The sequence below is a fragment of the Paenibacillus sp. J45TS6 genome, assembly GCF_018403285.1.
Taxonomy (GTDB): Bacteria; Bacillota; Bacilli; order Paenibacillales; family Paenibacillaceae; genus Paenibacillus.
This window is the reverse complement of record NZ_BOSJ01000007.1, coordinates 115,343-173,013: the sequence shown is the minus strand read 5'-3', so window position 1 is coordinate 173,013 and position 57,671 is coordinate 115,343. Positions and strand designations below refer to the sequence as shown.

Genomic DNA, 57,671 nt, shown 5'->3' with positions numbered 1-57,671 from the left:
TTATTTTTCAGTTCAGTGGGTTTTGCTAATGCAGCAGTAGAATTGGGAGGGACGGCCTCCACTTCTGAGCAAAAGGGAACTCACATCACCATCCTACATACAAATGATACCCATGCAAGAGCCGTAGAAGATTCGCCGAACATGGGATATGCCAAAGTTGCTGGAATTGCGGATAAGTACCGTAAGGATAACCCCAACACTCTTTTTCTAGATGGCGGTGACGCAATTCACGGAACAACCTTCGCTACACTTGTCAATGGAGAAAGTATCGTGAAAGTCATGAATGAAATGGGTTATGATGCCATCGTTCCCGGTAACCATGAATTCAATTATGGCTGGGAGCATCTAGTGAAACTAAGTAAAGATTTGAACTTTCCTATGATTAGTGCCAATGTGAAGAAAAAGAACAGCACAGGCCTTTTTGATCCATATATCATTAAAGAAGTGGACGGAGTGAAACTCGGCATTATCGCCCTCACTACACCGGAAACTGCTTATAAAACAAATCCAAAAAACGTAGAAGGTATTCAGTTCACAGATCCATCGGATGAAATGCAAAAATACGTTGACGAACTTCGTAACAAAGTAGATGTTATCATTGCACTGGCTCATACCGGGCAGGATGATTCGGATACAGATAATACGTTTGATGTGGTAAAAGAAGTCGATGGTATTGATGTTTATATAGACGGTCATAGCCACACAACCCTCGAAGATGGAATTCTGGCGGATAATGGGACATTAATTGCCAGTGCCGGTGAATACACTAAATATGTTGGTGTCGTGGATCTATGGGTTGACGGCGGTGATGTAGTTAAGAAAAAAGCCTCCCTCATTGACGAAAAAGAAGCAGCAGGAATTGCTCCTAATGAAAAAGTAGCTGCTCTGGTTGATTCCATCACCAAAGAACAAGCGCCGATTCTAGACGAAGTGGTAGCAAACATCTCAACTGATCTGGAAGGTGCTCGTGAGAAAGTACGCACTGGCGAAACCAATCTAGGAGACCTCATTGCAGATGCCCTTCGTGATGTATCGGGTGCGGATGTAGCCTTAACGAACGGCGGCGGTATTCGTGCTTCCATTGAGAAAGGGGAAGTGACTAAAGGCGAAGTCATTACCGTGCTTCCTTTTGGTAACCAGATTGTCACATTAAATGTCAAAGGTGAAGACCTCATTGCAGCCTTGGAAAATGGGGTGAAAAGTTATCCCGAAGCAAGCGGCGGATTCCCCCAAATCTCCGGCTTTACTTTTAAAATCGACCCTTCAAAAGAAGCTGGAAGCCGGGTTCACTCCGTGATGGTTGGCGGAAAAGCAATTGATCCGAACGCCGTTTATTCCCTGGCAACCAATGATTTCACGTCCATCGGCGGCGATGAATACGATATGTTCAAGAAATATAGCCAAGCAGGAATGTACGGCTCTCTGGATGAAGCATTAATTACTCATTTGCAAAAGTTAGGCAAAGGAACGGTTACTACAGATGGTCGGATCTCGGAAGGGACAGCTCCGGTTATTGCTCCGCCAGCAGAAGAAAAACCAGCACCTGAGGTTCCTGTTACACCCGAAAAACCAGCTAAACCAAGCAAACCGTCTAAACCTGTTGCAGAAAAGCCATCCGTATATGTTGTAAAATCAGGGGACACCTTGTATTCCATCTCCCTTAAATACAACACCACTTGGCAGACCCTTCAACAACTCAATAAACTTAAAAATGCACATTGGATCTATCCAGGTCAGACTTTAAAGCTCCCTGTTGCGTCTTAGTAACAAAATATAGATCAAAAGTCATGCTTGTTCCCTATTTTTTTGAAAATATTTTCTCTAATCTATTAATATTCTCAACATATAACCGATAATATAGTTAAGAAGTCGCGATTATGTAGCTCGTAGGCAAGCCCATATGTAAGTATTAGACAAAAAAGTAGTCAATTAGTAATGGTTTGTAAGCAAGATCATGATTGGTACCACATAAGTAAGGCGAAAAATATCATAAGAGTATCGTTTAAAGTTTGAACAGCATGCACAAAAAGGCCCTGCAAATGCAGGGCCTTTTTGGTGCTTAATTGTGGCAACAAATGCTGCCCAGCTACCTTCTCACCTTCAACTAATGAGGAACCTCAGAGGAGAAATCATCTCGGCTCGAAAGATCGCTATTATAATACAGCACATCTCCATCCAATGAAGAAAAAGTATCCCCTTTAGGCGTCACGAACCCACGCTCATATCCTTCTAACCTCCACTGATTCATTAGCGGAGAATAAATGTATTGCAAGTGAGGATTCGCGGTGTCTCCATTCTGGATACTTTCCATATTGAAGTTAACAATGATATACCCACTTTTCAGCAGTAGATCTGATTGGTCATCCAACATTTCAGCTCTCGCATACTTCTCTAGTGAAGTACCTTTCTTCACCGCTACTACATCTGCTGGCAAGCTATATTCGCCATACCAATGCTGGATCGAGGCACTCGCCCTATACGTATCAACACCTTCAGGCAATTTATCTTTTGGACCCATGAACGTACGCAAATCACGAGATAATAACATCCAGGAATAGCGGCCTGCCCAAGCAGGGGTTTTGGCAGCTCCTGTTACATACTGCGCTGTGTAGACGTCTTTTGAAGTCTGGTGACGATCGGCATCAGATAATTCTTTTGCATAACGATACGCTGCCGTATCCGCCATTTCCGTAAGAGGTACGTTACGCAAACGTGTATTAAGCACAACGAATCTTTTCTCTTCATCTTGCTCCGAACCGATCCGTATAAAGTGTTTGTTACCTTTACTATAATACAGATCAACTTCCTGTCTCTCCGTGCCATCCTTGGCTACATAATAAAAGGTAGGTGTAATCCGTATTCCATCGGTGGATGAAAACATATTCCCTTTTGTCTTTACATCAAACTTGAAATGATAACCTGTGTTCACAGCTACATTCGCGTAACTCGGAACCGGATGACTTCCGGGTCTCACAGGCAGGATATAAGGCAGTTTATTGCCTCTCGCTGCTCCATCGATTCCTTTCAGTCCTGTCCAGTAGCTAAAACCGGAAGGTACATAACTTCCTAGGCTACTACGGAATACATTCTCCCACTCATAATCTGCAATGTCTGTAATGTGAAAGTCATATAACCGGCCAATCACTTCAACTTCTGCTGAATCTGTGGCAACATGATGAGCAAGATTCGTATTCGCATCCCGCTGATGGCTAAAATCAGCTGGCGAGTTCTCGGCGATGGTACGGAACCATACCGTATAGTCCTCTTCATCTACCCATACCGGCAGGAAAAACTCCATTTCGAGCTGAGTTACCGGGACAGAAATCCAAGTATTCTTTGGATAGAAAGTCCGCTGGTCACCGCTGTACACATCAAAGGGAAAATAGACTTCCTTACTTCTCACATACTTCGCATAATCACGATCACCATATCCAGGGTAACTGACATGCTGTCCACTTGTTGGGATTCGTACTTTAAATGGTCGATCTAAGATAAAGGCAGCTCGAGCCGCATTTGGTTTTGTTTTTTGATTATGCTCCTGATCATCCGTTACGGAAGAGTAGTTCACAACTGGGGTGTGGACAGTAACGGTGTTAATTGGAGATACGGGATAAGTCTTATCACCACTGCCGCCAACCGTAGTAGGGAGCAAGCCATACTTAATGCTTCCAGAAGAAGTGGTATGAGCTTGGTTCATTAAAGAACGGCTGATTAGTAACTGGTCTTGGAAAAGCACCTGTTCTCCCGTTTCCTTATACGATCCCATCTTAGATGGATTCGGTATTTTCGAGGGAGTAGGTCCGTTCTGTGAGACTGTGCTGCCGTCCATCACTGTGGTAGTACTGCCTCCATAAGAAAACTGCAGGGCATCATTTTTCACATCAGGAGGTTTGGTTTGCCCTTCAGCTAATGCCTTTATCTTCGATGTATCATCAGGAGGAGAAGGCTTAGAATATCCACCTTTATCGACGACTTCCGGTGTAAAACGAATATCGCCGGTTTCTTTTGGTATCACATGCACCTCTACATCTTCAGCATGCTCCATATTTATAGAAGGAGGACTATACCCTTTGGGGCGTAAGGTTACGTTTCCGCCAGGCAAAGCATAGTTACTCATCGTTGCTTCATTGATCTGATAAACTTCAAGATTATTGATTTTCCAGTAAGAGTAATCTCGTGTAAAAGAAAAAGGATAGTTTTTCACTTCCGTATCTGTCTTATCAATATCAGGCTGCGGCGTTTTATTACCTTTATCGTCTACTTTGTCTGGTTGTTTTTCCTTCCACTTTAAGACGTAAGTAGCTTCTACGTTACAGGTATACGTGATTTTCCCTTTCTGCTGACCAAAAGTATGCTGATACAAATAGTTCATAGCCCACGTATTTGCGTAGAGGTTCTCCGAAGTTGGAATACCGAGAGTTACATCAAACTGTCTTCCATTCGTGTTGTTATCCGCAAGGATATGTCCTTGTGCGCCCGGCTCCATGAAAGATGATACAGGCGAAGCCACTTGAGATGGTGGATTTATATTATAGGTGCAGGCTCCACCTCCACTTGAATCAGTGGGCGGTGACGGTGGCGGATCTATTTTTGGTTCGTAATAGAAATTCACATAGTAGATTGGAAAACTTGCATCATAAGTGAATTTAGGAGGATCCCCTGGTGTAATGTCACCTCCACTTGGTGAAGCAACGGTACTTTTCTTATAACCTATGTATGGATAATCTGCTGTCCCTGTCGTATGAGGAAAGTTATAAGCTTTATCTTTCTCTATCTTCTCCTCACGATTCTTGAAACTAGACACTCCATCAAGAGACTTACCTGTGGTAGTGTAATGTTTTATGATTGCTTTGCCTTCTTCAGGTTCTAGTTCGATCTCAAAAAGAGTAGGAAAAAAATACCGATACCCTAACACAGTAGAATCAAAATATTTTCCTTCGTCTTCCTCTTCCTTTTTACGATCGATAGGTTGGATATTAGCCTCAAGCAATCCATTGTTAACATAAATGGGTACATAAGCCGTATTAGAACCCTTACCTGTCCATATTACTGGATTAGTAAAATTATATCTGGTTGAGGTTGCATCTTCATAGTATTTTCTGTTATTTGTAGCTAACTCACCTTTGCGGGAGGCATCAAAGGTTTGTTCTGCATATTTCCAATTAAAATTAAAATTGCTCACTTTCACTGCTTTAACTTTTCGAGAAGAATTAAAGGAGAATGTATAATCAAAACCATCAACATTGTAAGATCCTCCTGGTTTTTTCCCATCAGTCCAATCTCCCGCAGAATTCCTCCAAACTTCAAAATAAACCATACCGACAAAATAGTATACATTAGGGTTATCAGGACTTTGAAATAATCTTTCAACACCAATTGCTTTTGCCTGTCCTGGAGGAAGAATAAACACAGACGACAATATAAAAATAATACTAATTAGTATATTAGTTAATTTTTTTCTCATAAGTTCTTTCATTTAAAAGGGTTAGCTACAATTACAATATAGTTATCTGGGTCATCTGTTCTGAAAGAAATATAATCTACACTGCTGAGTTTGAATTTTGTGTAATCATAATTTTCCACAAACTTCCCATTTTGAAAATGATCTGAAGAACTGATAATCGGATAGAAATTTGTTCCTGTCTTATCACTATTATTTTGGAATGCATTATCTACGTGATTTCTTCCTTTTATATAGTCATTCTTAATTAAGAAGTCTATTGGATTCCCTCTCTCACTACTTCTAATAGTAATATAATTTTCTCCATTACGCTTTATCATGTCTATGCTATAAATGACCTGTCCACTTCCTAGTCTGATTGGAAAATCACTCATTCTTATAACTTTCACACCTTGTGTTTTTTCAGTAATTCGATTCGGAGTTTTTTCGAAATACTCTTTAAAGTCACTAAGTGGTCTTAACTTAAATTCCTTATCATCCGTACTTCTAAAATTCTTTTCTCCAATCCAAACCCAGCGCCCTACCTTATCCCATTCCACTTTCTGCCCTAACCCTTCACTCACCAATCGTAAGGGGACAAAGGTCCGATTTTGCTTCAATATAATTTTCGTACCATAACTTTTCTTTTTTCCATCAATCAAAGCGGTAGTTTGTCCCACCGTCATTTTTACCGTATGATCTTGATTCGTAACACCAACCACAGTCGTCTTTCCGCTTTTGCTATAACTCACCTTAGCCCCTAACGCTTCAGATACAAATCGAATTGGAACCATTACACTTCCCTGTGAGTCCTGAAAAGGTTTCGCATCAGGGAAACTCATTTTCTTTGTATCTAATAATACTTCTACGGAAGCAGCACCCGCAGCTCCTACACGATCAACAGGTATCGAAGTAAATACCAAAGACCCTAACATAATCGACAAAATTAACTTTTTCATGCTTTTTAATCTCCTATCATCTAATTTTGTACTTTGTATTGTTTTTCCTTATTCTTTTTATCGGTCTGCAATACTTACCTTTTAACGTATTTAAATACATATTTTACCTTGTAGTTTGAAACCTCCCTCTTATTTATCTCTCAGCACTTTAAAATAGAAAACCAGCTTCAGAAATACCTGCTCTATTTACACAACAACCCTAAAAAGACACAAAAAAGGACCTTGATTGAAATCAAGGCCCTATGCTTTAGGACAAATCGTTATATGCTGAGGTCAAACTCGTTTTTAATAGAATATAATATATTAAGCATTTTGACTAGTCTGCTTTTGGGAAAATATGCATTTTCGTTATCTCAAGCACTTCTTCTACAGACATGCGCTCAGAACTAGATGGTTCCGTGTTCTCTGCATCGTGAGAATTCGCCGGCCAACTGCACTCGACCTGCCTTTCTGCTGCATCTCTTCCTACAATGACTCGTATCGGCAGACCCATTAGATCAGCGTCTTTGAACTTCACGCCCGGACGCTCATTTCGATCATCTACGAGTACCTCCACGCCAAGGGCAGTCAGCGAACTTTCAAGTTCGTGAACGAGTGCCATCTGTACCTCATCCTTCACAGAAATCGGAATGAGATGCACATGGTAGGGAGCAACAGCGACTGGCCAGCTCATCTTACGATCTGCCGAATATTGCTCTGCAATCGTTCCAAGCAGCCGAGAAATTCCAATACCATAGCAGCCCATAATCGGTTTTTGAGGAGTCCCTGTCTGATTAAGGAAAGTAGCGCCCATCGCATCACTATATTTTGTACCCAGTTTGAATACATGCCCTACTTCGATTCCGCGATCGAACGTAAGCGCAGAACCGCACGAAGAACATAAATCTCCCTCTACGGCATTCCGAATATCGACTGCTATATCCCATGTGAAATCTTGCCCTGGCTGCACTTGAATATAGTGATGGTCCACTTCATTCGCCCCAGTCACCGCACGATCCATAGAAATAACAGCATAGTCGGCAATGATTCTCATGGAAAGATCGTATGGTCCGAGATATCCCACAGGAAGCTGTAAATCCTTATATTTTTCTTGATCTAACATCTCCAGTTGCTCCACTTTAAGTGCATGCTGCAATTTAATCTCATTCACCTCATGATCTCCACGAATCAGTACAGCAACAGGGACACCATCTGCCTCATACAACAGGGTCTTGATTATATTCTGCGGTTCGAGATCCAGGTATGAAGCAACTTGCGGAATGGTCTTCGTGTCTGGGGTATGAACCTTTGTCTTCTGAGATTCTGACACTCGAGTAAACGGCTCAGCCCCTCCAGCATCTGCATCGGTTTTAAAAGTCGCCTTCTCTAGATTTGCTGCATAATCACAAGAGGTACAAGTCACAATTGTATCTTCACCAATGTCTGCGAGCGCCATAAATTCGTGTGTTTCGCCGCTTCCTCCAATCGTTCCTGCATCTGCTTCCACTTTCGTGAAGTGAAGTCCTACCCGAGTAAAGATCCGTGTATATGCCTGGACCATATCTTCGTATACTCGGTCAAGCTCCTCCCAATTAGCGGAAAAAGAATACGCATCTTTCATGAGAAACTCGCGGCCGCGCAGTACACCAAAACGAGGTCTTCGTTCATCCCGATATTTTGTACTGATCTGATATAGCGTAAGCGGCAGCTGACGGTAACTATGAACTTCATCGCGGATGAGTGCGGTAATCACTTCTTCGTGAGTAGGTCCAAGGGCAAAGGACCTGTCATGTCGATCAGATAATCGCATAAGCTCCGGCCCATAATCACGATTTCGACCTGATTCTTCCCATAGCTCGATCGGTTGCAGCGAAGGAAGCAGCGTTTCTTGGGCCATAATGGCATCCATTTCTTCTCGAACAATTTGTTCTATCTTATGAAGGACCCTTCTGCCTAACGGTAAAAGACTGTAGATACCGGATGCCGTTTGCCGAATCATACCTGACCTCAGCAAAATTTGGTGACTTCGCGCTTCTGCCTCTGCAGGCGCTTCTCTCAAGGTTGGAATAAACAACTGACTCTGACGCATGATTGTCCCCCTCCTCCTATAGGCTGTAAAATAAAAAAAGACACTTTCGTCAAGGGACGAAAATGTCGTGGTACCACCCTAATTTAAGTTTATTCCTCTGTAATGTAATACGTAAACTGTTACCCAGTCTAACGTGGCAAGATACAAAAGAATAATCTTCTCTATGGCATAACGTGCCTAACCCGGCAAGTGAAATCTGCTCAAGATTTACTTGCAGCTCCAAGGTAGGAGTATAAGTTCAAATTTCAGAGACCTTTCAGCCTATCGGATCTCATTCTCTTATGAAATTTGTTGTCATCCTATACTATGTCCTTGATCGTCGCTGTTCGCATTTTTCAAAAAGATTACTGGAATATGACATAAAAGTCAATCTCCTTCGTATACACAAATCCTATAAAAATTAGTTAGCTAGTATTCTTGCCAGGAAAGTGATAGAAAATACGCTGACAGTCTATTATCTAACAAGTAATATAGTACAATAGATCTGAGAATCTTAGAATGAGCTTATAGATGAATTGATTCAGATGAATCAAAAATAAATAGAGAAAGGAGTTATTTCTGATGAATTACATTATCTATGATCTTGAATTTACGGTAAGCCGCAGTACTCGGTATTCTTCCGAAATCATTGACATCGGAGCGGTAAAGGTTGCCCCAATTGATGATAAAGGAAGTCTAGGGGTTGTTGATTCATTTCATACCTATGTACGACCTTCCAACAAATCCGTTTTGTCCACAGATACGATCCAATTCACCGGTATTACGCAGAAAGATATTGATGCAGCTCCTCTATTCCCCGAAGCCGTTCAGCAATTTATCGAATGGTTGCCAGCTACCTACTATCTCTGTTCCTGGGGACCAGACGACAAGAGCAAATTCTTATCCCATTGCCGTACGCATCAGGTGAAAGTGGACTGGATCAGGAACCATAATGACATCCAAAAACAAATCTCAAGGACGCTTCGTAAAGAAGGAGGTTCCCGCCAGCTTGGACTAAGTCAGGCCCTTACGATGTGTGGTATTCCATTTGACGGTACCCAGCATCGCGCTCTTGATGACGCCATCAATACAGCGAGAATATTTATTCATCATTTTGAACACTTGAAGCTTGCGGAGAACAGTGCCGCTGACGAAGAAGGAACGAAATCCAAACTTGTATATTCGAGCGGAGATGATGATAAACATAATCCCTTTGGAGATCTTGCCAAATTGCTTAGACCATCTGATTCTTAACACGAAACGGGTTACTCATCTTGATAGAAACAAAGCCAAGTCTTGAGCCTCTCTCGTAATTGATCTCGGTAATACGGGGGCTCGAGTATTTCGGCAGCAGGTCCATAAGGCATAAGCCAATCCATAAACTCTTCACTGTTATTCACCATGACTTCAAGGATCATATTCCCATCTGGTTCGTGTATATACTTAGGCTTTACCAGAAATTCACTTCGTTTCATCTTCTCCACAGCTTCCTCATAAAACCTCACTTTAAACAAGGTTCGTTCCAGCCCTGGATTAACAGACAATGTGTCTTTCATGGAGATGTTTTGTGCATACATTTCTCTCCGAAAGGTCTGAGGCATAATCTCCGCTTCAAGAAAGCAGCTCATTCGAAAAGACTCTACTCTCTCTGTATTGTGACAATATCCGATTACATAAAAATGATATCCTTTAGGTACTAAATGATAAGGATCGATCGTTAGTTTTAGATTAGATTGCTCTATGTTAACAAACCCTTCAACGCCCTCAATCGGCGAATCGTAGACAGCCTGGATTGTATTCTGTGACAAAGAAGCTTGTATAATACTGACAATGATTTTGTTGTCCCTTTCATCCTGCCAGTGTTCCTCTGCTTTTCCAAGCCGAATCACTTCGGCAAATTGTTCAGCCCATTCGACTCGTTCTGTTTTCTTCTTTAGACTTACAGCCATAACTTTCTCGTAGGCACTTTCAAAAGCACAAGGCAATAATGGTTTCACTTCGTCCATAACATCTGCTAGTTTTGCAAAGGCTGTCGTTTCTTCCTCTGACCAATTCAGCGGATAAAGTGCAAACCTGCTGATAAACTGATATCCACGTCCGTGCCCCATATTTACAACCGGAATATGCATTGCACTAAGTGCATCCATATCCCGGTAAATTGTACGCTCTGATGTTTCACAACGTTCTGCTAATTCTCTTGCTAAAATTCCAGGCTTTGCCTGTACCAAGGTAATAATACGCATTAATCGTATAAGTCGCTCTGTCATGAGATGCCCCCTATAACAACACTATAGTTAAAAAGAACTAATATCGCCTCGTAAGTTTATAGTTCTTTGGACTTATATCGGTTATTTGGCTTGTTTTCATTATGTATATTCCGTTATAAACCTAGATGCTATCTGATAAGTACTGAATATTTGATACCTAAACAGCAATCTTGCTGCTTATTTTGCTTCTTTATCATAGTAATCCTTGCCATAAGACACTGTGAGACTCTGATCTTCTTCCACATCAACCGAATCATAACAAGATTTCTCATGAGTCTGCTCATAATAAAGGCATAAACAACTCAGAATATGAGCCTCCCGATAATACTCTAAATCGCCCGTCCTCGTGGCTAGGATCAACAATCCATCTGTATGTCTTTTTATAATTTCTTTTCCTTCTTCATTTCTGCCTCTTTCAAACGCCCTGAGGCTCTGCTTCATAATTACAGTCGATTGACTTAGTACTGCATATTTCTGCACCCGTGGGTCTGGTTCTCTTCCAATTACCCCAAAATGTGTGGAAACAAGCAAATTAATTTGTTCTCTTCGCAGTAAAACCCGTTGTTCTTGCTTTGTCTTCAGTGCACTCCAATAAGCGGAGCATGCCGGTTTCTTGCCTGGAGATTGAGAACTTACATCGAATTCTAGTAAGAAAGATTTTGTTTTCCCTTTATACGCGTTACCGAGACCAATTACCCATCCGGCGTCGGATTCTTTTGCCCTCACACCATGAACTGCTTTGATCTGCATGTCCTTCTCAGGTTTAATTAACAATTCCACTTCACGGAATAACAGTTTAGGCTGTGTCTTCAGTTGTCTCTTGGCCGGTGGTCCACTGCGCCATTCAATCAGCAAAAACAGTGAATTTTCGCCAGAAACGGGAATAGCTTCGCGGTTCCAAGTATAAAATACATCCAAAGATGAACTCACTAAAATCTCCCCCCTCAGTTGCTTTACTTAAATACTAACAGGATAAAAAGACAACTGATTGTCAGGGAACATATGTTCTTATACAAATAGTTGCAAATTTTTGTGTCTTTACACCATCCATTCGTTATTTTCCGACCTTTTATGACAAAAAAACACAAATCTCACAGATCTGTGTTCCTTACTGTATCTTTTCTCATGATAAAAAACCGAACACGGGGTTTTTGAATCATATACCCGTTTCCGATCTGATCGTTCTTTCCTATCACGTGTTGCTCACTATGAAGCATTGATATTAACGACGTTTCATTTCTACGGTTCTTTTATTTTTATTAATCGGAGCATAAGTGACCCCGTCCATAACTAATGCTTTTCCAACCGGTTTTTCATTAACCGTTACTCGAATTGTTTTATACACTTTTTTATCTACTCTGCTTTCCATTTCTGTATTTCCTCCTTATAAATATGACAACCACAGTTCATTATTTCCCGAATAAGACCTTTTCCTTCTAATTAACCTATCCGAAGTATGTCTAAACATATATTTTTTAATTTTTGTTACATTCTTTAAATCAATTTCAGAATATATGAAACAATAAAAAACAAATGATCGTATAGAATAGCAGTATCCCCTAATATTCTTTCTTTATTTCGGGTTAATAGGATATATAAGGTGGTGGATCTATGAAAAAAAAGTGGCAACTTCTACTGATGGCACTTGCCATGTACAGTCTACTTCTCATGATTTCAGATGAGCGGGCTCAGGCCGGATTTTGGGAAAATGTATATAACGGATATGAGCAGTTTTCAAATCTACCGGAGGAAGTAAATAAATTACAACAGAGCTATGAACAGACGATGACGGAACTCAACAGCGCCAAAGAAAATATAGAATCATTCCAGGCTCATAATGAAGAATTGATCGCACAAAATCAATATCTCATGGAGCAAAATGAAAGCCTTACTTCCATGGTTAGTAAGCTGCAAAAAGCAGAAGAACAACGAATGAAGACACAAAAAAGAATTACGACGACGGTGATTACAGCCATTGGCCTTATCATATTCTACTTCGTGCTTGTCCGTATCATTCGTTATCGTATGCAAAGACATTCAAGATTATAATTCAAGATCAGGCTTCTCTATTTATAGAAAGGAACAGAACAAAAGATGCAAATATCTCAAGGACACGAAGCTTCTATGATTACCGGACAAGCTGTCACTTTCTCATTAACCGAAGGAGACAAAATCCATGTGCTTCATCCGCAGCAGATTGTTGCTTACCGCGGGTCCGGTACGGGCAGAAATGATCGTCTCATGAATATTAGCGGAATGTATCGTAAACATAAGCTGATTCAATCCGAGATTAGCGGTCCTTGCCAGTTTGTTACTGCCCTGCCCCCCGGTTTCAGCATGAAATCGATCAAACTCGAAGAGAAAAGTGATCTGCTGTACGACTTCCGGCATTTATTCTTCTATAGTGAAGGAATACAAATGCAGACTAGGATTCTTAAGGTCAAGAATATGCTGATTACCCGAGATGCAATAAAAATGAAATTTTCGGGTAACGGAGTGATCGGTATTCTCACGCAAGGTCAAGTCTGTGAACAAGAGCTTCATCCCACTGCCCCACTGTATGTAGATGCCGGCAGCGTCATTGCTTATCCGGAAAATGCAAAACTGGAACTCACCGTGTATGGAAATCATCTCGCTAGTCAGCATATGAACTATCACTGGAAGATGACCGGACAAGGTACGGTCCTGTTTCAGGCCGGCCGAGAAAATCGGAAACTCGAGAGTGATATGAACAATGACGAGGGTCTTTTTAAACGAATTTTGCGTGAAGTGTTACCTTTTGGAAATGTATTGATTAAGTAAAAGGGCTTCTATTGTGCCTATTTTCTGCTATAATACTACGAGTACGATAAAAACTAACGACAACTACAAATATAAATCCATGGATCATCATGCGGGATATCCGATTTCCATGGGAGAGGTTCGCGAACTCCCTCTATAAAAAACTATACAGATTGTCTAATAAGCAGGCTATTTACCTCCCCTGTGCAGTCAGCAGCTTTATTTTCATAAAGTGGCCGATTGCTCATTTTCGTGTTCGTAAATGATGCCTCGTCAATCTATATAAGTGCCCTCCAATTTTGGCAGCGGCCTGTTTTTTTGTTGATCGAGTAAGGAACTTCTCTTTTCTTCCGCTGATGAAACGCGATCCGTTCGTGTTTACTAATCCTAGAAGATAGAGAGGTTTTTTTATGTTTACAAATGAAAAAGCAATCGTCGTATTCAGCGGCGGACAAGATAGCACGACTTGCCTGTTCTGGGCAAAAAAATACTTTGCAGAAGTGGAAGTTGTCACTTTTGATTATGGACAGCGCCATAAACAGGAGATTGAAGTGGCTGCTGATATCGCTCGTGAACTAGGTGTGGAGCAAACCGTTCTTGATATGAGCCTGCTCAATCAACTCGCACCGAATGCTCTCACTCGCAGTGATATTGATATTTCACAAGAAGAAGGCGAACTGCCAAGCACATTCGTTGATGGAAGAAACCACTTGTTCCTAAGCTTTGCGGCTGTCCTTGCCAAACAAAAAGGAGCACGTCACATTATTACCGGCGTATGTGAGACTGATTTTAGCGGATATCCAGACTGCCGTGACGTATTTGTAAAATCACTGAATGTCACATTAAACCTGGCAATGGATTATGATTTTGTTCTTCATACTCCTCTCATGTGGCTGAACAAAGCAGAAACTTGGGCAATGGCGGACGAACTCGGAGCATTTGAATTTGTACGTGAGCGTACGCTTACTTGCTATAACGGGATTATGGGCGATGGGTGCGGCGAATGCCCTGCATGTAAACTTCGGAAAGCGGGCCTTGATGAATATACTGCTGAACGTAATCAAAAACCTTCTTCTATTGTTACAGGCGGTGAACAGCAATGAGACCTGAGCCTGGTACTTTTCGGATCGTAGAAAAGCTGCAACGCATCGGAGAAGATATTCAAAAAGAGCAGCTGCGCTATCACCGTAAACGGGTCCTTGTCAGCAAGGAATTTACTTTTGATGCTTCGCATCACCTGCACTGCTATGAAGGCAAATGCAAAAACTTGCATGGCCATACCTATAAAGTCGTATTTGGAATTAGCGGCATTCCCGGTGAGACAGGACTCACTGTTGATTTTGGCGATGTAAAAGAAATCTGGAAAACTCAGATTGAAGGTTATCTTGATCATCAATATTTGAACGAAACCTTACCGCCGATGAATACCACTGCAGAGAATATGGTCGTGTGGATCTATGAACAGATGGAAGCGGCTCTGCAAAGTGAACCTTACTGCTCCCAAATTAACAGCGGGCGTACTGAATTTGTGCGGCTCTATGAGACACCTACCAGCTACGCAGAAGTAAGACGGGAGTGGATGATTGATGAGTAATCCTCGTCCCATTCCTGTCCTTGAAATCTTTGGACCAACCGTCCAAGGAGAGGGTATGGTAATTGGCCAGAAAACGATGTTTGTTCGTACCGCTGGCTGTGACTATCGCTGTTCTTGGTGTGATTCTGCTTTTACATGGGATGGCAGTGCCAAAGATCAAATTCGTCAAATGAGTAAAGAAGAGATTTGGCAAGAGCTTACTTCCATCGGAGGTGATAGGTTCTCGCATGTCACGATCTCTGGCGGTAACCCTGCCATCTTGCCTCAGATCGGTTCCCTTGTCGAACTGCTTCAGGAGCGCGGAATTCGCACTGCAGTAGAGACTCAAGGGTCTCGCTGGCAGGATTGGCTTATGGATATTAATGAAGTAACCATCTCACCAAAGCCTCCAAGCTCTGGTATGAACACAAACTGGAATACTTTAGATGATATTGTGAGCCGCCTCGCGGATCGACCTTCGGATAAAGCCTACAGTCTGAAAGTTGTCATCTTCGATGAGCAGGATCTCGCCTATGCGAGAGAAGTCCATCGTCGTTATCCTGGGGTTGCTATGTATTTGCAGACAGGGAATCCAGATGTAGGTACGGGAGATACAGATAACCTTGCTTCCTCCCTTCTCCACCGTTATGAGTGGCTTATTGATCAAACAATGAATCTCTCTGATATGAATGATGTAAGAGTCTTGCCGCAGCTCCATACGCTGGTATGGGGAAATAAACGCGGCGTATAAATAAACAATAATAAGATGTATGAAGGAGATATGAACATGGCTGGACGTCAATCCGATGAACTACAAGATATTACACTACTGGGTAACCAGGGGACAAAATATAAGTTTGAATATGATCCAAGCATTTTGGAAACTTTCGATAACAAGCATCCTTACCGGGATTACTTTGTTAAATTCAATACTCCGGAATTTACAAGCCTATGCCCGATTACGGGGCAGCCTGACTTTGCAACGATCCACATCAGCTACATTCCTGATATTAAAATGGTAGAAAGTAAATCGCTGAAACTGTATTTGTTCAGTTTCCGTAACCACGGAGATTTCCATGAAGATGTAGTGAACATCATCATGAATGATCTAATCAAACTTATGGACCCGCGTTACATTGAAGTATGGGGCAAATTTACGCCAAGAGGCGGAATCTCGATCGACCCTTACTGCAACTATGGTCGTCCAGGTACAAAATATGAGGAACTCGCTACTCAGCGTTTGTTCCAACATGATATGTATCCTGAAAATATTGATAATCGCTAATCTGCTAAGATTGCAAGCAAACCTATGTAAGAGGTCGTTTCACTACGAAGTGAGGCGCCTCTTTTTCCTTTTTCGCGTAAATATAGGGATTGCCTACTAAGTAAATGATGTCATATGATGTAAAGATCTACCTGTTTCGGTTCATTAACAGTTACGTTTTTACTGAATTACATAGGAAAAGGAGACCTTACATGTCACTCAACTCACTGATGAAGACCGGTTCTGCTTCTCGGCCGCTTCCTCGTCCTGATGCCGGTTCTCAGACAATCTACCGGATTCTGATTGCGATCGGTCTCGTTCATCTGCTTAATGACTCGGTTCAGTCGGTTATTCCTGCTATTTTCCCTGTACTGCAAGACTCCATGGGAATCAGTTACAGCCAGATGGGCTGGATTGCTTTTGCACTAAATATTACAGCATCCATTATGCAGCCGGTGGTCGGTTATTTCTCTGATAAAAGACCCACTCCCGCTCTCCTGCCTATTGGAATGGGCTTCACCTGCTCAGGCATGATTTTTCTTGCCTTTGCCGACAGTTACATGGCCATTATGATGTCCGTTATTCTCGTCGGTCTGGGATCAGCCGCATTTCACCCAGAAGGTTCTAAAGTCTCTCACATGGCTGCAGGAAATCGCCGGGGATTAGCACAGTCTATTTTTCAGGTGGGCGGTAATGCAGGGCAGTCTCTTGCTCCACTCCTCACCAGATGGGTATTTATCCCCTTTGGACTGATGGGTTCCCTCGGGTTTGCGGCTCTTGCCGCAGTAGGGATTGCCGTACAGATTTTTATTGCCAGATGGTACGGACAAACGCTGAAAAACGGTGGATACGCTAGAAAAAAAGCAGCAGACGGAGTCATGAATCCTGCGGTGAAAAAGAACATCATGTATGCCTTTTTCATCCTGATTATCTTAGTATTCGTTCGTTCTTGGTATGTGTCTTCCATCGGAAGTTACTATGCCTTTTTCCTGAAGGATACCTTCTCGCTGTCTACTCAAGATGCACAGATCTATATCTTCCTGTTCCTTGGAGCAGGGGCACTCGGGACTTTCTTTGGAGGACCGCTTGCCGACCGTTTTGGTAAACGAAATATGATCTTTGCTTCCATGGCTTTTGCTGCACCGCTGTCCTTACTACTCCCATATGCTAATCTCTTCTGGACGGGTGTACTGCTGTCGATCATCGGCTTTATTATGTTATCCAGCTTTTCGATCACGGTAGTCTATGCTCAAATGCTGGTGCCAGGTAAAATAGGAACCGTCTCCGGGATGATTACGGGTCTCGCTTTTGGGCTCGGCGGGCTTGGTGCGCTTGTGCTGGGGAACTGGATCGATGCCGCAGGCATTAGTCCGGTTATGCAGGTATGCAGCTTTATGCCGCTGCTGGGCTTCTTAACTTTTCTGCTTCCATCAGACAAGAAACTCGCCACTTGGACGGATCGTACTGCCTAATAAAAAAACGCCGCGAAGGTTTGTCCTTCCGGCGTTTTTATTTTCTACTCCAGCGTTTCCTCAGCTTGCTTCACTTTTGGTTCTAATCTATTTCTGATCTCTATTAAGAGTGATACGATTTTATATAGAAAAAATAGAACGATACCTATGATCAAAGCAAGTCCGTAAGGAAACATGATAATGACTGCAAAGAAACTAATCACGACGAAAATCAGAAGATATAAAAGATCTTTTCCAGCATTGTTCTCCATTTGAGCTAACCTCCTATCTGAGCATATCCTCTAATAAAACAGACGAATGGATACCCTGAAAAGTTATATTCTCTCTCTCTTTACCCGATATTGCCCGGGTGTATATCCTGTCCGATCTTCCTTACCATTGAGGCAGATGATCCAGCTCCTAAATATCCTGCACCTCATCTAATTTTTTTAATAACCGGCGTTTTTTGTAGAGCATCTTTCCTGCTTCAGAAACATCGGTAAGCGCACCTTTATTACTAATGGATCCAAAAATAATGCCAGCAATCGGGATCATCTGAAACAGCTGTTTCCATCCATAATTTTCACGATAGGCAGTTACAACTTCCCGCCAGCCTTGCAGCTGTGAAATGACTTCTGCATTGGTATGTTCTTCATCAAAATGACTCAGTTCTTCAATAATGGCTTTTTTACCTACAATGTCGGCTGAAGAAAATTGAAGACATTTTACGATAAATACTCGCTCCATGGTCTCCTCTGGGTCATATCCATAGCAGATGGCAATCTCCTGTAATGTTTTTAAGGAAGTTCCTAACATGAGCGGAAGGTCAGCCGCCATGGTTACAATTCCACCTACTCCCGTAGCTGCTCCGCTTGCCGCCGCAAACTTGATCCGTCCCTGGATAATGTCATCTGCGGCTTGATCCATGACTGCAATGGGGAGTTTCGTAATATCTGCTATCGCAAGTTCAGGCGCATCCTCAGGAGAAGTCGCAGCAGCATCCTTTTCTTCCTCTGCGCGAAACTTTCCTGCAGCTGCCAAAGCAGCAGACGAAACTTGAGTAAACATTTTTTTAACCTGCAGCCCTTTTTTCTTTATTCCTATTTGTTCCGATGGCTCTTCCCCACTCAGAAATTTATGAATGTGCTTCAAGACAGCCCTTTTATTCACAAGGAATCGACCGCCATTTTGCAAAAAGGCCCCGAGTTCATTTAAAAGCATTCCGAGTTTATCTCTAATAACCTTTGGGGTAAGCTTATCCAACATGGCGAAGGGTAACCGCCCTAACTTTTCCCAGAAAAAAATATCCTTCTGTTCCTTCTCCCACTTCTCGATCAGAACGAGTTCTGCCTGCAGCAGTTCCTTCGATTCAATACTCATTGTCAACCCTTCTCCTCTTCACATAGCACTTGATATTTACCTATATACGAATGTCAATGGGAAAAGGATGCAATCTGTTCATAAAATTTGTGATTTGGATCACAATTGAAACAGATTTCCTCTTTTATACTGGAGATATCAATAATTAAGCAGGAAGAAAAGAGGTTTTACCTATGTTAAGCACTCACGATATTTCCATTATTAAATCAACTGTACCCGTTCTTGAAGTACATGGAAAAGACATCACTACATGCTTTTATAAAATGTTGTTTGAGCACCATCCTGAATTATTAAACATCTTCAACCACGCCAATCAGAAAAAAGGGAAACAACAAGCTGCTCTCGCTAATATGGTCTATGCAGCAGCCAAATATATTGATCAGTTGGAAGTTGTTCTTCCTGCCGTGAAAGAGGTAGCTCAAAAACACCGCAGTCTCGGCGTACTCCCTGAACATTACCCGATTGTAGGGAAATATTTGCTTATTGCCATTAAAGAAGTGCTTGGCGATGCGGCAACAGATGAAATCATTCATGCTTGGAATAACGCATATGGAGTCATTGCAAGTGTATTTATCGATATCGAGAAAGAAATGTATGAGGAAGCGGAAGGTCAACAAGGAGGCTGGACTGGATTCCGTCCATTTACCGTAAACAAAATCGTGGAGGAAAACGAACTTATCCGTTCTTTCTATCTCATTCCATCCGATGGAGGAGCAATTGCTTCCTTTACGCCAGGCCAATATGTGAGTGTAAAAGTTCAGGTCCCTGGAGAAACCTACACACAGATTCGCCAGTACAGTTTGTCCGCTGCACCACACGAACCTTACTATCGCATTAGTGTGAAACGTGAAGACGGGGCTTTGAATACACCAGAAGGTAAAGTGTCTAACTACCTTCATAACATAATCAAAGAAGGAGATAAACTTCTACTGTCTGCTCCAGCTGGTGAATTCAAAATGGAACTTACGGATGATCGTCCTGTCGTCTTTATCGGTGGAGGGATCGGAGTTACTCCGCTCATGAGTATGGTGAATACTGCTGTGAAGCAGCAGCCAAGCCGCCAAGTCACCTTTATTCATGCAGCTCATAATGGAAAAGTACATGCGATGGGTTCCGAAGTGAAACAACTGGAAGACGCTAACGAACAAGTGACTACCCACTTCTGTTACAGCAACCCGCTCCCTGAGGATACGGGTTACAGTAAAACAGGACGGATTGATCAGGCTTGGCTGCAAGAGATTGTACCTACAACGGACGCACATTTCTATTTCTGTGGTCCACTCTCCTTTATGAAGAGTATTCGGGACAGCTTGATCAGCTGGGGTGTTCGGGAAGAAGATCTGCACTATGAATTCTTCGGTCCAAAAGAAACGCTATAACCACCGGCTTAGGCTTAATTAAATTCACCTGAACGCAAGAGGCGGTTCACCGTCTCTCTACGAAGACCGATCAACTGACCAATTTCTGCTTGGGTTAGGAGATCGGTCATTTTTTCAGGTGCAATATACGTTTCCATCCATGAACGGAGTTTGCGCAGACGCTCGGCAGGTTCAGTTTCGGTTACTTGATCGATTCGCTGCTGCATCATACGAAGTTTCTCTTGAAGCTTTAGAGCTACCTCCCGGTATTTCTCTGGATGTACTGCCAATGAGTGATACCACTCTGCAGCCGGAATCACTTCGATTTCACAAGTAGATAAAGCCAAGGCTGAGCCAAAACTAGGACCAGGACTAATTAAACTATGATGAGGGAACATCTCCCCGGGAACGATAATATTAACAAGAAATGCTCCGCCATCCTCCTGAATTCTTATGATTTTGAGCATACCTGTTTTGAGATGGTAAAGAGGAGTCATATCCCCCTGCCGAAAAAGCACTTCACCTTTATGTAGTATCATATTTGATCACCTTTGATTTTTTATTTCTCTTCTCAAACTTATGTTTATATTATTCTCGCCCTACATTGTCTATAGTAACAAAAAAGAAGCACCGGATTCATAAACTCCTTGTAAAGGACAGTTTACCACATCCGTGCTTCTTTTTTTCATTCTGCCTTTTTCATCTGATCTACTTCGTTTTCTTCTAGGATTGGATATAACTCATCTAAGCTGTTCATGTCTTTACTCCCAAGTATCGTCTCTTTGCCGGTATTGGACAGGTATCCATACTGGGATTGTCCTGAGTGCGAAGAAACTTTATAGAAAAACAACCGGTCATTAATCTTAGGTCGTTGTCCCACTTCACTTGATATGCCGCTGTTCGTAATCCAGAATTTATTTTCATTTCCTCCGATTTTTCCACTCCATGTAAGCCAAGCCGCATTTCCTTTAACTTTGTAATAGTCAATAGTACTATTTTCTATTATAAAGAAAGCTTTGGACTCTCCTTCAGGAAAGAGTAATTGAAAAGATCCTGCACTGCTTTGACCTCCGGTGAGTTCTTTTAACGTAGTAATTCTCGGAATCGTAATCGCAGCAAGACGGGATGTTGTTAGATTATCTGAATTTAAATTAGCTTTCGTCTCTTCATTTAACTTTGCGACTTGGACCGTTTTTGTATTAGCGTCCCAAGCTACATCACTGTTGAAATTCTCAGCAATAAATCGAATAGGAACCATAACCCGATTATCTTTAATTAGCATGGACTCCGATTGATTTGGTTTCACACTAAACGTCATTGACTTGGTCGGATGGGCAATCACAAGTGTTTTGGTTTTGTTGTTCCAGCTTTTTATCGAGATTCCCTCGATCTGTTCAATACTTCTCAACGGAACAAAAGTAGTTCCATTTTTAATAAAAGGGGCAACGTCTGTTTTTATGGGTCTGTCATTAACAACTACCGATATTGATGTAGCTGCTTGTACGGTTGGCACCATTAAAAACACGGCAAAACAAGTGAGAAAAAATGATTTCCATTTCAAATAAATCAACCTCCATAGGTGCTTTAGATGACTTTACATGTAGTATAAACGCTATTACTATGTAAAAGGTTGTTATTTTCTATAAGTACATTGACCACTAATCAGTAATTGAAGGCTTGCTTTGATTCAGCTGATCTTTAGTAAAGACTAACTCACCGCGTGTCCAAAATCCTTTTTGTACATAACCATCCCGATGAGTTTTGGTCCCATATCCATGTTCTAAGTTATCTTCCCATCCACCTTCATAAACAGTACCATCATTCCATTTATAAGTTCCTTTCCCGCTACACATCCCATCTTTCCATTCTCCACCGTAACGATCACCATTAGCGTATTCTTTAACGCCAGATCCATATTCCATATCATTAAACCATTGTCCTTCATACTTAGACCCATCTGACCAACGATAAACCCCGGTTCCACACCTAAGCCCATTCCTGGTTTGCCCGTGGTAAGTCTCACCTGATTCATATTCAATACATATTAGATCTTCCTGTATACTTTCCCATACTCCTTCAACCTATCTCTTTCAGATGATTTAAAGCGATGATGTGATCCGTTTCCATTACACGTTCAGCATGATAAGCTAAGGAATAGACATCTGGCATTTCGTTTTCAAATAATTTAAAACTCATTTGCCACCTCCAATTCTCTAACCATAACTTCTACATCATTATCCAACTAACCTTCCATTAAAACCCAGTAACTAATTTAAACGAATGAAATTAAACTTAATACCTAAGTAGAAAAATAGCCCCTATACAATAAATAGTCCGGCAAGAAGTAAACCTCCGAAAATAACTTTTTTTTCAACTGCAGTCCAATTTCTTTTCATTTGCTCACTCCTTAATAAATGCAATTCATCATGAGATTGAAAATGATAGACATCGGGATTCAACAACCCTTGCTGTTCCAAAAAAAGCCTAGAAGACGCTGCCATCAAGAGGTGCCTTTATTTATAACTTATATAACCCCTAAATCTAATTAGTTGATACGTTAATTTTCCAATCTCCATTTATCGTTATAGGAGCATCCGCTTTAGCTTGTCCTTGAAAACTTGATATGAACACTTCTATATTATCCATAGATGGAATAACTAAATCCGCTTTAAAAATTCGTTTTTTATCATCTTCTAATTTCACTTCTTCAAGCAGATTTTCCTTATTAGAGATCGTATAATCAGCGGGGATATCTACATTGGAAACAATTTTAATGGATTTGGAATCGAGTAATTTTCCTTCTGAATCTCTAATCTCAAATTGCCTAAGTGAGAGCACTTCAATAATTGCATAGGGTGCCTGCATTTTGTTCAAGATTTCTACCTCAATGGGTATAATGACGTTATCTTGTTCTTTACTGATCTTCCCTGAGGTTACCTTTATATCGTTAGAAGCCTGATTAAACTCAGTCCCTATAACCGTGCCGTCCCATTTTTTAATATCTGAGAAGTAACCCTTTACTGCGGAAGCAAACGTTTCGTTTAAGGCTCCTACTGATCCAATAACAATGACAATGGAAGCTGCTACTGCTGCTGCTAATGATATAGCCTGCCTAGATTTCTTTCTCTTCTTCCTTTCATTTTCAGCCATTTCTACTCCAACCCTTACTCTGTCGTTTATAATATCGGGTATTTTTATGTTATCAATTTCATCTTTAAAATGTTTCATACCGAGTGCACCTCCTTAAGACTCTTTTTCATTTTATTTAACGCCCTGTATAGGATTGTTTTTGCTGAACCTATAGGAATTTCCAAAATGTTAGATATCTCTTTGAAGGTATAATCTTGATAGAAGCGTAGTAGGACAACATTTTTCTCAGATACATCTAGTTCATCAATCAGATCCTCTAAAGTCAGGCTAAGTAGGATATTGGTATCTAGTGTTACATCGGAAGTAATACTTTCATTTATTATTTGAGGCTCCATAGGAACTAGTTTGTTTTTTTTACGAAGTAAATCTATTGAACAGGATATGGCTATCTTCATCAACCATGTTTTAAAGTATTTAGGTTCCTTTAGTGTTTTTATTGACTTAAAAGAACGGTATGCTGTTTCTTGTACAATGTCCAAGGCTTCTTCTTCATTTTTCACATTAATGTACGCGAGTCTGTAAATATCGTTTTGATATCTCTCAAATAGTGCTAGAAAGGAATTTTTATCTCCTTGTTGAGCTTCTTTTATTTCTTTATGGTATTCATTCATGTTCTAACTTCCTCCCTTCTTTATAAAGATCAGAATTGCTTTATTTGCTTAAGTATAATTTGCTTTATTCTCTTATTAGACTTTGAGTAACAACTTTTGGCTTTAGAAATATAAATATTTTGGTAGTTAGATTCTTACTTCAGAAACTTCAAGTTAATAAGAGTGAGTTCTGTTGTTAAAGGTAGATTCACTAATTTATATGCTTTTTCATAATTCGGTAAGTCAAAATGTCGAAGAAAAGCCTATTAGCTTAAAGAAAAGGAGCAGCTGCCAACCGGCAAACTGCTCCATGCTGTTTTTGAACTATCGTTTTTCCGTCAGTTTAATTGGTTGGGGGTTATAAATTGAAAGATTCCAATCATGATGAGCAAAGTCACGAGTACTGTTATAAAAGTTAAGCTCAACCTCAATATATTAGATGACTGAAGTTGTTTGTTCTGAACTTGCTTTTCCAGAAAGCCAAACCGTTTTTTAAGCTCCTGAATTTCTTTCTCCATTGGTAATCCTCACTTTATACCACATAGCTGAATTGCATTTACGCTTTGCTTTTTCGGGGTTAAAAAAAAGTCGAGTGGCGTCGTGTAAAATTATTTTAAAATGATGTGGCTTTTTACCTCCCTTCGGTGTCTAATGAATTGTAAGTTCAGGAGGAGGTTCTACTAGTGTCACGAGCTCAAGACAAAAAGAAAATCCCTGTTCTTCCGGAGGAGCAGGAGCACATCCAGCATTTCGAAGCCATTTATAATCAATATCGAGATAGAATTCGAAATTATATTGCAGTAAAGACAAATTTGGCAACTGCCGATGACTTAACGCAACAAGCTTTTTTAAAAGCAATGGAAAACTTTCACTTGTTTAAGTGTAACTCCAGTATATTTACTTGGCTATTCAAAATCGCGCAAAATATTGTGAAAAACGAGTATCGTACGAGATCACGAAATAAAGAAATGGTGCACGAAGTAACCGATTTTCAGTCCCAATCGATATCCCTCGATATTGCTAGAGATGTCGATATCCGTCTTGATATTAGTGCTGCATTAGCCCGATTGAATGAATTAGATCAGCAAATCATATCATTGCGTTTTTTCGTCGATTGCACTTTATTGGAAATATCCAAAATCATCGGGATGTCTGAAAGCGCAGTTAAGAACAGACTCTATCGTGCCTTAAACAAACTAAAAAAAGAATTAAAAGAATGGGGTGACATTACAATCATGTCTATTAAAGAATTGATATCAATTGTGGATAAAAGCGAGGCTCCCTCCAAGAATGATGGTATGAACAAGGTATACCATGACTTATTTGAAGAGTTGAAAAGCAATGTAGATCGAATTATTACAACCTATCGTCATCGACCTTCTCAGAAAATCGCTATTGAGATTTATCCGGATCTGCCCACTTTTCATCAAGCAATAAACGAGCCGGATGCGCCCAATTGGTTTATGGGAACCTATGAAGACAATAAAATTAAAATCGTATCCCCACTCAACCCAGGCCCTGAACATACGTATCAATCGGTACTACGGCACACCCTAAGCTTGTTTACGATGTGGTTAGTGAAGGATATTAATCCGTTAGCACCGAAATGGCTTACACACGGTCTCGGCGGGCATGAAGCCAAACAAATGTCACAAGAATATATCCAGTATAGCACCTCCGAATTGATTCAAAATAACGCTGTCCCTAGCTTTCAAGCATTAACTAATGATACCTGGGATTTCGAGAAGATAGGGGGATATGCATTCTCGCACTTGCTCGTAGAATATCTCATCCATTCATACAGTTTAGATGCGCTCAACAAATTCATACGCGATGCCACTGATTTTCAAGGCGCATTTCAAGTATCGGAAGCTGAGTTGCACGGGATGTGGGTGCAATATTTAAAATCTAGGCTATGTTAAATTTTGATACTAGTATTTGACCATAGCTCAACAGTACACTATACATTGTTCTATCTAGTACAGCCTTATAGCCCCAATCATTAAACTATCCTACCAGTTCGTTGAACAAAAGCAGCCGATTACATTGATCCGCTGCCTTCTTGTTTATATTGAGCTATCGTCACCGTTAGTTGCACTTGCAAACCTTATACCATACAAACATGTTGCCCAGTAGTTGAAATCCTGTTTTGTGATACACCCGCATCGCATCGTCTGGCTCTGGATCTAGGGTCCATAAACCACCGTGGTTAATGTAGAGTTTAGCAATCCCCATCTTTCGCAAGCGATGCATACACTCATAGAGCAAGTTCGTGGCCAATCCCTTTCTCCGATGGCTCGGTGCGGTTCCGAACGGTTCAATGATCGCAATATTATTAGCCGTGTCATACCACACGTTTGCAAACCCAACGATCTGATCTTCTTCATCGACAATTACTAAGTCCAATTCCTGCTTGTACGTCGGACTACTCATCAGGCGCTGGTATGCTTCCATCGTAGGCGCTGTCAGCCCAGCTGAACCACCCATAATATTTACCTTTTGTTCCAAGTCTTTAGAAATGATCGGCCGAACCATGAAGCCCTGTGGAAATTGCGGTTTTGGTATAGAGTCATCAAGCTCGATCGAGCCTGAGTACATATACCAGGTATGCTTGGTATATCCTCGTGCTTCCAAAGTTTCTACCCGTGTTGCATCTTCATCATACGCCCAGGCATACACTTCATTTCCTGTGCGGTCTTCTAACAACGTTGGTGCGCAATATCGCTGCTCGGCCCAAGTGAAAATCTCGTCTTCGAACCCTTCATAATCAGGCCCCGTGACGCAATAGAGGATATGATAATGTCCTGGCCAAATGGCTCCAATAATCGTTCCGTCTTCCAACTCACAGATGGTTATTATATCTTTGAAATGCCCATTGAACGAACGGATATAGTCCAAGTCACCGAGACTAGGGTAAAACCGTCTTCGGGGGTCAGCAAACTTTTTAATGATCAAATCACGAAGTGCTAAGTAATCTTCTTCATTCGAAAAGGGACGAAAACGCACCGTTTTTATTTGTTCCATGATTTCCACGTCCTTTGTTTTAATCACTATTGAGAGTGTTCCCAGAACACTGGTAGTCTTGGCTTTCAAATTTCCATTATATGCTTCATAATCAAATTATAAGTGTATCGAGCGTTCGCGGGTAACATTTCTTGCTCTTTTTTAGGAGGATCTGTTTGAAATGAAAAACGCATACCTAATAAACAGGTTGTCAGAGATCATTAATTGGATAGAGACAAATATTCAATTAGAAATTACTCTTGATGATATTGCATCTAATTCCCACCTTAGCAAGTACTACCTGCATCGAATATTCAAACAAGCAACGGGTTTAAGCTTATTAGAATATGTCAGATCTAGAAAATTGGCGGCGAGTCTGTCTGATTTAATGAATACGGACCTAAGAGTAGTTGATATAGCACAAGAGTATGGATTTGAGTACCATCAATCTTATATACGAGCATTCACACGGGAATATGGCATTACTCCAACCCAATTTCGTAATGGCACAACACCTGTGAAAGTGGTGGAACGATTCAATTTAGCAAACTGTTACCAAGTGGATGACGGGCTGGTCTTTAAACCAATTCATGTAATGTTACCAGCGTTCTTTGTTGCTGGAAATAGAAGAATTGTTTATATAGGCGATAATTTTCAAAATCAAACCGCAAATGATTATGCGCAAACTTTTTATTACAAAGATCGGCATCGAATAAAAAACGCAGTTGACCCTGATACGTATATTGGTTTAACCAGGGTTCCTAAGGACAGTACAGAGTTTACGTATTACATACCTTCTATCCAGGTTAAGGAGGGAAGTCCAGTTCCCGAGGGAATGATTGTCGAGAGGATCCCTTCAAATAAGTATGCGGTATTTAAATATATTGGAAATCACTACCCAAACGAAATATCGAGTAAGACCTTAAAGACTATTTGGGAGTATATCTATGGCCATTGGATGAAGGAAAATAATCAGTTAAATACCTATAGTTTTGAACGGATAAATCCATTACAAGCAGAGGATTACTGTGAGATGGAGCTGTTTTTTCCTTTTACAACCTTAAACTAACCTGCCCAGTAGCTTAAAGAAAAAGCAACCGGTCTATTGATCGGTTGCTTACTTTTTCTTCTTGAACTAACGTTTTTCCATTAGTTCAATACCTTGTTACTCTTTTAGATGTCACAATTAATTTAATCTGAATTACAATGTATCTCTTGTACTGGACTTTTATTATCTACTCACCTGTTTTTGCGAACGTTTCGATGCGCTGTCCAATTTCATCGCGTACACGCTGAAATACAGACCATTTTTCTTCGTCCGTTCCTTGAGCTTTTGCTGGATCATCAAATCCCCAATGTTCACGGCGAACACTTGGAGGAGTAATTGGGCACTTATCCGCTGCATCACCGCAAAGAGTGACAACAAGATCAGCAGCGTTCAAAATGGCTGGGTCAATAATATCAGAAGTTTGATTGGAGATATCAATACCCACTTCATTCATCGCTTTCACCGCATTTGGATTTAAGCCGTGTGCTTCAATTCCTGCGCTATATACATTCCACTGGTCACCAAGATATTTTTTAGCCCAACCTTCAGCCATTTGGCTGCGGCAAGAATTTCCTGTGCATAAGAAATAGATCGTTTTTTTACTCATAAATTTTTTTCTCCTTTTAGTAAGACTAAAGCTATTTTTTTATAAAATGAGAAGCCATAGATACAACCCTAGAAGCGTAATAAACAAAGTAGGAATTGTAATGATAACCCCTGTCTTAAAGTAAGTTCCCCATGGTATTTTGATGCCTTTCGTTGAAAGTACATGAAGCCACAAAAGGGTGGCTAATGAACCGATTGGGGTAATTTTAGGCCCTAAGTCAGACCCAATTACGTTTGCGTAAATTAAACCCTCTTGAATAACTCCTGTAGCGTGAGTTGCATCAATGGCAAGCGCATTAATCATCACCGTTGGCATGTTATTCATAATGGAGGAAAGAATTGCTGCAATAAATCCCATACCCATCGTTGCGATAAATAGTCCTTGCTCTGCCAAAGATCCTATCACCTCAGCTAAGAGATCTGTCATACCTGCATTTCGAAGTCCATATACAACAACGTACATTCCGATCGAAAAGAATACGATGTTCCAAGGTGCACCTTTCACCACTTCTTTCGTTTGTACGACTGAGCTCTTTCTTGCCAGCAGTAAGAAGGTAAGTGCAATGATCCCTGCAACAATAGATACCGGAATACCTACAAACTCACTTACAAAGTAGCCAATAACAAGTATAGCTAGGACATACCATGACACTCTAAACATCGCTGGGTCCTTAATTGCCTCAGATGGAGCCTTAAGCTCAGAATCATCAAACTTTTTCGGAATGCTTTTTCTGAAAAATAAGTAAAGGACTAAAATACTTGCTACTAGAGAGAAAAGATTAGGAATGATCATTCGACTAGCATACTCATTGAAGCTAATTCCAAAGAAATCAGCAGATACGATATTGACCAGGTTGCTTACAACGAGCGGAAGTGATGTTGTATCTGCTATAAAACCGCTGGCAATAATAAACGGAAACACTCTTTTTTCATCAAAATTGAGTGCACGCACCATGGCAAGCACGATAGGTGTCAAAATGAGTGCAGCACCGTCATTTGCAAAGAAGGCAGCAACGACAGCGCCAAGTACACTAATGTACACAAACATTCGGATTCCATTTCCTTTTGCTGCTCGGGCCATATGTAGTGCAGCCCATTCAAAGAACCCGATACGATCCAAAATCAGTGAAATTAAGATAATGGCCACAAATGCTAATGTCGCATTCCATACGATTTGAGTAACGTCCCAAACATCTTGGAAACTTACAACTCCAACTAACAAAGCAAGAACAGCACCACCACATGCAGACCAACCAATATTTAAGTTTTTCGGCTGCCAAATAACAAATACCAGTGTTACTAAAAAAATGAGACAAGCTAAGATTGTCAAAACCACTATAACACCTCCAAGTTGACTATCTTCTAATAAACTAAGTAGGATTTGTGCTTATCTGTAAAAAAACCAAAACGCGAAGATATAGTCTTTATCATGAGTCATGAACCGCCTCCTTTATTCAGTGATCATTATATAAGCATATGCTTATATAAACAACCCACTTTTTTTATTTTTCCACGCAACAAGAAGACTTTAAATCCCGCTTATTAAGGTCTTTTAGAATTTGCTGAGCACCAGGTAAACTCTCCAGAACTGCCTGAATATACGGTTTGTCTTCGACATGAAGCGAATAATAGATCCACTGACTTCGTCTCGACTCTTTTACAAGATCCAGCGACCTTAATTTCCTAATATGCTGGCTCACCGCCGGCTGAGACATTTCAAAAATATCAACGAACTCACAAACACACCATTCCCGATCTTTTAAAAGCAGTAACATTGTAAGCCTCGTTTTATCTCCTAAAAGTTTTAAACGATCTGCTACGAGAGATAAATCAGATGCAGCTAATACCTCACTCATGATCTTCACCCCTTTCGTACGGTCAATTATTATCTTTTTGCCTCCATCATACATAACATCAATCCATTTATCAAATAATCTTGATGTATTGAAACTAAAGCCTCTCTGTGTTAGGATTTCATTAATCAAAATTATTTGATTTATAAAGGAGTTTATTCCTCATGACAACAGATGTCGCAATGTTGGCTGACTATGAGTCCAAATTTAAAGCCTTAGCTGATCAGAAGAGACTGCTCATTATGAGTGAGCTTTGCCAATATGAAGAAGTTTGCGTTTGCGATTTGGTAGAAAAAATGGATATACCTCAGTCCAAACTCTCCTATCACCTTAAGATCCTTCATGATGCCGGCTTTATACTGAAAGAAACAAGAGGTACCTGGAGTTATTATCGGATAAATGAAAGTGAAGTCAATAAGATCTTATCTCCGGAATTGTGCTGCATCTTCACAAAACCTAATACCAATCAAACGAAGTGTTAATCTAATATGCCCTATAAGGAGGATTCTTATGTATAAATCAGTTATTATTGGGACAGGACCAGCAGGATACACAGCGGCCATTTATTTGGCTCGTGCGAATATGAATCCGCTTGTTATTGAAGGACTTCAGCCTGGAGGCCAGCTAACCACGACTACCGAAATTGAAAACTTCCCAGGATTTCCTGATGGAATTATGGGACCGGAACTTATGGATAACATGCGAAAACAAGCAGAACGTTTTGGCGCTCAGTTCAAATCCGGATTCGTTAGTGAAGTGGACTTTAGCAAACGACCATTTAAAATCAAAATTGAAGGTCAAGATGAGATTGAGGCAGAATCCGTTATTATCTCCACTGGAGCGTCAGCTAGATATCTTGATATTCCTAATGAACAAGAATATGTGGGTCGAGGCGTTAGTACCTGCGCTACTTGCGACGGATTCTTTTTCCGCAATAAGAAAATCATCGTAGTAGGCGGTGGAGACTCTGCTATGGAAGAAGCTAGCTTCTTAACTCGTTTTGCTTCTGAAGTCGTACTAGTCCATCGCCGGGATGAATTAAGAGCATCTAAAATTATGCAAGACCGTGCAAAATCAAATTCAAAAATCACATTTGCTTTAAATCGAACACCGATTGAAGTACTTCCCCAAGACATGGGGATTCGAGGATTAAAGGTCCGTAATAATGAAACCGGACAAGAAGAAATAATCGAAGCTGACGGTTTATTTATAGCTATAGGGCATAATCCAAACATCTCATTTTTAGGTGAGCAGATCACTACCGACCCTCTTGGATACATTGTTGTTAATCCAGGAACGACAGAAACCAATATTCCCGGCGTGTTTGCCTGCGGTGATGTACAAGACTCCAAGTACCGTCAAGCTATTACAGCAGCAGGTTCCGGATGTATGGCTGCCATGGACTGTGAAAGGTTTTTAGAGGGTTCCTCCGTTCATGACTGGAGCGAAACACTGGATCAATAATTTTACTAAGAACTAAGCTCATCAAACTAACTTTGATGAGCTTTTGTTTTATATTAGTAGTATGAATCTAGATGGAGGTTCAAAAAATGAAAATACAAGTCCGCCCAGCGATTGAAAAAGACGCACAAGAAATTATGGAGATTTATAATTACTCCCTCGTCGTAGAGAAAAATGCAACCTTTGAAACAATCCCTAAAACGCTAGAAGATCGAATGGAGTGGATTCAATCACAAGGTGAAAGATTTCCTATCCTCGTAGCAGAACTAAATCATCAGATTATAGGCTGGGCATCCGTATCTAGTTATCGTTCTAGGGAATGTTATCAAGGCATTGGGGAGTTTTCAGTATATGTACATAAAGATTTTAGAAAACAAAATGTAGGTTACACCCTCCTACTCCAGCTATTAAACGTCTCCAAGGAAGCTGGTTACTGGAAACTACTTTCTCGTATTTTCACTTTTAATAAGGGAAGCCGAAAACTGTGCGAACGATGTGGATTCAGAGAAGTCGGTATTTATGAAAAACACGCTAAATTAGAAGATCAGTGGATTGACTGTGTTATTGTAGAGAAAATGATCCCTGAAAATTTAAATTAAGAAAGAATATAAAAAAACAAGGCTCTGCTAATATTGAGCCTTGTTTTTTGTATTAATTAGAGGATGAAGGTGTAGTCTTGCAGCAGCTATCCGAAGAAAGATCTGTATCCTTTTCATCTTTTACTTCTTCGATTTTTATGTTACAACAAGATTGCTTTTCCTCTTTTACCTCTTCAATTTTCACACTGCAGCAATCGTCGTTTTTCTTTGATTTCTTAAACAAGTTAAACATGATTAGATTCACCTCCTTTAAATAATGTAGAATAAGAATCCTGATAACGTAGCCATCGTAATAACAGAAGCTACAAAAGCAACGACCAATCGTTTATGGAAAATGGAATTTAATAATGCTACTTCTGGAATACTTGCTCCAACTGACCCTATCATCAATGCCATCACAGGAGGAAAAGCCATTCCTTTTGCGATCAGTATTTTAGATAATGGGATCATCGTTTCAATACGCACATATAATGGAATTCCAATGACAGCTGCAATTGGAACAAGCCACCACTTATCTCCTCCTAAATATGTGCTAATAAATTCTGTCGGTACCGCTTCATGAATAAATGCTCCAATTGCAGCACCAATAAGAAGATACGGATAAACGGTCTTCATAAGATTTAGCGTTTCTGTGACAGCAGCCTTAAAGCTAAATTTCATCTCACCTTCCTTATATCCAGTCATGTTCACTTTTTTTACTGCTGCTTCAAAACCGAATTTTTCTAGCAACAGTCCAACAAGGGCTGAGAAGATGGCAGTAATAATGGTGTATGTTATAGCGACTTTTATACCAAGCATCGCAGCCATCAGTGTAATAATAGTTGGATCTAATAAAGGAGATGAAAATAAGAACACCATGACAATCCCAAAACGCACTTTTTTATTTAATAGGTTCACGACTACCGGTATGGTAGAACAAGAACAAAATGGTGTAACAAAGGCAAAGACAAGGGCTGCCAATACCCCTAAAAAGGTGTTTTTTCCTGAAAGATATTTGTTGATTTTGTCGTAAGGTATAATACCTTGAAGCAAGTTAACTACAAATGATATACCTACGAAAAGCGCCAATAGTTCAAAGGCGATGATAAAAAATTCGCTAATTATTTCTTTAATCATGTCTACACTCCTATATAGTTGCAAATTGCAAGTATTTATTTGAATTGTATTACCCTAAAGGGGTAGTACAACACTTCGTGGTTTTCTCCATATTTTTGTTCAGTAATTGAATAGAATGTACAACCATCTCTTGTTCTTCTTGACTCATATTCGCGAAAACATCATCCAAATATTGATTCATTTGCCCATCTATATTTTCAGCAACTTCTTTTCCTTCTTCTGTAAGTGATAAAATAAAAATTCTTCGATCCTTTGGATCAGGTGTTTTAGAAACTAAATTTATTTTAATTAACGTTTGTACTTGTCTGCTAAAAGTAGTGATATCTGTTCCTAATGTTTCCGCCACTTGTTGCATAGAGGGCTCATGCTGACGATCAATCTCATATAAAATATGACTTTGAACAAGAGAAATATCGTGGCCACCAGCCTGACAACAGTTTTTATTTAAAAAGCCAAAACGTCGACTAAAGACTTGGAAAAGCTCTCTTAAATTTTGATCCATTATAAATCACCTCTTCCGTAATAAGCTGTTGTGAAATACTTGTAAGTTACAAATGTTAATTATAATATAAATTAATTATTTGCAGTTTGCAAGTATTTTATGTGCGGAATTTTTCAGTTGTATATTTTAAGATCATAGCGTCTAAACCATATATGTTCCTGAAGAACAAGGCTTCCTGTAAGGATAAGAAAGGGTTTGATAATTTTCCACCTACTCTTATCATCTAACATTTAATTAAGAACTTACACGTTAGTAAAAAACAGCTGATCACTTTAATCAGCTGTCTTCTCACTGAACTAATGTTTCCCATCAGTTGAACATATTATTTTATAACATTTATATGGCTTACAATTTTTTGAGCATCATATTTTACCCAACCCAATAAAGCTGAACCCCTAGAACTTTGCCAAGGGAGCCCGACATAATACAACCCTCTAATCGGAGACATGCCTGAATAATGCTTAATTTGACCATGTGAATCAAATGCTCCTTGAATGTCAATCCACTCGTCGTTCCGCTTAAAACCTGTGGCCCATATTATATTTTTCACTTCAATATCAGTTCCATCTTCAAAAATAATTATATCTCTTTTCGCATTCAATGCACGAGGATAGATCTTCACTTTTCCTTTTTTAGCTAGTTTTTTTAATTCATATCCGTATACTTGCTCGGGCTGCTTTTTCAGCCATCTTCCAAATGGACCTTGCGTGCTTGCGCGAAGAAACCCTAGTGTTTCAAAATACCAAAAAATACTTTGATTCAAGATATACAAGGGCTTGAATGAGATATTACGAGCTACCGATATGTAAACGGGTCTAGTTTCCTTTTGATCCTGAGCTATCTCTGTTGCTATTTGTGTACCAGAGTTTCCACCACCGACAACTAGTGTGTTTCCTTCTCTTAATTGGCTTGGATTAAGATATTCAGAAGAGTGCAACTGTGTAACATTTCTTGATATTAGTTTAGAAAATTTCGGGATATTTGGAACCTGGAAAGGACCAGTTGAAACAATAATGTTATGTGCCTCAATAGTACCTTCCGATGTTTCTATTTTAAAAATTTCCCCTTCTTTCCAAAGTCGCTTGGCAGGACATTTTAATTTGATCGGGAGATCGATGTTATTCGCGTAAGACTCAAGATAATCCGCTATCTCATCTTTACTAGGTAGCCCGTTCCTCTCTCCTTCCATTTCCATTCCTGGCAATTCATCATATATCCTGGGTGTAAAAAGGTGTAGAGAGTCGTAACGATGTCGCCATGAATCCCCAATTGAGTTTGCTGCTTCCACAATCAAAAATCTTAAACCGGCCTGTTTGAGATAATAACCAGTAGCCAAACCAGCTTGACCAGCACCTATTACTAATACATCGTACATTTTGTTATCCTCCCTTAACTATTTTCTAACAATCAAATGATCGTTTGATTGAATAATCATAATATGATAAGCTCATAATAATCAAACAATCATTTGATTAATGGAGGGGTACCATGAAAGATAGCTGTGAGATTTATTGTTATGACGAAACAAGAGTACGTAAAGTACAACATGCTCTACAACAACAAAACATTCAGATAATGTCAAAAATGTTTAAGGCTCTCGCAGATGAAACACGATTGAAGATTGTATTTTCTTTATGTGAAGAAGAACTTTGCGTATGTGACGTGGCAAATATTACTGGGTCCTCATTGGCTACTGCATCGCATCATCTGCGAATACTAAAGCAACTTGGTTTAGCAAAATACCGAAAAGAAGGAAAGTTAGTTTTCTATTCATTAGAAGATGATCATGTACGTCAACTAGTTCAATTAGCCTCAATGCATACAAGGAGTTGATGAGTCATGCAACAACATGAGGAAAAAATCAATGAAAAACAAGTTTACCGTGTACAGGGTTTTACTTGTACAAATTGTGCAGGTATGTTTGAGAATAATGTAAAAAATCTTCCTGGCGTATCAGATGCAAAGGTAAACTTTGGTGCAGCCAAAATAACCGTTTATGGAAATGCCACCGTGGAAGAGTTAGAAAAGGCTGGTTCATTTGAAAACTTAAAAATTTCTCCTGAAAGACAAAGAATTATTGAAAAAAAGGAACCTTTTTGGAAAGAAAACTGGAACTTAATTCTTTCTATTTTGTTTATGGCTGCTGGCTATTTTCTCGCTTCTCGCTATGGAGAAGAGGAGTTAATTCCTGCTTTAACATTTAGCGCGGCAATTATTATTGGCGGTTATAATTTATTCAAAAAGGGGATTAAGAATCTATTTCGTTTGCAGTTTGACATGAACACACTCATGACAGTAGCTATAATTGGGGCTGCTGCTATCGGTGAATGGGGCGAAGGTGCAGTCGTTGTAGTCCTCTTTGCAATAAGCGAGACTCTAGAACGCTACTCGATGCAAAAAGCACGTCAATCTATTCGATCCCTTATGAACATTGCGCCTAAAGAAGCTTTAATTCGACGTGGTTCTTCTGAAAAAATGGTGAATGTTGATGATATTCAGGTTGGAGATGTAATGATCGTTAAGCCAGGACAAAAACTGGCTATGGATGGCATTGTCATTAAAGGTACTTCGACGCTGAATCAAGCGGCAATCACGGGCGAATCGGTTCCTGTTACAAAAACTATCGATGATGAAGTATTTGCAGGTACCCTAAATGAAGAAGGCTTACTTGAAATCAGAGTTACCAAACGAGTTGAAGATACTACTATTTCTAAGATTATTCACCTTGTAGAAGAAGCACAAGCCGAACGAGCTCCTTCACAAGCGTTTGTGGACCGTTTCGCTAAGTATTACACACCTGCAATAATGGTGCTCGCCATCGGTATCGCCATCGTCCCACCACTCTTTGGTGCTGACTGGGGAGATTGGATATATCGTGGTTTATCGCTTCTTGTAGTAGGATGTCCTTGTGCTTTGGTTATTTCTACTCCTATTTCAATTGTCACCGCAATCGGCAACGCTGCAAAGAATGGTGTTCTGATCAAAGGTGGTATTCATCTGGAAGAAGCCGGACGCATTTCAGCTGTAGCTTTTGACAAAACTGGCACCTTAACAAAAGGGTTTCCAGAAGTAACAGATATCGCCGTATTTAACGGGCAGAATGAAAGTGAAGTACTTTCGATTGCTGCTTTGATTGAAAAAGGTTCACAACATCCGCTTGCATCTGCAATTGTTCGGAAAGCGGAAAAATTAGGTGCTGACCTATCGCACTCAGTTGATGACTTTCAATCCATTACAGGTAAGGGTGTAAAAGCTTCCATTGGTGGCCAGCTATACTTTATTGGAAGTCCTAAACTATTTGAGGAACTACACTCTAAATCTATAGATACGAAACGCGAGCGAATCAGCACGCTGCAGACTCAAGGGAAAACTGTTATGGTACTAGGCACACAACAAGAAGTAATTGCCTTGATTGCAGTGGCCGACGCGGTACGCGATTCCAGTAAATCGGTTATTGAAGAACTGCATTCTATCGGGGTTAAAAAGACAGTTATGCTTACTGGAGATAACCAAGCAACGGCTAATGCAATTGGAAGCCAGTTGGGCGTAGCCGAAGTCAAAGCAGAGTTGTTACCCCAAGACAAGCTAAATTACATTAAGAAACTTCGGGAAAGCTATTCACACGTAGCAATGGTTGGTGACGGAGTAAATGATGCACCTGCACTTGCCGCTTCTACTGTAGGTATTGCCATGGGCGGCGCAGGTACGGATACTGCACTTGAGACAGCCGATATTGCATTAATGGCTGACGACTTGAGAAAACTCCCCTACACAATTCGTTTAAGCAAGAAAACTCTTGCGATTATCAAACAAAACGTAGCGTTTTCCTTAGGAATTAAGTTGTTAGCATTAGTGCTTATTGTACCTGGATGGCTAACTCTATGGCTTGCAATTCTTGCGGATATGGGAGCAACTTTGATCGTGACTCTAAACAGTTTAAGACTTTTAAAAGTGAAAAAAGAAGATAAGTAGACAAAGAACTGAACTGAACCCTATAAAGTAGACAGTTTTAAAAAAAGGATACGTTCGTATTTAAGCGGCAATGAGATGACTTCGGTATGCTGCCGGAGTCATCCTTTTTAATGTCCATTGCTTTCTTGTGTTGTTATAGTGATCCATGTAATCATCAATCATTTGTTTTAATTCTCCTATATTGGTTGCCTGTTTATAAGGAACTTCGTCTTTCATATGTCCAAAGAAAGATTCCATTGGTGCGTTATCTAAGCAGTTCCCTTTTCGTGACATGGATTGTAGGAATCCCATTCTCTTCACTTGAGACTGGTACTCTGGATGGGTGTAGTGAAATCCTTGATCGGAATGAATCATCGCTTCTGGATGCAATCGATTCCGAGTAAAATCTTCTAACTTCCTTAATGTTCGATAGACAATCTCCATTCGTAAACTCGCTGAGAGTTCATAAGCGACAATTTCTCGTGTCGCCACATCTTTCACACAAGATAAATAAGCCGTTTTGCCACCACCAATTTGTAGGTAGGTGATGTCCGTCAAGAAGACTTTCCCAGGTTCCTTCTGATTAAACTGACGGTTCAAATGGTTTGGTACCTGACGGTGAGCTTCCGTGGCTTTGGTCAATGTTCGGTAAGGGTTCGCTCTTCGTACTTTCGCGAAGAAGTGAAACTTGCGCATTAAACGCAAGATTTTCTTGTGATTCATAGGCTGACCAGCTTTTTCGGCGACTTCCATATACAAACCACGATAGCCGATTTTTCCGTTGAACTGATCATAAATCTCTTTTAGAAAGACGTAATCCTGATAATCAGATTCCTCACGGAGGGCTTGTTTTCCGCTACTTCGAAGCCATTTATAATAGCCGCTCGGACTCACTTTAGCTACTTCACATAAGTAACGGACCATATTCTTCAATTGATACAGCCGAATCGTCTCATTGATGACTTGGTATTTCTCTCGGGCTGTTAACGACGATTCTTCTTCGCCTGCCTTTCCAACTCGTCTAGCTTTTTTAGTAGGGTCAATTCTGCCTCTAACAGACGAATTCGTGCTTCCGCTTGAGCTAATTTCTTCTCAGCAGAGGCATTTTCTTTCTTAGGGCGTCCCTTACTCGCTTTTCCTCGGCGTTCCTCTAAAAAACCATTTTCTCCATAGGTATGGAAGGTTCTACGCCAACGAGCTAAGGCGCTTTGTGCTTTCTTTATACCAATCACCTTCAAATCGAAGCCAGCTTCTGTGAAGATTTCTACGGGTCCTTTACCAGATTGGTTTTGTTTAACCGCCTGTAGTTTGAAGTCAGGGGTATATTGAATCGTGCGGTCGGTCACGATTTTAACGTTTGGATTGGCTTCTAGTTGTCTCTGTTGATGTTCATTAAAGATAATCTTACTCATAAAAAATACTCCGTTCTAAAATTGTAATGTTAGTATAACGGGACTTTTCTAGAAAGAGAATAGAAAAACCCCGAATCGAGTCCACTTTTTTTTAAAGTGTCTACCATTCGGGGTTCAGTTCAAACATTTGAAAGAGTTGTTTTTTTGTAATTAAAGTATTAACCTGCCAAAAATCAGCCGATTGTTAGCGGCTGATTTTTTTAAAACTATTATTTTCCGGTAATTCAATAAAAAATAGATCAGTTTTTGCTATCCTTGATCAAGGTGAACAAGATTTTGAACTGAATGTTACGAAACCAAGGTTTTGAGTAATTCATTCGTTTATCTTTCTTTGTATGCTACAATTTACCTTAAAAAAAGGGGAGCACCATTTTGATTACAAGAGAAAATTTAGAGAACAAACAGATATGGATATACGCTGTAACGTTAATTGTAGGTGGACTAACAGGGGTCTATCTTCCTCAATTTGGTTCTTCACTTGAAGTTGCGATTTCTCCATTCATTGCTATACTGTTATACACTATGTTTGCACAAATTCCTTTTCTTGAATTAAAAAAATCATTGTCAAATGTTAAATTCATAATAGGATTATTGGTGTCAAACTTTATTGTCGTTCCGATCATTGTATGGATTTTAACTATGATATTCCCTCAATCACCTTATGTACTTCTAGGAATTCACTTAGTTTTATTGACTCCTTGTATTGATTACGTGATTGTATTTACTAAGCTTGGACGTGGAAATGAAAAACTTATGCTTGCAGCTACACCGATACTTTTTGTGTTACAAATGATATTACTTCCATTTTATCTATGGTTGTTTATGGGTGAAGATACAGCACAGATCGTAAAGGTTGAACCTTTCCTAGAAGCATTCTTGTTTCTAATTGCACTTCCACTCCTACTTGCAATATTAACTCAAGTATGGGCTAAACGAGGATTGAAAGGAAAAGGTGTTCTTCAGTTCACTACATGGCTTCCGGTGCCTTTCATGGCTTTAGTACTGCTGGTAGTAGTTGCTTCTCAGATAGAAAACGTGGTTAGTGACTTTCAATTGATCTTAGCAGTAGTACCAATTTATCTCTTGTTTCATATCTTTATGCCTATTTTTTCAAAGATGGTAACGAAACTATTTAAACTAGATGTTGGTGCAAGCCGAGCTGTTGTGTTCAGTTCAAGTACAAGAAATTCTTTGGTAGTCTTACCATTGGCTTTATCATTACCCAACGAGTACGCCGTAATAACTGCTGCGGTTATAGTAACCCAAACTATAGTGGAATTAGTTATGGAGTTATTCTATATAAAAATTATTCCATCATTTGTGATAAAGGAAAAGCAACCGGTCTTATGATCGGTTGCTTTTTTTCTTGAACTAACGTTTCTACGTTAGCTTCATACGTTCAATTAAAGGAAGATTTATGACCAGTTCATTCCCAAAAAACCTACCAAAACATATACAAAAGCTATCAGCAGTAGCCAATATAAGATATTAAACGGATTGTCCCTAAGGTTTAGTAGGGCTCTTATCCACTTCAGAGGAGCTCTCATAAATTAAACCTCCTACTTTCTTGCTTTCTTGGCTACAGAAATCGTAAATCGGTTTTAAAAATATATACTCCATTATTGAACTAACGTTTTTCCGTTAGTTTAATCAGTCCAACGCCTGTTAACAAAAAGCTAAGCTACCGAAGCACATGCTCAGCTAATTAATGATTAATTATTATTCTGTCTTGCTTTAACGACTTTCGGTATTCGTTTCTCGTAAATTAATAATACATGTGAAATCAATTTTTCGCTCGGGATCTCGTTATCTTTCAAAATCGCATATATAAGGTTCAAGAAAGTTTTCGCTTCATTCTCTGTTAAACTTCCGATTGATTCCATGCTGTTATCATTCGGAAATTTTTCTTCTTTCGGCTCCATAGATATTCCTCCCTATCGAAGATTATTTATTCTCCCTACACGAAATTATATAGGCGTTCTTGACAAGCTAAGCCCTTTGAGTATAACGCTTTTAGTGATTGAATAGTTGCATTATCCTGCCGAGTAGCTTAAAGAAAAAGCAACCGGTCTATTGATCGGTTGCTTACATTTTCTTCTTGAACTATCGTTTTTTCGTTAGCGTAACAATAAATTTAGATTATAGCATTGAATCCGCTATTTTTTGGATTTCCTGATCATCAAGTGGCCTTCCTGTAAAATCAGTAATTATATACTGTATTCCTGAGTGAACAAAAGTTAAGCTTTTATAATCTCTAGTTAACAAAATAGCTGGAACTTCTCCTTTTAAGAATAATTTCTTTGCATAGGAAGCTCCATCATAATGCTTAATACGATCAAATTTTTTATTCTCTTTACTAATGCTTAATAATATTTGATCTCCTGCCTCAAATCCATAATATCGGACTTCTATTTGTTCTTTACTGATATCTTTTGTTTCAGTTTTTTTTATATTGTAAGGAAGAAACGTAGGAAGAGTTATTTTTAACCCACTCCGATTTTCATATGACTTGATAACTTTCTCTTCAGTTTGATCAATGTTCACCCATTCGTTATGTCCTGATACGTTTATCATCACCATTAATACGAGTACTATGTAGTTAAACAATCTTGTTCCTCCTTAATAAAAGATCCATGTTTTTATTAAGGTTACCTGAGCAAAACTTATTATTCATCGAGATAAAGTTTCGTACATTTCGTCACGCTATCCTACTCTGCTGGTTTGTAAATAAAAGAGAGCAGTTGCCAAGTGGTAAGCTGCTCCCTGCTGTGTTCATCTAACGTTTATTCTGTTAGCTCAATGAAGAACTCGGAATATAAATACTAAATTACTATTTACTTTCTAACAGCTATCCCGTATTTTTCTGGATGATTGATGTACTCTTCATAATTAAGTGATCCTTTAAACTCAAATAACTTAGATGTATTGTTGTATTCAAACACCAGTAGTTGTCCACGAATGCCAGAATGCGTTCCGTCATCTTTCACACCAATAATGTTTGAGGAAATTTGGATGAATTCGTTATTACTGCTTACAGTTACATTGGATGGTGGAATAATTGTTGGTTCAACCTTTTGGTTAGGTTTAAAGGCAATGATCAACAAGCTTAACAGTATTCCAGTTAATATTATCTTCGTGTAGTTTTCATTCATAATATCCTCCTAAGACGCTTTTTTAAATAGCATATGTTTATATTCACCAAGTACCATAAAACCCTTTGTGAGGAATATTTATGTGTCTGTTTAATCAACTTTCCTGCCGGTTTACATAACTAAAAGGAGCAACTGCCAACTGGCAAGCTGCTCCTCCATACATTGGGGATGATATTCCTATAAGCTTAAAGAAAAGCAACCGGTTTATTGATCAGTTGCTTACTTTTTCTTCTTGAACCATATTTTCGCTAACAATATTGAATCTAATAGTCTCTCATAAATCACAACACGTCATCTAAAGAGAAGGTTACGATCAAATTTCTGAATCGAGATCTTTATTTATCCTCTATTAGCTCATCAAATTTTTCAACGAAATTTGATATCTTAGAATCTAATTCTTGATCTGCTTCACCGTTCATATAATAATAGACTATCAAATTACCATTATTCACAAGAAAAGTTTTATACTTAGGATCTTTGAAAGATTTTTCTTGTTCCTCTGCTTCTTCTGTATCTTTAAGAAAATATATAGCAAAATTCGCATCTTTATTTAAAAAATAATGATAATAATTTTCCTCCATATTATCCCCGAATGTTACTTCGATTCCTTCATTACTTAACATGTCTCCAACTTTTTTAGGAGATATCTTGTCTCCACAAGCAGTTAATAACAAAGTTAAACAGAAACATATTGCTAAAGACCATAACTTTTTCATTAGTTACTCCTTATTTCTCTTATTTTTTAATGTGTAAATGATATTGTAAATCTGCAGATGAACCTAATGCAGATGATACTTTAAAATAATAGGTTCCTGGACTTAGATATACATCGTTCCGTTCATCATAACCATCAGCACTATCTGCAAGTCTCGCGACTTGTGTTCCAGAACTGTTAAATATAGTAACATTATAGTTATAACTACCTTTAGGATTATTTAATATTACCTTATGATAGCCACCTGTTGTAGCTTGAAATTTCCAGTAGTCAGGATCTTGAGTTGAGGTAATTGTTCCTCCTCCCCATTCATTAACTAATATGTCATCTGGAGAAACAGCCATTGAGTTATTGTCTTCCCATTCATATCTGTACCTTTGATTATCTGGAGCCGTAAATTCCGGGTCAAAAGGAACAAGAATTGCACTAGAATTACCATTCACACAATATTTCCCACACCCGTAGTTAGTTCCTTCTTGTGCAGTTATTTTATACATACTCTTTGTACTATCAGTATTATCCAATTTAACTGTCGAATAATACCACTTACCTGATACAAATTCATTAGGATCGTATGATCCTACAGAAACATCTGGTTCACTTTTACTACCTGCAACACCCCAGCTGTTTAAAATTTGTGTATCTAAATATGGATCCGGAAAATTAGATTCAAAAGCTGATCCCGCTGCATCCCTAGCAAAGGCTTTATTTTCGTAATCATAAAAAACTGCTGAATGCTCATAAGTATCAAATGTAGAATCATAGAAACCTACTGTAGCACTCCTAAAATAAATTTGTTGATGACTAAATCTTTCATAACTTGAAGTAACATATATACTAGAGTCTCCTTTCCAAGGAACCCAATCTTCAGCTGGAGCAGCATTTACATTAGAAACACCTATAAAAATCATCATTGTCGCAAGAACTATCGATATGAATTTTTTAAACATTAATTTTGTACCTCCGACGTAACCGTGTTAATTGGTTTCCAATTTTCATTATCTCCAGTTACTTTTTCTACTAATCTAACTTCTTCCTGTGACTTTAATTTTAAAAGATTTTCACCAGTTCCCTTTACTTTTAAGCCATATATTTTTAGTCCGTCATTGTTAAGTTCATTCAATCTCTCTTTAAATACATGAATAAGTTCTTTTTTTGCTTCCACAGAACGTTGTTCCTCTTGTGCTTTTTCTGCATTGGGATTTTGTTCTAATATAAGTGATCTTTCTTTTAGAGAAACTTCTTCCTCATAATTTTCAATTTGATTTACAAGCATAGTTTTGAGATCATCTTCATATTTAACCACTGCATCTTCAATTGTTTGGTCCTCTTCTAAAATAAATCCACCGCTGATTACTTCGTCTTCATACGTGTATGCATGATACATTGCTTCGATTTCTATTCCCGTTTCAGTTGAAATCGCTTTAGCAATTTCAACTTCATGCTGTCCATCTAAGGAGATTAATGCCTCTATTTCTTGATTCGTGTTCTCTTCTAGTATTTTCAGCTCTTTCTCTGAAGTATTAATTCTATCACTAATTGTGAATTCATCTGAATTAAGAGCTGGATTCTCTGCCTTTAAAGTTGGTGTATTAAATACGATTCCAATTGCCATTAGAGTAGTAAAAAATAGACCTCCTATAATCAGTTTATTTTTTTTGTTTTTCATACGTCCTCCTGAGTTGTATTGTTTATTTTCAATTGGAAACTATATACTAATATTATCAGAAAATACAGGAAAAATATAACAATTAATATTCTCTATGCTAGATAGAACTAAGAAAGTTATCATCTTAATAGTCGATAATATAAGAGGCACTTTAAGTGTAGAAAGTATCACACTGTAATACTTTCTACATACATTTTAGAGAGGTTAATGATGCTAGCATTAAAATATACAGAGTTCCCAGATACATATATTGAATTCTCAAATAGAGGAATATAAACCTCTTCCAACAGAAATAGATTGCGATAACTATAAATTTTAGAAATGAAAAAAATCAGATACAAAACTTAAATAGCTTCAATTTCATTTAGTTTTTGTTCAAGATTATTTATATCTTCATTTTTCTTGGCTACAAGTTTTAAAAAGTTATTCCGAAGTCTCAGCATTAATTAAACTAATCTGTTCGTTAGCTAAAAGAAAAAGCAACCGGTCTTTTGAGCGGCTGCTTACTTGTTCTTATTGAGCTATCGTTTTCTCGTTAGCTTAATGATCAGCATTTCTTCTTATAATAGGGTTCATCGTATCGTTGGTTGAGCAAAAGCTAAGAGCACCCGATTCGGGTGTCCTTTGACGTCATCGAATTGACGGTCGACAACGATCCAGCAAAAATCGGTATTTGCATAGTTCTAAAAGGGCTCGCTGTATCGATTAAATTGCCAAATAAATTTCAATAATAATATATTATTCTATTTTATTACATAACTTCGTTCATTGCGGTCTTGCTTCAAACCATTTATTTAAAAAAACCTATTCATAACAGCCATTTCTGCAATCAATTCAACTGGTTTAGAAGAAATATCCAAACGGTTAATAACGCTGAACAGAAATCAGATAGAATAAATAGATTAAACCCGACTTCTAAAAGCGTAATCAGGTTTTTACAATAAGTAAACTATAATTGTAGAAATAAATTATCGATCAATCTTCCCAAACATCGTCCATAAGCTTCTCAATTTGCTTCTCTCGTTGCTCTATTTCAGTCGGTTTTGGCTTCCATACGTAACTACATCTCCCACTTTGATAAAAGCATCAACAATGGAATTAGAAACATCATGTGTCTGTCCATCTATTTCGATTACCGCGTAATCACCTTCAAACCGATCAAAGATTCCTTTCATTCATTAACCTCCTTTTTATTTTTTACATCGCAAAAGAGCAGAAGGAAAGCAACATAAAATAGCATTAGTCGCATGGCAAATAAGCTAGTTCATTGGCTTTATGTCATCCTGAAGATCAAAAATCTTTTCGCACTGCCAAACTTTTTTGAATTGGTGTAAGCTTCCAAAAAATGGGTTGGAGGGTTATTTGTCATCATGATTTAAGTTCCTTTTACCGATAATCTTGACAAGATATTAGCTGATATAGATTAAACTTTACAAAGGGTACAGTTTAATCTCTTATTGTATTTTTTTTACTTTTTTTAAAATATATAACTTTTTGCTACTTTCACGTGTTCTAATATATGAAACTATTATTTGGAAGGAGTTAAACTATGTTTAAAAAGAAACTATTAGCAAAGCTTATCCCATTGGCCCTATTAGGTTCCTCGTTGGCGGCGGGTATAGCTTCTGCAAGCGCAGCAGTGGATTTTGCTGGTTTCCCTACACTTAAAAGTGGAAATAGTGGTGGTTATGTAAAGGCGTTACAAGTTAATTTGTACTGCTTTGGGTTACAATCTACAGTCGGAAGTATCGATGGCAGTTTCGGAACAGGTACGTTTAACGCGGCAAAAAGCTTTCAAAGTAGTCACAAACTAACATCTGACGGTATAGTTGGTTCAGGGACTTGGAATAAGATGAGTTCCTATACCATTGTAGAAGTTCCTGATGTAAGTTTCTCTTTATGGACAGGGGAAAGCTCAACATATTGGGCGATGTATGCTAACAAAAATAACAATGCTAATTTGTCCTATCAATTATTGTATAAGAGTAATAACGCCGTCGTTAACTCTGGTAGCGTTTATTAAGGAGGATGAAAAATGAAAAAAACATTATTTGTTGCAAGCGTGGCCACTATTCTTGCAAGTGGAGGATTCATCTACCATTCTTACGCTGATGGGAATAGCATTGCACAAGCTCAAGCTACAACAAGCTCAGTAGTAACTAATCAAGAAGCTCAGTCTTCGCAAGCTGTAAACAATGACGCAACAGTAAATCAAGATACTCAACTGGAAGGAACTGTGGATCTTTCCACAGTGTCGGCTAATGAAATCTTTATCCCTAAATCGGTTCCAGATATATCTTCTGTCACTAAAAGTAATGCGTTACTAACCGAAGGTGAAATATATGCAAGGAAAACAGATATTGGGCTTCAGCTCCGGACATTTTATAACACTCAATCTGGTAGTGAAATTCTCTTTACTCAAGTGCCCGCTACTCTAACTGATGAAGAGACTATTGCAAGTTTAGAAAACTCCTATCATTTGGAACAAGTACAAGTAACCAAAATTAATGATTACACTGCTGCCTATGTAGATGGGGAGAATAGAAAAGTCGTTCATTTAATGACATCGGATCATTTCTATACTGCCTCTACAATAACAGGTACTCTTGATGATGTCATGAATGTTATTGGTCAAATTAAAGAATAATTGAGTCACTACATAAAAGCCAAAGTAACCGACAACGGAACTTTGGCTTTTAAATACTGACTGGCTAGAGCGCCATATTAAAACTAGAGTATAGACATCTTATTCTCTTTATATGTATTTGTATTTTGATAATTACATAAAAAGTTAAATAAAGGGAATTGGGAGCGTTAGTTTATTTTTAGTAGGAGCCAACTATATTGGCAATACTCGGCAGGGGACCAAAACAAAAAAAGTATTCATTGGCAATTTCCCGCAAATCTCTAACCGGCTAGACATCTCCATCAATAATCTAAAGTAATTCTCGAACACTTATGGTGCCTATTGATATATGGGCACCTGTTCTTATATTAGCTCTCTGTTAATGAGATAAACATTCAATCTAGATATGAATTTAATTCTAGTGGTTGTTAAACTATTCTGCCCGTTAGCTTAATGGGAAAACCATCCAGTAGAAACAAGCCCAGGCTACAACCAAAGGACATAAAAAAGGTGCGACCAATAATTCAGAAACAACCTTGTTTTAAAGTCTATATGTAGTTGTGATATTCCTGAATTCATATACGTGCAAACAATTCCTATCCAACGAAATTGATTACCAGTCAGTGTCATAGTGAAATTCAACCCCCTTACAAAACGGAAGTCGTGAAATATTCTAGATATCTTCACCCTTATTCTAACCAAGACTTGGGGAAACATGGTATACGTGATAGGATTATCATATAAATAAATTGAAGATAAAATTAAGAATTAGTCCTTAATTAAGTGTTTCTATAATGATTAGGGAAGGTAGGTTTTATTCAACTTTTATCAACTTTTAAAAATATGGAAAGGGTGTATTAAATGCATGATTTAGAGACAGTGACGATCCCTTATCTAATAATGGGATCACAGGTATTACTTGTTGTAATAATCATTTATCTAATATATAAAATGCTCAGGAAAAGAAGGTAATACTTATAACCTTTTGAAGGATCCAAAATGACGATATTTTTATATAGTAAAACTCGGACCGATTTAGAAGCATTTTTGTGACCAGTTATCCATGAACGAAAATAAAAATCGTTTTAAACGGACGTGAGAGACCAGTTTTAGTTTATATATTGAAGAAAACCAACCTTAAGCTGGAATACTTAGAATGTACTTCCCCTATTGTTGATCGGCTGCTTATTTACAAAGTAGCTTCGTACTCCTTCACCTTTTTATAAAAGGTCGGCTTCTTCATATCGATCATATCCATAAATGCTACGGCTGTAATCTTCCCTGACTTCCACTGCTTATACAGTTTACCCCACTCTTCAGGTAATTCTAACTTAGGTCTTCCCAGATGTTTACCTTTAGCTTTAGCAACCGCAATACCTTCAGCTTGACGTTGTAGAAGAGTCTCACGTTCCTGCTGTGCAATGGATGTATAAACCTCGATGATAATATTGTTTATCATATCGATAACCCATTCTTGGCCTTCCGGAACGTCCTGCATAGTCGTCGGTAAATCAATAATCTTTACACGGATACCTTCATCCTTAAAGTATTGTAGATATTGTTTGATCTGTTCCTTGTTTCTTCCTAAACGATCAATGGATTTAATAAAGAGTGTATCGCCTTTACGCATAGCCTTCAGCATATTTTGAAAGCCTTCACGATCCATATCCTTACCTGAAGCCTTATCACTATATATGTATTTATCATTCGTTACATATGGCTTTAACGCTTCATATTGTCTGTCTAGGTGTTGTTCTTTAGTTGACACACGAGTGTACCCAAAATTAATTCCCATTGTATCCGACCACCAATCTATATTTCTTGTTGGTCTTAGTATACTGCATTAGTATATAAAGATAAATTAGTTTATAGACGTTTATAAAGGTTTAAAATTCACGATTTATAGACGCTAAAATACTATTCTATTAAGTGTCTATAATGGTGTACCTTTGTAGACCTTTAATTGAGCTTTATTCATTTCAAAAATATCCAATATATTATAAATATAAAAAAAATAGAAACTTTTCTCTTTTTATGGCGTTTATATATATGGAAACTATAACCAAATATTAAAATAAGGAGAGTGGACAAATTGAAATTCAAGAAGACCTTATTAATTACTGGAACACTTGCTCTAAGTTTCAGTTTAATGGGAAGTGCCTCAGCGAAGACTAATTCAGAGAAGGTAGAAGACATTCAAATCAAAGCTAGCGATATCCAGCTTTACAGTACGCTTCCTAGCACACCAGATAAGGAGAAAGAAAAAGCGCTTATTGAACACAAAGATGCTATTGAATTGGTCGAGCACCAATTAAGTAAAGATGGTATTGCCCTCAAAACGGACATAGATAATGTGGAGTATCAGCAATATGTACTCTCGTTAGGAACAGCTTTTGAACTATTCTCTTCTGAGGATATGAGTAAAATAGTAGAATATGTGAAATTCATAGATTGGTATGAAAACTATGGACTTAATGAACAATTGAAAACATATCAAAACCAGCTTAATAACAACGTAAAACTTTCCAGTGCAGAACTTATTGATCTGAATGGTCTTTTACCGATTCCTTCAGATGCTCCCTCTACATCTAATAACGAAACTACTATTAACGAAGCAAGCCTAGATTCCACAACAGAGATTGATACATTAGCCGTTTCAGCAAATGGATATAACAACATAACAGCTCGTGACTATGCTTATAGTTGGTGGAATAAAAGAAATCCCACGTATTCAACCTATTATGCTGAAAAAAACGGCTGTGATGTAGCAAATTCGTCTTGCTGGGCAAAATGGAACGATTGCACTAATTTTGTATCCCAAGCGCTTTATGCAGGAGGCATGAAATTTAGAACAGGTTCTAGCTACACTAGTAATGATGCTTGGCAGTTTGGCCCTCTCGTACCTACTTATACATGGGGAGGAGCGCAAAATTTTTATAATCATTGGAGTAAAAGAGCTGGTGTTGCATCAGCTGTAACCGCCTTACAAACGGGTGATGCAGTAAATGCTGACTTTGGTGCTGATGGGAGTATCAATCATACTGCTATAATTACAAAAAATACAGGCAATAGCGCGAGTAATAAGTATTTAACCCAACATACTACTGACAAAAAGGAAACCAGCACACTTCAAGATTGGTATAACGCTGGCTATAAGGTATATGGATACGAAATAGATAAAGCTAGTAATTAAAGCTACAAAGCCCCCTACTCTGAAGTTGGGGGCTTTGTTTTCTCATTTTCTTCTAATCCTCAAGATTAGCGACTCCTTCATTCAAGTCGTATATCACATAAAAGTGATTCCATTTCTGCATGGTGACAATTTCGTTCCTACCATCTTTTTCGAAAAAATATCCCGATCCCTCCTGTTCTTTAAATACCCATCCTTCTCGTAGCATGCGTGACTTTAATAGTTCCTGTGGATCATTCTTTTCTTTCGTGAGATAGCGTTCTTTTCCGGAAATAATGCTATCAATCTGAATAACAGAATTACTAGTTGTTTCTAAACGATATATTTGTTTTACATTGTCATAACCAACGTTGTTGAGATAAGTTGCCACTACTATGACGATAAGAACAAGAAATCCCATAAAACCAAAGGTAACGGTTCTCCGTTTTTTTTTCATCCAGGGTTCACCTCCCAAATTAGAAATTATTTGTGTATTGAATAATGATTAGACAAGATAGAATTAGTTTTAAATAAAAAATTCAAGTCGAATATTCATTTTCAAAGTATTGTTCTGCGTAGCTAACTGAATTGGAAACGAGATATCATTACCGAAAGATAGATTCTCAGTGTGGCTACGGAACCCGTCTAATTTAAAATCCTGAGTAATTCAACCTTTTCAAAAGGAAATATCATCTAACCAACTCATTTTACCAACTGTATTTAGCATCTCATAAATTAGATTGATTTGTCTATCAGGCTCTTGCTCTCCAAGTTGTCTGGATTCTTTCCATAAACATTCAATTAAAAATCCTCTATTGCTGATTAACGATTTCCTTGTTTTCTCTTCTAGCCTTTATATCTTTAAATCTCGGTTTAAGATGATATAAAATTTCCAAAATTGATTGCAAAAAATCAAGAGAATCCTGAGCATCATTTATAGAAATTTTTTTGTCAGTTGCGTGGGCACCTTGATTTCCTAAAAATCTAAGCTCTTCAGACCATTCAAGTAAATCACCACTGATAAATCCATTCTCTTTCATTTGCTTTAATCCATCAAAAACTGTCTTTGTTTCTGGTACAAAATCTTTACAGACTGCTTCTAGAGATCTTCTAACCATAACTACGGTTGCAATTGCTGCTTTTGCTTTTTCACACTTTATAGCTTCTTCATAAGATTCTTTAACAATCTCAGGTATTTGAAATGTTAAGATTCTTTCGTCTTTTGGAAATAAACACATATCATAATCCCAAAAATCTGTACCAAAACCCCAAAGGTCTTCACGATAGAAAAGCGAAGGTAAATCACAGGATGTACAAGACATCAAAGCATACTCTTTGTCATTTTCATCTTTTTTAGCACCTTTATGTATGTAAGATCCATGTATTGAAAACATTTTTTTATCTTGGCAATACGAACAATATGCAATGATTGGATTAGTTTGATTGCTCATTTCTTTATACCTCTTTCTACCGCATAAGGGTTAATGGTTTAATACACAGGGAATTTCGCTTAACTTATTTATCTCTGTACGTCGTAAATATAATCTTCTAACCTATATTTCTGAACTACGTATATCATACATCTATCATATATTCACTAACCTCAATATCTATTTAATCATAACTTATATTCAATATATTGTAATTGATTATTCACCGAAGTCCTCCTTCATTTAATCCCTACGTATATCTCCTGTCGTAGAGAAACTATTATGACCAAGCAATTCGTAAATGTACTGATATCCTTATCTCCTTCCAGTAAATAAGTGGCAAAAGAGTGTCTGAATACATGGATCCGTACTTCCTTTTGTATATCACGCTCGCTAAAGAAACAATGGATCATCCAAGCATGTCTTGAAAATGAATTGTTACGATAACGTGGTAATTGAAAATTATTACTATAATTACAAAAGCATTGAAAATTAAAAGGCATGCGCTCGGTACAATACCAAGTTCATGCCCAACAAATTACATAGTAATATTGTGACGATGTTCTTTTCTTTTAGAGCGTTTCTTATCCCCCTACAAACGGCAAAGGATTTACCTTTACACCATTGATAATGATCTCAAAGTGTAGATGGTTTCCGGTACTACTACCGGTTGACCCGCATCCACCAAGCACAGTTCCTGCAGATACTTGATCACCAGCACGAGCTTTAATGGAAGACAGATGGGCATAGATAGTAACATAGCCTCCCCCATGATCCACACGTACATACTGACCATATCCTTCACTTGGATTACTTGCATTTTGCCAGCCAGCCATAATCACTTTTCCGGCTTAAGATGCAGGTATCGGTTGTCCATAGGAACAAGCAAAGTCTACGCCTTCATGTGGTTTTCCTACTTGGCCTGTAACAGGATGAGTACGTGGGCCAAACCCGGAAGTAACTTCACCGTTGACTGGACGACTAAACCCAGCCTTACCCGGTTGCGGAATTATAATAGCATCGTATCCTTCTGTCACGTAAAGCGTAGCGTATTTCATTACTTCTGATACATATTCCTGGCTGTGATTGTATTGATATAGTGATTTTTCAATGTTACCAGAAGCCGCCCCGCTCTTTCCCAAGTAATTTGCTGCGGAAAAGACCGCATCTTCTAAATCCCACATATCTGCTTTGCCATCACCGTTTGCATCTACGCCATATCCCCCGTACTTAGAGATTAAATCCAAACTGGTTTTTTCCTCATCGCTGAAGTTTCCAGCCCCTGAACCACTACAAGAGCTATGACCCCATCCGATAAAGGTACAAGGCATGAACTGAAAATGCCCCTCCGCGCCAACGGACGAAATCATAGGGTCTAACGTAGAGAACCTAGTTTCAATTCGGTGTACTGCCGCCAAGAGGTTCCAAGGAACTCCATATTTTTCTGCGGCTGCCTGATAGATTGGAATATACTCTGCCGGGATCTCAGATTCACCCAAAGCAGATATAATTCCGCTACCCCATCCACCGGCCCCATAATTACCTTCAGAATCGGAGCTGCTGAACATCATAACCATTAACATAAGTACAAATAAGGCACCAACAAAAAGTATAGGAATGAAGGCCAAACCGCCAAGTATAGTGAATTTCTTCATGAATTCCACGCCCTTGAACGTACAGCTAAATCATCAATCTTCCATTTACCATCGATCATGTTGACCTTAATGATATAAGCTAACGTACTTGTACTCGTTTGGCCGTCTTGATCGGTATGCTCCACTTCAATATCTGCATTCCACCACTGTTCTTACAGTCCCTCTTTCTGTGGTTCCAGCTCTACATTAAGCACTTTCGTTTTAACAATCGTTAGCGTTCCCCGGCGCTTCTCCTGTTCCAATGCCTTATACAAGTTATCAGTTACATAAGGTAGAGATTTCTTCAAAAAGTCATCTGGGAATAGATCAGCCGGTGGCCGTCAATTTTAGGCTATCTCCATTAAATTGCACAAAAATAATATGTACAAAAATAATTTAATAATAGCTTGATAGTATAGGATTTTAAAAGTTTTCATTGAAAATATTATTGTACAAAAATACCAAAATGTTATTATAGAAAAAGAAACATATCCAACATATAACCGTTTAATAATATTGTACATAAACGTATTTCTATTGGAGGACAAATGGCCAATTCAAAATCGTCTACAATCACTACTCTTCAAAACTTTAAATTTATTATGATTTCTGTTTGGATTGATTGGGGGACATTAAGCGACGGCAAAATTATAAAAAAGCAGTTCGCGGCAATAGCGTTAAAAGATCTGACAACGGGTACCCACATCATCCATCCGTTGACAGACTTTATAATAAACTACTGGCAGGCAAGAAAGTTCAACACGCAGAAGAAACATGCACTGAATACCGTGAAATTTCTTAATTACGTACTTTTTAATAGACGTAATATGAATATTCACTCGCTGTCTGATTTGAATTTTACGGTTGGCAACAATTATCTTAATTCACTTACTTCCGAAGGACAGTCCAGGGGCTCAGTAAAAGACAGTGAAAGGACCCTCACATATTTTTATCTTTGGTTAATTGATAAGGGCGTAAGTAACCTAGACAAACACCGGTTTTTAAAAAAAGAAACGCAATATGGCAAAAGCTATTACGAATCCCCTTTTCAGGTAGTTTACCCGGATCATCGCCCACCAAATGTGGAGCATGCATTCCCAATTCAATACATACCTTTATTAATTGAAATAGCCATCCTTGTAGCAAGACCAATTGCGCTCGGGGTTTATCTACAATTATTCGGCGGACTCCGAGTGGGAGAAGTGGTCAATTTAAAACGCACTCAGCTAAAGAGAAGAATAGCGAACGGGGATTTTCTTTTTGAAGTTAAGGATCAAAACTTCCGTACTGACCTCAAGGATAGTTCCGGCAGCAACAGTGTAAAACGCAGCAGAAACCAAAGGGTTTTTCAGATTAGGGATTGGGGAGAATCTATATTTAATGATCATATTGAATTGTTCGCTGCGGCGGATAAAAACAACGCACTTTTTGTAAACAGGGATGGAAAAGCGATGTCCGGACGTAGTTATCGTCAATACTTCGATAAATTAAAAAGATGCTTCATTGAATACTTAAAATCATACGGAGACAGCGACGATAAACTGATTGCCCACCATTTGAGCATGATGAGTTGGTCCACCCATATTGGAAGAGGAACTTTTACAAATATGTTAGCAGAGGTAGCTGAAAATCCCTACGATATCGCATTTCCGCGCGGCGACAAAAGCCTCCTTTCGTCTCTTTCCTATATGTCAAGGACGGAACGCATGCGAAAGAAATTAGAAGAAAAATTTAATAATATGCATGGATCGTATATTCCAAAATTGATTGATAAACGCAAAAGTCAAAAGGAGCATTAAAGAGTTGCATAATACATTGGAATATCTCACAAAATCTGAACTCGCAAGAGTTTTAAATGTCACCCATAGCACCGTTATAAGATGGATTACCGAGGGAAAAGTACCATCAATTGTTGAAATCAATAATAAATCCTTAATACCACAGGAAACCATCCCTTTGATAAAAAAGAACGTTGGGTATATAAATATGGACGAGTACATGAGTCTCGGAGAATTTCTTCGGCTCTTTAATATCAGCCATGAAACATATTTGAATTGGATTAAAAGGGGATGGGTTAAAGACAATGTTCGTTATGGTAGCACAGCCTACATCCCCCTTAGCTCCATAGATGAGATAAAGAAGTTAAGCGGTTATGTAAATGAAGATGATTATATAAACGTCAAACAGTTGAGTAGCATTCTGGATGTTAGCCCGGAGAAAATTTTCAGACACATTAAAAGTGGCTTGCTTGTAGATTTCCATAAATACAAAGACAAATATCTCTTTAAATTGGATTCTATTGAGGAGATCAAACGGAGCATTGGATATTACAATGATTTTAATCCAAATGATTACTTTAGGATAAATCAGGCAAAAGAAAATTTGAATATGGATTTCGATTTTCACTATTGGAAATCGAAAATACCGTACATCTTGCATATGGGAACACCCTATATACATATCAAGGATTTAAATCTTATTTTAGACCTGATAAAAGAAAAAAAGCCGAAAGTACCCTCTTCAATTCCGGTGCTAGAAAACTATGTAAATACCAAAATAGCTGCCGAATTATTACAAATTGGTCAGGCTACGTTGTCAATCCTTATTAATACCGGAAAAATTAAAGGAGCTATGAAAGTTCCGTTTAACAAAAGCCAAACCAGATGGATGATTCCGATAGAATCGATTGATGATTATAAGCAATCCCGAATATCTTTGATTGAGCATAAAACAGCAGTTCTTATGCCTGCCAATACATTAAGTCTGAAGATGATAGCCGAAAAGACCGGAGTGTCCTATAATTCACTGCGGTTGAAAATAAGAAGTAAACAGTTGTTTCCAAATGCCCAAAAGGTTAAAGGGATGTATTGTATACCGATTGAAGAGGCAAATCATTTTATCGAGAACACTCGCCAACATCGGTACGATAAAAAGGTAAATGTCTATACGAATAGAGACGCCTTAGAAGAGCTATTACACTATATGACTGTCTTTCCTTTGCCATTTCATTTAGAGAAAACGGCAGTGCTGTTTATGGAGTTCTGTACGATTAAATTGAGCAAGTTAAGAGGAAACCCAAGACACATTCGATCCTTTTTCAATTATTACAAATTTGTGTTCGAAACATTAAGGACCCTGGATAAAAATTTACATGAGTTGGGTGTTAGTGTAATAGACGGCATCATATATGAACAGATGGCCAATGAGCATACCAAACGAATTTTCGTTTCATTTTATTACTATTGTTATTCCAGCCGTGACCTTCCGGTCCCGAAACAGTACGTAGTTTCTAAAATAAACAACGATAAAGAAAAGGAAAAAGAAATTTATTCTCCTGAAGCATTTTATTCCTTCTACAGGTATGTGAAAGATGTATCGTTGCACTTATCGAATGCCATCATCAATGACTATTATGCAAATATGTGGGCATTTACGATCATGCACCTTACGAACGCATGGAGAGCT

The 57,671-nt window shown here is 38.7% G+C and carries 60 protein-coding genes and 1 riboswitch (2 of these 61 running past the window's edge); of the genes, 23 read left to right on the top strand and 37 right to left on the bottom strand.

What is annotated here, in order from left to right; all coding sequences use genetic code 11:
- Positions 1–1,764 carry the 3' portion of a 5'-nucleotidase C-terminal domain-containing protein gene (locus tag KJS58_RS12760; RefSeq protein WP_213532867.1) on the top strand. It extends 45 nt beyond the left edge of the window, so only the last 1,764 of its 1,809 coding nucleotides appear in the window; the start codon falls outside the window, past its left edge; its stop codon occupies positions 1,762–1,764.
- A gap of 340 nt (positions 1,765–2,104) precedes the next feature.
- Here the strand turns inward: KJS58_RS12760 and KJS58_RS12755 are convergent, their stop codons facing one another.
- From KJS58_RS12755 to KJS58_RS12745, 3 genes are all read right to left on the bottom strand, one after another.
- Positions 2,105–5,476, bottom strand: a complete 3,372-nt coding sequence (locus KJS58_RS12755) for a DUF5704 domain-containing protein (protein ID WP_213532866.1) — start codon at positions 5,474–5,476, stop codon at positions 2,105–2,107.
- Complete coding sequence (locus KJS58_RS12750) at positions 5,473–6,399, bottom strand: stalk domain-containing protein (RefSeq protein WP_213532865.1); 927 nt, start codon at positions 6,397–6,399, stop codon at positions 5,473–5,475. Before KJS58_RS12750 ends, KJS58_RS12755 begins: the two co-directional genes overlap by 4 nt.
- A gap of 316 nt (positions 6,400–6,715) precedes the next feature.
- Positions 6,716–8,467 (bottom strand): proline--tRNA ligase, encoded by a 1,752-nt coding sequence (locus KJS58_RS12745; protein ID WP_213532864.1) that lies wholly within the window; start codon positions 8,465–8,467, stop codon positions 6,716–6,718.
- A 561-nt stretch (positions 8,468–9,028) separates the two neighbouring features.
- Between KJS58_RS12745 and KJS58_RS12740 the strand changes: the two genes are divergently transcribed.
- On the top strand, positions 9,029–9,700 hold the full coding sequence (locus KJS58_RS12740; protein ID WP_213532863.1) for a 3'-5' exonuclease: 672 nt from the start codon (positions 9,029–9,031) through the stop codon (positions 9,698–9,700).
- Positions 9,701–9,711: 11 nt separating this feature from the next.
- Here the strand turns inward: KJS58_RS12740 and KJS58_RS12735 are convergent, their stop codons facing one another.
- The 3 genes from KJS58_RS12735 to KJS58_RS12725 all read right to left on the bottom strand — a co-directional run bounded on the left by KJS58_RS12735 (position 9,712) and on the right by KJS58_RS12725 (position 12,082).
- Positions 9,712–10,713: a helix-turn-helix transcriptional regulator gene (locus tag KJS58_RS12735; RefSeq protein ID WP_213532862.1), complete on the bottom strand. Its 1,002-nt coding sequence runs from the start codon at positions 10,711–10,713 to the stop codon at positions 9,712–9,714.
- Positions 10,714–10,890: 177 nt separating this feature from the next.
- Positions 10,891–11,643, bottom strand: a complete 753-nt coding sequence (locus KJS58_RS12730) for a hypothetical protein (RefSeq protein WP_213532861.1) — start codon at positions 11,641–11,643, stop codon at positions 10,891–10,893.
- A 292-nt stretch (positions 11,644–11,935) separates the two neighbouring features.
- Positions 11,936–12,082, bottom strand: coding sequence for a hypothetical protein (locus KJS58_RS12725; RefSeq protein WP_191797045.1), 147 nt, complete (start codon positions 12,080–12,082; stop codon positions 11,936–11,938).
- Between the two features lie 242 nt (positions 12,083–12,324).
- Here KJS58_RS12725 and KJS58_RS12720 point away from each other — a divergent pair, with 242 nt between their 5' ends.
- The 7 genes from KJS58_RS12720 (at position 12,325) to KJS58_RS12690 (ending at position 17,803) form a co-directional block, all read left to right on the top strand.
- Entirely contained in the window at positions 12,325–12,762 is a 438-nt protein-coding gene (locus KJS58_RS12720) for a hypothetical protein (protein ID WP_213532860.1), read from the top strand.
- A 45-nt stretch (positions 12,763–12,807) separates the two neighbouring features.
- Positions 12,808–13,515: an AIM24 family protein gene (locus tag KJS58_RS12715; RefSeq protein ID WP_213532859.1), complete on the top strand. Its 708-nt coding sequence runs from the start codon at positions 12,808–12,810 to the stop codon at positions 13,513–13,515.
- A 109-nt stretch (positions 13,516–13,624) separates the two neighbouring features.
- Positions 13,625–13,668, top strand: a riboswitch (PreQ1 riboswitch).
- A 236-nt stretch (positions 13,669–13,904) separates the two neighbouring features.
- Entirely contained in the window at positions 13,905–14,597 is a 693-nt protein-coding gene (gene queC / locus KJS58_RS12710; protein ID WP_213532858.1) for a 7-cyano-7-deazaguanine synthase QueC, read from the top strand.
- Complete coding sequence (gene queD, locus KJS58_RS12705) at positions 14,594–15,088, top strand: 6-carboxytetrahydropterin synthase QueD (RefSeq protein ID WP_191797038.1); 495 nt, start codon at positions 14,594–14,596, stop codon at positions 15,086–15,088. The genes queC and queD overlap by 4 nt, the downstream gene beginning before the upstream one ends.
- On the top strand, positions 15,081–15,818 hold the full coding sequence (gene queE / locus KJS58_RS12700; RefSeq protein WP_213532857.1) for a 7-carboxy-7-deazaguanine synthase QueE: 738 nt from the start codon (positions 15,081–15,083) through the stop codon (positions 15,816–15,818). The genes queD and queE overlap by 8 nt, the downstream gene beginning before the upstream one ends.
- 36 nt (positions 15,819–15,854) lie before the next feature.
- Positions 15,855–16,352 (top strand): preQ(1) synthase, encoded by a 498-nt coding sequence (queF, locus tag KJS58_RS12695; RefSeq protein ID WP_160032376.1) that lies wholly within the window; start codon positions 15,855–15,857, stop codon positions 16,350–16,352.
- 191 nt (positions 16,353–16,543) lie between these two features.
- On the top strand, positions 16,544–17,803 hold the full coding sequence (locus KJS58_RS12690; RefSeq protein WP_213532856.1) for an MFS transporter: 1,260 nt from the start codon (positions 16,544–16,546) through the stop codon (positions 17,801–17,803).
- A 44-nt stretch (positions 17,804–17,847) separates the two neighbouring features.
- Here the strand turns inward: KJS58_RS12690 and KJS58_RS12685 are convergent, their stop codons facing one another.
- A complete protein-coding gene (locus KJS58_RS12685) occupies positions 17,848–18,054 on the bottom strand; it encodes a hypothetical protein (RefSeq protein ID WP_213532855.1) in 207 nt (68 codons plus the stop codon).
- A gap of 148 nt (positions 18,055–18,202) precedes the next feature.
- A complete protein-coding gene (locus KJS58_RS12680; RefSeq protein ID WP_213532854.1) occupies positions 18,203–19,162 on the bottom strand; it encodes an EcsC family protein in 960 nt (319 codons plus the stop codon).
- Between the two features lie 173 nt (positions 19,163–19,335).
- On the opposite strand from KJS58_RS12680, the gene hmpA reads away from it, so the two are divergent.
- A complete protein-coding gene (gene hmpA / locus KJS58_RS12675) occupies positions 19,336–20,541 on the top strand; it encodes an NO-inducible flavohemoprotein (RefSeq protein WP_213532853.1) in 1,206 nt (401 codons plus the stop codon).
- A gap of 14 nt (positions 20,542–20,555) precedes the next feature.
- On the opposite strand, the gene KJS58_RS12670 is transcribed toward hmpA, so the two are convergent.
- From KJS58_RS12670 to KJS58_RS12640, 6 genes are all read right to left on the bottom strand, one after another.
- Positions 20,556–21,059 (bottom strand): Crp/Fnr family transcriptional regulator, encoded by a 504-nt coding sequence (locus KJS58_RS12670; RefSeq protein ID WP_213532852.1) that lies wholly within the window; start codon positions 21,057–21,059, stop codon positions 20,556–20,558.
- Between the two features lie 146 nt (positions 21,060–21,205).
- A complete protein-coding gene (locus KJS58_RS12665; protein WP_213532851.1) occupies positions 21,206–22,081 on the bottom strand; it encodes a copper amine oxidase N-terminal domain-containing protein in 876 nt (291 codons plus the stop codon).
- Positions 22,082–22,178: 97 nt separating this feature from the next.
- On the bottom strand, positions 22,179–22,559 hold the full coding sequence (locus KJS58_RS25470) for a hypothetical protein (RefSeq protein ID WP_374705810.1): 381 nt from the start codon (positions 22,557–22,559) through the stop codon (positions 22,179–22,181).
- A 279-nt stretch (positions 22,560–22,838) separates the two neighbouring features.
- Positions 22,839–23,021 carry a hypothetical protein gene (locus KJS58_RS12650; RefSeq protein ID WP_213532849.1) on the bottom strand — a complete coding sequence of 61 codons (183 nt, stop codon included), beginning with the start codon at positions 23,019–23,021 and terminating at the stop codon, positions 22,839–22,841.
- A 40-nt stretch (positions 23,022–23,061) separates the two neighbouring features.
- Positions 23,062–23,748 carry a hypothetical protein gene (locus KJS58_RS12645; RefSeq protein ID WP_213532848.1) on the bottom strand — a complete coding sequence of 229 codons (687 nt, stop codon included), beginning with the start codon at positions 23,746–23,748 and terminating at the stop codon, positions 23,062–23,064.
- Complete coding sequence (locus KJS58_RS12640; RefSeq protein ID WP_213532847.1) at positions 23,745–24,281, bottom strand: sigma-70 family RNA polymerase sigma factor; 537 nt, start codon at positions 24,279–24,281, stop codon at positions 23,745–23,747. Before KJS58_RS12640 ends, KJS58_RS12645 begins: the two co-directional genes overlap by 4 nt.
- A gap of 662 nt (positions 24,282–24,943) precedes the next feature.
- On the opposite strand from KJS58_RS12640, the gene KJS58_RS12635 reads away from it, so the two are divergent.
- The gene (locus tag KJS58_RS12635; protein WP_213532846.1) at positions 24,944–26,182 is read left to right on the top strand and encodes an RNA polymerase sigma factor; all 1,239 of its coding nucleotides are present in this window, start codon (positions 24,944–24,946) and stop codon (positions 26,180–26,182) included.
- 166 nt (positions 26,183–26,348) lie between these two features.
- Here the strand turns inward: KJS58_RS12635 and KJS58_RS12630 are convergent, their stop codons facing one another.
- A complete protein-coding gene (locus tag KJS58_RS12630) occupies positions 26,349–27,284 on the bottom strand; it encodes a GNAT family N-acetyltransferase (protein WP_213532845.1) in 936 nt (311 codons plus the stop codon).
- Positions 27,285–27,444: 160 nt separating this feature from the next.
- On the opposite strand from KJS58_RS12630, the gene KJS58_RS12625 reads away from it, so the two are divergent.
- Entirely contained in the window at positions 27,445–28,332 is an 888-nt protein-coding gene (locus KJS58_RS12625; protein ID WP_213532844.1) for an AraC family transcriptional regulator, read from the top strand.
- 166 nt (positions 28,333–28,498) lie between these two features.
- Here the strand turns inward: KJS58_RS12625 and arsC are convergent, their stop codons facing one another.
- The 3 genes from arsC to KJS58_RS12610 form a co-directional block, all read right to left on the bottom strand.
- On the bottom strand, positions 28,499–28,918 hold the full coding sequence (arsC, locus tag KJS58_RS12620; RefSeq protein ID WP_160036991.1) for an arsenate reductase (thioredoxin): 420 nt from the start codon (positions 28,916–28,918) through the stop codon (positions 28,499–28,501).
- Positions 28,919–28,957: 39 nt separating this feature from the next.
- Positions 28,958–30,247, bottom strand: a complete 1,290-nt coding sequence (locus KJS58_RS12615) for an arsenic transporter (RefSeq protein ID WP_160036993.1) — start codon at positions 30,245–30,247, stop codon at positions 28,958–28,960.
- 172 nt (positions 30,248–30,419) lie between these two features.
- Positions 30,420–30,773 carry an ArsR/SmtB family transcription factor gene (locus KJS58_RS12610; RefSeq protein ID WP_191804713.1) on the bottom strand — a complete coding sequence of 118 codons (354 nt, stop codon included), beginning with the start codon at positions 30,771–30,773 and terminating at the stop codon, positions 30,420–30,422.
- Positions 30,774–30,934: 161 nt separating this feature from the next.
- Here KJS58_RS12610 and KJS58_RS12605 point away from each other — a divergent pair, with 161 nt between their 5' ends.
- The 3 genes from KJS58_RS12605 (at position 30,935) to KJS58_RS12595 (ending at position 32,830) form a co-directional block, all read left to right on the top strand.
- On the top strand, positions 30,935–31,252 hold the full coding sequence (locus KJS58_RS12605; protein ID WP_374705808.1) for an ArsR/SmtB family transcription factor: 318 nt from the start codon (positions 30,935–30,937) through the stop codon (positions 31,250–31,252).
- 28 nt (positions 31,253–31,280) lie between these two features.
- Complete coding sequence (gene trxB / locus KJS58_RS12600; protein WP_160037150.1) at positions 31,281–32,234, top strand: thioredoxin-disulfide reductase; 954 nt, start codon at positions 31,281–31,283, stop codon at positions 32,232–32,234.
- Between the two features lie 86 nt (positions 32,235–32,320).
- Positions 32,321–32,830 carry an arsinothricin resistance N-acetyltransferase ArsN1 family A gene (locus KJS58_RS12595; RefSeq protein WP_201450771.1) on the top strand — a complete coding sequence of 170 codons (510 nt, stop codon included), beginning with the start codon at positions 32,321–32,323 and terminating at the stop codon, positions 32,828–32,830.
- A 52-nt stretch (positions 32,831–32,882) separates the two neighbouring features.
- Here KJS58_RS12595 and KJS58_RS12590 read toward each other — a convergent pair whose 3' ends face one another.
- The 4 genes from KJS58_RS12590 to KJS58_RS12575 all read right to left on the bottom strand — a co-directional run bounded on the left by KJS58_RS12590 (position 32,883) and on the right by KJS58_RS12575 (position 35,823).
- A complete protein-coding gene (locus KJS58_RS12590) occupies positions 32,883–33,062 on the bottom strand; it encodes a hypothetical protein (protein WP_160037148.1) in 180 nt (59 codons plus the stop codon).
- Between the two features lie 17 nt (positions 33,063–33,079).
- Positions 33,080–33,946 (bottom strand): permease, encoded by an 867-nt coding sequence (locus KJS58_RS12585; RefSeq protein ID WP_191804712.1) that lies wholly within the window; start codon positions 33,944–33,946, stop codon positions 33,080–33,082.
- A 49-nt stretch (positions 33,947–33,995) separates the two neighbouring features.
- Positions 33,996–34,448, bottom strand: coding sequence for a MarR family winged helix-turn-helix transcriptional regulator (locus tag KJS58_RS12580; protein ID WP_160037146.1), 453 nt, complete (start codon positions 34,446–34,448; stop codon positions 33,996–33,998).
- A gap of 322 nt (positions 34,449–34,770) precedes the next feature.
- On the bottom strand, positions 34,771–35,823 hold the full coding sequence (locus tag KJS58_RS12575) for a flavin-containing monooxygenase (protein ID WP_160037145.1): 1,053 nt from the start codon (positions 35,821–35,823) through the stop codon (positions 34,771–34,773).
- Between the two features lie 113 nt (positions 35,824–35,936).
- On the opposite strand from KJS58_RS12575, the gene KJS58_RS12570 reads away from it, so the two are divergent.
- A complete protein-coding gene (locus KJS58_RS12570; protein WP_160037144.1) occupies positions 35,937–36,281 on the top strand; it encodes an ArsR/SmtB family transcription factor in 345 nt (114 codons plus the stop codon).
- A gap of 6 nt (positions 36,282–36,287) precedes the next feature.
- Positions 36,288–38,420 (top strand): heavy metal translocating P-type ATPase, encoded by a 2,133-nt coding sequence (locus KJS58_RS12565; RefSeq protein WP_160037143.1) that lies wholly within the window; start codon positions 36,288–36,290, stop codon positions 38,418–38,420.
- Positions 38,421–38,480: 60 nt separating this feature from the next.
- On the opposite strand, the gene KJS58_RS12560 is transcribed toward KJS58_RS12565, so the two are convergent.
- Positions 38,481–39,811 (bottom strand): IS3 family transposase gene (locus KJS58_RS12560; protein ID WP_160037142.1). Its coding sequence is split into 2 segments (ribosomal slippage): positions 38,481–39,433 and positions 39,433–39,811, totalling 1,332 coding nucleotides; the frame shifts between segments, so codons are not numbered across the junction.
- A 369-nt stretch (positions 39,812–40,180) separates the two neighbouring features.
- On the opposite strand from KJS58_RS12560, the gene KJS58_RS12555 reads away from it, so the two are divergent.
- On the top strand, positions 40,181–41,161 hold the full coding sequence (locus KJS58_RS12555) for an arsenic resistance protein (RefSeq protein ID WP_160037152.1): 981 nt from the start codon (positions 40,181–40,183) through the stop codon (positions 41,159–41,161).
- A 362-nt stretch (positions 41,162–41,523) separates the two neighbouring features.
- On the opposite strand, the gene KJS58_RS12550 is transcribed toward KJS58_RS12555, so the two are convergent.
- The 7 genes from KJS58_RS12550 to KJS58_RS12520 form a co-directional block, all read right to left on the bottom strand.
- Complete coding sequence (locus tag KJS58_RS12550; RefSeq protein ID WP_213532843.1) at positions 41,524–41,733, bottom strand: hypothetical protein; 210 nt, start codon at positions 41,731–41,733, stop codon at positions 41,524–41,526.
- A 217-nt stretch (positions 41,734–41,950) separates the two neighbouring features.
- Positions 41,951–42,418 (bottom strand): DUF4367 domain-containing protein, encoded by a 468-nt coding sequence (locus KJS58_RS12545; protein ID WP_160037248.1) that lies wholly within the window; start codon positions 42,416–42,418, stop codon positions 41,951–41,953.
- Positions 42,419–42,645: 227 nt separating this feature from the next.
- A complete protein-coding gene (locus tag KJS58_RS12540; RefSeq protein WP_160037214.1) occupies positions 42,646–42,963 on the bottom strand; it encodes a hypothetical protein in 318 nt (105 codons plus the stop codon).
- A gap of 335 nt (positions 42,964–43,298) precedes the next feature.
- Positions 43,299–43,679, bottom strand: coding sequence for a hypothetical protein (locus KJS58_RS12535; RefSeq protein ID WP_160037213.1), 381 nt, complete (start codon positions 43,677–43,679; stop codon positions 43,299–43,301).
- Positions 43,680–43,698: 19 nt separating this feature from the next.
- A complete protein-coding gene (locus KJS58_RS12530; RefSeq protein ID WP_160037212.1) occupies positions 43,699–44,628 on the bottom strand; it encodes a hypothetical protein in 930 nt (309 codons plus the stop codon).
- Complete coding sequence (locus KJS58_RS12525) at positions 44,628–45,347, bottom strand: anti sigma factor C-terminal domain-containing protein (RefSeq protein WP_160037211.1); 720 nt, start codon at positions 45,345–45,347, stop codon at positions 44,628–44,630. The genes KJS58_RS12530 and KJS58_RS12525 overlap by 1 nt, the downstream gene beginning before the upstream one ends.
- 1,028 nt (positions 45,348–46,375) lie before the next feature.
- Positions 46,376–46,522, bottom strand: a complete 147-nt coding sequence (locus KJS58_RS12520) for a DUF3006 domain-containing protein (RefSeq protein WP_225229212.1) — start codon at positions 46,520–46,522, stop codon at positions 46,376–46,378.
- Between the two features lie 374 nt (positions 46,523–46,896).
- Between KJS58_RS12520 and KJS58_RS12515 the strand changes: the two genes are divergently transcribed.
- Entirely contained in the window at positions 46,897–47,370 is a 474-nt protein-coding gene (locus tag KJS58_RS12515) for a peptidoglycan-binding domain-containing protein (protein WP_191799805.1), read from the top strand.
- A 12-nt stretch (positions 47,371–47,382) separates the two neighbouring features.
- Positions 47,383–47,994 carry a hypothetical protein gene (locus KJS58_RS12510; RefSeq protein WP_191799804.1) on the top strand — a complete coding sequence of 204 codons (612 nt, stop codon included), beginning with the start codon at positions 47,383–47,385 and terminating at the stop codon, positions 47,992–47,994.
- 1,168 nt (positions 47,995–49,162) lie between these two features.
- On the opposite strand, the gene KJS58_RS12505 is transcribed toward KJS58_RS12510, so the two are convergent.
- A complete protein-coding gene (locus tag KJS58_RS12505) occupies positions 49,163–49,768 on the bottom strand; it encodes a recombinase family protein (protein ID WP_191805003.1) in 606 nt (201 codons plus the stop codon).
- Positions 49,769–50,065: 297 nt separating this feature from the next.
- Here KJS58_RS12505 and KJS58_RS12500 point away from each other — a divergent pair, with 297 nt between their 5' ends.
- Positions 50,066–51,166 carry an amidase domain-containing protein gene (locus tag KJS58_RS12500; protein WP_213532842.1) on the top strand — a complete coding sequence of 367 codons (1,101 nt, stop codon included), beginning with the start codon at positions 50,066–50,068 and terminating at the stop codon, positions 51,164–51,166.
- Between the two features lie 52 nt (positions 51,167–51,218).
- Here the strand turns inward: KJS58_RS12500 and KJS58_RS12495 are convergent, their stop codons facing one another.
- The 6 genes from KJS58_RS12495 to KJS58_RS25640 all read right to left on the bottom strand — a co-directional run bounded on the left by KJS58_RS12495 (position 51,219) and on the right by KJS58_RS25640 (position 54,514).
- Positions 51,219–51,599 (bottom strand): hypothetical protein, encoded by a 381-nt coding sequence (locus KJS58_RS12495; protein ID WP_213532841.1) that lies wholly within the window; start codon positions 51,597–51,599, stop codon positions 51,219–51,221.
- A 355-nt stretch (positions 51,600–51,954) separates the two neighbouring features.
- Positions 51,955–52,593, bottom strand: a complete 639-nt coding sequence (locus tag KJS58_RS12490) for a DUF4145 domain-containing protein (protein WP_213532840.1) — start codon at positions 52,591–52,593, stop codon at positions 51,955–51,957.
- A 563-nt stretch (positions 52,594–53,156) separates the two neighbouring features.
- Positions 53,157–53,414, bottom strand: a complete 258-nt coding sequence (locus tag KJS58_RS12485; protein WP_306433088.1) for a M23 family metallopeptidase — start codon at positions 53,412–53,414, stop codon at positions 53,157–53,159.
- A 9-nt stretch (positions 53,415–53,423) separates the two neighbouring features.
- Positions 53,424–54,227: a lytic murein transglycosylase gene (locus tag KJS58_RS12480; protein ID WP_213532838.1), complete on the bottom strand. Its 804-nt coding sequence runs from the start codon at positions 54,225–54,227 to the stop codon at positions 53,424–53,426.
- Positions 54,224–54,352, bottom strand: a complete 129-nt coding sequence (locus KJS58_RS25645; RefSeq protein WP_283771275.1) for a hypothetical protein — start codon at positions 54,350–54,352, stop codon at positions 54,224–54,226. The genes KJS58_RS12480 and KJS58_RS25645 overlap by 4 nt, the downstream gene beginning before the upstream one ends.
- 27 nt (positions 54,353–54,379) lie before the next feature.
- Entirely contained in the window at positions 54,380–54,514 is a 135-nt protein-coding gene (locus KJS58_RS25640; RefSeq protein ID WP_283771273.1) for a hypothetical protein, read from the bottom strand.
- Between the two features lie 240 nt (positions 54,515–54,754).
- Between KJS58_RS25640 and KJS58_RS12475 the strand changes: the two genes are divergently transcribed.
- On the top strand, positions 54,755–56,005 hold the full coding sequence (locus KJS58_RS12475; RefSeq protein WP_160036987.1) for a hypothetical protein: 1,251 nt from the start codon (positions 54,755–54,757) through the stop codon (positions 56,003–56,005).
- A 4-nt stretch (positions 56,006–56,009) separates the two neighbouring features.
- Positions 56,010–57,671: the 5' portion of a helix-turn-helix domain-containing protein gene (locus KJS58_RS12470; protein WP_160036988.1), read on the top strand. Its footprint extends 1,146 nt past the window's final position; the window shows 1,662 of its 2,808 coding nt (coding positions 1–1,662); it begins with the start codon at positions 56,010–56,012; its stop codon lies off the right edge, out of view.

Coding starts and splice junctions, on each gene's coding strand:
- KJS58_RS12755 (WP_213532866.1), bottom strand. CDS start 5,476: ATGAAAGAACTTATGAGAAAAAAATTAACTAATATACTAATTAGTATT.
- KJS58_RS12750 (WP_213532865.1), bottom strand. CDS start 6,399: ATGAAAAAGTTAATTTTGTCGATTATGTTAGGGTCTTTGGTATTTACT.
- KJS58_RS12745 (WP_213532864.1), bottom strand. CDS start 8,467: ATGCGTCAGAGTCAGTTGTTTATTCCAACCTTGAGAGAAGCGCCTGCA.
- KJS58_RS12740 (WP_213532863.1), top strand. CDS start 9,029: ATGAATTACATTATCTATGATCTTGAATTTACGGTAAGCCGCAGTACT.
- KJS58_RS12735 (WP_213532862.1), bottom strand. CDS start 10,713: ATGACAGAGCGACTTATACGATTAATGCGTATTATTACCTTGGTACAG.
- KJS58_RS12725 (WP_191797045.1), bottom strand. CDS start 12,082: ATGGAAAGCAGAGTAGATAAAAAAGTGTATAAAACAATTCGAGTAACG.
- KJS58_RS12720 (WP_213532860.1), top strand. CDS start 12,325: ATGAAAAAAAAGTGGCAACTTCTACTGATGGCACTTGCCATGTACAGT.
- KJS58_RS12715 (WP_213532859.1), top strand. CDS start 12,808: ATGCAAATATCTCAAGGACACGAAGCTTCTATGATTACCGGACAAGCT.
- queC (WP_213532858.1), top strand. CDS start 13,905: ATGTTTACAAATGAAAAAGCAATCGTCGTATTCAGCGGCGGACAAGAT.
- queD (WP_191797038.1), top strand. CDS start 14,594: ATGAGACCTGAGCCTGGTACTTTTCGGATCGTAGAAAAGCTGCAACGC.
- queE (WP_213532857.1), top strand. CDS start 15,081: ATGAGTAATCCTCGTCCCATTCCTGTCCTTGAAATCTTTGGACCAACC.
- queF (WP_160032376.1), top strand. CDS start 15,855: ATGGCTGGACGTCAATCCGATGAACTACAAGATATTACACTACTGGGT.
- KJS58_RS12690 (WP_213532856.1), top strand. CDS start 16,544: ATGTCACTCAACTCACTGATGAAGACCGGTTCTGCTTCTCGGCCGCTT.
- KJS58_RS12685 (WP_213532855.1), bottom strand. CDS start 18,054: ATGGAGAACAATGCTGGAAAAGATCTTTTATATCTTCTGATTTTCGTC.
- KJS58_RS12680 (WP_213532854.1), bottom strand. CDS start 19,162: ATGAGTATTGAATCGAAGGAACTGCTGCAGGCAGAACTCGTTCTGATC.
- hmpA (WP_213532853.1), top strand. CDS start 19,336: ATGTTAAGCACTCACGATATTTCCATTATTAAATCAACTGTACCCGTT.
- KJS58_RS12670 (WP_213532852.1), bottom strand. CDS start 21,059: ATGATACTACATAAAGGTGAAGTGCTTTTTCGGCAGGGGGATATGACT.
- KJS58_RS12650 (WP_213532849.1), bottom strand. CDS start 23,021: ATGGCAGCGTCTTCTAGGCTTTTTTTGGAACAGCAAGGGTTGTTGAAT.
- KJS58_RS12645 (WP_213532848.1), bottom strand. CDS start 23,748: ATGAAACATTTTAAAGATGAAATTGATAACATAAAAATACCCGATATT.
- KJS58_RS12640 (WP_213532847.1), bottom strand. CDS start 24,281: ATGAATGAATACCATAAAGAAATAAAAGAAGCTCAACAAGGAGATAAA.
- KJS58_RS12630 (WP_213532845.1), bottom strand. CDS start 27,284: ATGGAACAAATAAAAACGGTGCGTTTTCGTCCCTTTTCGAATGAAGAA.
- KJS58_RS12625 (WP_213532844.1), top strand. CDS start 27,445: ATGAAAAACGCATACCTAATAAACAGGTTGTCAGAGATCATTAATTGG.
- arsC (WP_160036991.1), bottom strand. CDS start 28,918: ATGAGTAAAAAAACGATCTATTTCTTATGCACAGGAAATTCTTGCCGC.
- KJS58_RS12610 (WP_191804713.1), bottom strand. CDS start 30,773: ATGAGTGAGGTATTAGCTGCATCTGATTTATCTCTCGTAGCAGATCGT.
- KJS58_RS12605 (WP_374705808.1), top strand. CDS start 30,935: ATGACAACAGATGTCGCAATGTTGGCTGACTATGAGTCCAAATTTAAA.
- trxB (WP_160037150.1), top strand. CDS start 31,281: ATGTATAAATCAGTTATTATTGGGACAGGACCAGCAGGATACACAGCG.
- KJS58_RS12595 (WP_201450771.1), top strand. CDS start 32,321: ATGAAAATACAAGTCCGCCCAGCGATTGAAAAAGACGCACAAGAAATT.
- KJS58_RS12590 (WP_160037148.1), bottom strand. CDS start 33,062: ATGTTTAACTTGTTTAAGAAATCAAAGAAAAACGACGATTGCTGCAGT.
- KJS58_RS12585 (WP_191804712.1), bottom strand. CDS start 33,946: ATGATTAAAGAAATAATTAGCGAATTTTTTATCATCGCCTTTGAACTA.
- KJS58_RS12580 (WP_160037146.1), bottom strand. CDS start 34,448: ATGGATCAAAATTTAAGAGAGCTTTTCCAAGTCTTTAGTCGACGTTTT.
- KJS58_RS12575 (WP_160037145.1), bottom strand. CDS start 35,823: ATGTACGATGTATTAGTAATAGGTGCTGGTCAAGCTGGTTTGGCTACT.
- KJS58_RS12570 (WP_160037144.1), top strand. CDS start 35,937: ATGAAAGATAGCTGTGAGATTTATTGTTATGACGAAACAAGAGTACGT.
- KJS58_RS12565 (WP_160037143.1), top strand. CDS start 36,288: ATGCAACAACATGAGGAAAAAATCAATGAAAAACAAGTTTACCGTGTA.
- KJS58_RS12550 (WP_213532843.1), bottom strand. CDS start 41,733: ATGGAGCCGAAAGAAGAAAAATTTCCGAATGATAACAGCATGGAATCA.
- KJS58_RS12540 (WP_160037214.1), bottom strand. CDS start 42,963: ATGAATGAAAACTACACGAAGATAATATTAACTGGAATACTGTTAAGC.
- KJS58_RS12535 (WP_160037213.1), bottom strand. CDS start 43,679: ATGAAAAAGTTATGGTCTTTAGCAATATGTTTCTGTTTAACTTTGTTA.
- KJS58_RS12530 (WP_160037212.1), bottom strand. CDS start 44,628: ATGTTTAAAAAATTCATATCGATAGTTCTTGCGACAATGATGATTTTT.
- KJS58_RS12525 (WP_160037211.1), bottom strand. CDS start 45,347: ATGAAAAACAAAAAAAATAAACTGATTATAGGAGGTCTATTTTTTACT.
- KJS58_RS12520 (WP_225229212.1), bottom strand. CDS start 46,522: ATGAAAGGAATCTTTGATCGGTTTGAAGGTGATTACGCGGTAATCGAA.
- KJS58_RS12515 (WP_191799805.1), top strand. CDS start 46,897: ATGTTTAAAAAGAAACTATTAGCAAAGCTTATCCCATTGGCCCTATTA.
- KJS58_RS12510 (WP_191799804.1), top strand. CDS start 47,383: ATGAAAAAAACATTATTTGTTGCAAGCGTGGCCACTATTCTTGCAAGT.
- KJS58_RS12505 (WP_191805003.1), bottom strand. CDS start 49,768: ATGGGAATTAATTTTGGGTACACTCGTGTGTCAACTAAAGAACAACAC.
- KJS58_RS12495 (WP_213532841.1), bottom strand. CDS start 51,599: ATGAAAAAAAAACGGAGAACCGTTACCTTTGGTTTTATGGGATTTCTT.
- KJS58_RS12490 (WP_213532840.1), bottom strand. CDS start 52,593: ATGAGCAATCAAACTAATCCAATCATTGCATATTGTTCGTATTGCCAA.
- KJS58_RS12480 (WP_213532838.1), bottom strand. CDS start 54,227: ATGAAGAAATTCACTATACTTGGCGGTTTGGCCTTCATTCCTATACTT.
- KJS58_RS12475 (WP_160036987.1), top strand. CDS start 54,755: ATGGCCAATTCAAAATCGTCTACAATCACTACTCTTCAAAACTTTAAA.